This is a genomic window from Clostridium fessum, assembly GCF_027698965.1.
Lineage (GTDB): Bacteria > Bacillota > Clostridia > Lachnospirales > Lachnospiraceae > Otoolea > Otoolea fessa.
Genome location: NZ_JAQEQF010000003.1, coordinates 230,926 through 288,596, shown reverse-complemented (window position 1 = coordinate 288,596; position 57,671 = coordinate 230,926). Strand labels below are relative to the sequence as shown.

59 protein-coding genes (2 of these 59 only partly in view) are annotated in these 57,671 nt (G+C 48.0%); 4 read left to right on the top strand and 55 right to left on the bottom strand.

From position 1 onward, the window contains the following. The 7 genes from PG862_RS05955 to PG862_RS05925 form a co-directional block, all read right to left on the bottom strand. On the bottom strand, positions 1 to 1,324 hold the 5' portion of the coding sequence (locus PG862_RS05955) for a Na+/H+ antiporter NhaC family protein (protein ID WP_270706834.1). 14 nt of this gene lie to the left of the window's left edge; only the first 1,324 of its 1,338 coding nucleotides appear in the window; it begins with the start codon at positions 1,322 to 1,324; its stop codon lies beyond the left edge, outside the window. A 120-nt stretch (positions 1,325 to 1,444) separates the two neighbouring features. Next, a complete protein-coding gene (gene nhaC, locus PG862_RS05950) occupies positions 1,445 to 2,593 on the bottom strand; it encodes a Na+/H+ antiporter NhaC (RefSeq protein WP_270706833.1) in 1,149 nt (382 codons plus the stop codon). Further along, on the bottom strand, positions 2,594 to 2,854 hold the full coding sequence (locus PG862_RS05945) for a hypothetical protein (RefSeq protein WP_270706832.1): 261 nt from the start codon (positions 2,852 to 2,854) through the stop codon (positions 2,594 to 2,596). A gap of 127 nt (positions 2,855 to 2,981) precedes the next feature. After that, positions 2,982 to 3,923, bottom strand: coding sequence for an aminotransferase class IV (locus tag PG862_RS05940; protein WP_118651114.1), 942 nt, complete (start codon positions 3,921 to 3,923; stop codon positions 2,982 to 2,984). Between the two features lie 326 nt (positions 3,924 to 4,249). Beyond that, on the bottom strand, positions 4,250 to 6,349 hold the full coding sequence (locus PG862_RS05935) for a heavy metal translocating P-type ATPase (RefSeq protein WP_107000127.1): 2,100 nt from the start codon (positions 6,347 to 6,349) through the stop codon (positions 4,250 to 4,252). 125 nt (positions 6,350 to 6,474) lie between these two features. Beyond that, complete coding sequence (locus tag PG862_RS05930) at positions 6,475 to 6,786, bottom strand: DUF6110 family protein (protein WP_353784507.1); 312 nt, start codon at positions 6,784 to 6,786, stop codon at positions 6,475 to 6,477. 180 nt (positions 6,787 to 6,966) lie between these two features. Continuing rightward, positions 6,967 to 7,242: a Fur family transcriptional regulator gene (locus PG862_RS05925; protein WP_107000128.1), complete on the bottom strand. Its 276-nt coding sequence runs from the start codon at positions 7,240 to 7,242 to the stop codon at positions 6,967 to 6,969. A 431-nt stretch (positions 7,243 to 7,673) separates the two neighbouring features. On the opposite strand from PG862_RS05925, the gene PG862_RS05920 reads away from it, so the two are divergent. Continuing rightward, positions 7,674 to 8,180 (top strand): flavin reductase family protein, encoded by a 507-nt coding sequence (locus PG862_RS05920; RefSeq protein WP_270706831.1) that lies wholly within the window; start codon positions 7,674 to 7,676, stop codon positions 8,178 to 8,180. Between the two features lie 185 nt (positions 8,181 to 8,365). Here PG862_RS05920 and nadA read toward each other — a convergent pair whose 3' ends face one another. The 14 genes from nadA to dctP all read right to left on the bottom strand — a co-directional run bounded on the left by nadA (position 8,366) and on the right by dctP (position 24,409). After that, complete coding sequence (nadA, locus tag PG862_RS05915; protein WP_117796479.1) at positions 8,366 to 9,277, bottom strand: quinolinate synthase NadA; 912 nt, start codon at positions 9,275 to 9,277, stop codon at positions 8,366 to 8,368. A 467-nt stretch (positions 9,278 to 9,744) separates the two neighbouring features. After that, positions 9,745 to 10,476: a hypothetical protein gene (locus tag PG862_RS05910; protein WP_117796440.1), complete on the bottom strand. Its 732-nt coding sequence runs from the start codon at positions 10,474 to 10,476 to the stop codon at positions 9,745 to 9,747. A gap of 426 nt (positions 10,477 to 10,902) precedes the next feature. After that, the gene (locus PG862_RS05905; RefSeq protein WP_117796438.1) at positions 10,903 to 11,451 is read right to left on the bottom strand and encodes a hypothetical protein; all 549 of its coding nucleotides are present in this window, start codon (positions 11,449 to 11,451) and stop codon (positions 10,903 to 10,905) included. After that, complete coding sequence (locus tag PG862_RS05900; protein ID WP_270706830.1) at positions 11,452 to 12,996, bottom strand: Y-family DNA polymerase; 1,545 nt, start codon at positions 12,994 to 12,996, stop codon at positions 11,452 to 11,454. Between the two features lie 304 nt (positions 12,997 to 13,300). Continuing rightward, a complete protein-coding gene (pckA, locus tag PG862_RS05895; protein WP_107000134.1) occupies positions 13,301 to 14,905 on the bottom strand; it encodes a phosphoenolpyruvate carboxykinase (ATP) in 1,605 nt (534 codons plus the stop codon). A gap of 388 nt (positions 14,906 to 15,293) precedes the next feature. Next, complete coding sequence (locus tag PG862_RS05890; protein ID WP_107000135.1) at positions 15,294 to 15,854, bottom strand: glycerol-3-phosphate responsive antiterminator; 561 nt, start codon at positions 15,852 to 15,854, stop codon at positions 15,294 to 15,296. 1 nt (position 15,855) lies between these two features. Next, positions 15,856 to 16,668 carry an HAD-IIA family hydrolase gene (locus PG862_RS05885; RefSeq protein WP_117796436.1) on the bottom strand — a complete coding sequence of 271 codons (813 nt, stop codon included), beginning with the start codon at positions 16,666 to 16,668 and terminating at the stop codon, positions 15,856 to 15,858. Between the two features lie 361 nt (positions 16,669 to 17,029). Further along, on the bottom strand, positions 17,030 to 17,392 hold the full coding sequence (locus tag PG862_RS05880) for a DUF1667 domain-containing protein (protein ID WP_117796435.1): 363 nt from the start codon (positions 17,390 to 17,392) through the stop codon (positions 17,030 to 17,032). After that, positions 17,392 to 18,657 (bottom strand): NAD(P)/FAD-dependent oxidoreductase, encoded by a 1,266-nt coding sequence (locus PG862_RS05875; RefSeq protein ID WP_022359839.1) that lies wholly within the window; start codon positions 18,655 to 18,657, stop codon positions 17,392 to 17,394. The genes PG862_RS05880 and PG862_RS05875 overlap by 1 nt, the downstream gene beginning before the upstream one ends. Before the next feature lie 2 nt (positions 18,658 to 18,659). Continuing rightward, positions 18,660 to 20,099 carry an NAD(P)/FAD-dependent oxidoreductase gene (locus PG862_RS05870; RefSeq protein ID WP_117796434.1) on the bottom strand — a complete coding sequence of 480 codons (1,440 nt, stop codon included), beginning with the start codon at positions 20,097 to 20,099 and terminating at the stop codon, positions 18,660 to 18,662. A gap of 125 nt (positions 20,100 to 20,224) precedes the next feature. Next, on the bottom strand, positions 20,225 to 20,926 hold the full coding sequence (locus tag PG862_RS05865) for an MgtC/SapB family protein (protein ID WP_117796433.1): 702 nt from the start codon (positions 20,924 to 20,926) through the stop codon (positions 20,225 to 20,227). A gap of 198 nt (positions 20,927 to 21,124) precedes the next feature. Continuing rightward, entirely contained in the window at positions 21,125 to 22,435 is a 1,311-nt protein-coding gene (locus tag PG862_RS05860) for a TRAP transporter large permease (protein ID WP_181357154.1), read from the bottom strand. Continuing rightward, positions 22,435 to 22,935 carry a TRAP transporter small permease gene (locus PG862_RS05855; protein ID WP_107000140.1) on the bottom strand — a complete coding sequence of 167 codons (501 nt, stop codon included), beginning with the start codon at positions 22,933 to 22,935 and terminating at the stop codon, positions 22,435 to 22,437. The genes PG862_RS05860 and PG862_RS05855 overlap by 1 nt, the downstream gene beginning before the upstream one ends. A 397-nt stretch (positions 22,936 to 23,332) precedes the next feature. Beyond that, entirely contained in the window at positions 23,333 to 24,409 is a 1,077-nt protein-coding gene (gene dctP, locus PG862_RS05850) for a TRAP transporter substrate-binding protein DctP (RefSeq protein WP_107000141.1), read from the bottom strand. A gap of 455 nt (positions 24,410 to 24,864) precedes the next feature. On the opposite strand from dctP, the gene PG862_RS05845 reads away from it, so the two are divergent. Beyond that, positions 24,865 to 25,467, top strand: a complete 603-nt coding sequence (locus tag PG862_RS05845; protein ID WP_181986237.1) for a YcxB family protein — start codon at positions 24,865 to 24,867, stop codon at positions 25,465 to 25,467. A 213-nt stretch (positions 25,468 to 25,680) separates the two neighbouring features. Here PG862_RS05845 and PG862_RS05840 read toward each other — a convergent pair whose 3' ends face one another. The 9 genes from PG862_RS05840 to PG862_RS05800 all read right to left on the bottom strand — a co-directional run bounded on the left by PG862_RS05840 (position 25,681) and on the right by PG862_RS05800 (position 37,793). Continuing rightward, the gene (locus PG862_RS05840) at positions 25,681 to 27,087 is read right to left on the bottom strand and encodes an FAD-binding oxidoreductase (protein WP_117796431.1); all 1,407 of its coding nucleotides are present in this window, start codon (positions 27,085 to 27,087) and stop codon (positions 25,681 to 25,683) included. 28 nt (positions 27,088 to 27,115) lie between these two features. Further along, complete coding sequence (locus PG862_RS05835) at positions 27,116 to 28,303, bottom strand: electron transfer flavoprotein subunit alpha (protein WP_107000144.1); 1,188 nt, start codon at positions 28,301 to 28,303, stop codon at positions 27,116 to 27,118. Positions 28,304 to 28,314: 11 nt separating this feature from the next. Then, complete coding sequence (locus PG862_RS05830) at positions 28,315 to 29,103, bottom strand: electron transfer flavoprotein subunit beta/FixA family protein (protein ID WP_022359830.1); 789 nt, start codon at positions 29,101 to 29,103, stop codon at positions 28,315 to 28,317. Positions 29,104 to 29,284: 181 nt separating this feature from the next. Next, a complete protein-coding gene (locus PG862_RS05825; protein WP_107000145.1) occupies positions 29,285 to 29,989 on the bottom strand; it encodes a FadR/GntR family transcriptional regulator in 705 nt (234 codons plus the stop codon). A gap of 74 nt (positions 29,990 to 30,063) precedes the next feature. Further along, positions 30,064 to 31,341 carry a Wadjet anti-phage system protein JetD domain-containing protein gene (locus tag PG862_RS05820; protein ID WP_117796430.1) on the bottom strand — a complete coding sequence of 426 codons (1,278 nt, stop codon included), beginning with the start codon at positions 31,339 to 31,341 and terminating at the stop codon, positions 30,064 to 30,066. Between the two features lie 16 nt (positions 31,342 to 31,357). After that, positions 31,358 to 34,618 carry an ATP-binding protein gene (locus tag PG862_RS05815; RefSeq protein WP_270706829.1) on the bottom strand — a complete coding sequence of 1,087 codons (3,261 nt, stop codon included), beginning with the start codon at positions 34,616 to 34,618 and terminating at the stop codon, positions 31,358 to 31,360. Then, positions 34,593 to 35,279 carry a DUF4194 domain-containing protein gene (locus PG862_RS05810; RefSeq protein WP_117796428.1) on the bottom strand — a complete coding sequence of 229 codons (687 nt, stop codon included), beginning with the start codon at positions 35,277 to 35,279 and terminating at the stop codon, positions 34,593 to 34,595. The genes PG862_RS05815 and PG862_RS05810 overlap by 26 nt, the downstream gene beginning before the upstream one ends. 3 nt (positions 35,280 to 35,282) lie before the next feature. Continuing rightward, positions 35,283 to 36,698: a Wadjet anti-phage system protein JetA family protein gene (locus PG862_RS05805; RefSeq protein ID WP_117796427.1), complete on the bottom strand. Its 1,416-nt coding sequence runs from the start codon at positions 36,696 to 36,698 to the stop codon at positions 35,283 to 35,285. 192 nt (positions 36,699 to 36,890) lie between these two features. Next, complete coding sequence (locus PG862_RS05800; protein ID WP_107000149.1) at positions 36,891 to 37,793, bottom strand: LysR family transcriptional regulator; 903 nt, start codon at positions 37,791 to 37,793, stop codon at positions 36,891 to 36,893. Positions 37,794 to 38,068: 275 nt separating this feature from the next. Here PG862_RS05800 and brnQ point away from each other — a divergent pair, with 275 nt between their 5' ends. Together brnQ and PG862_RS05790 are read left to right on the top strand one after the other, a co-directional pair. Then, entirely contained in the window at positions 38,069 to 39,454 is a 1,386-nt protein-coding gene (gene brnQ, locus PG862_RS05795; protein WP_117796426.1) for a branched-chain amino acid transport system II carrier protein, read from the top strand. Between the two features lie 28 nt (positions 39,455 to 39,482). Beyond that, entirely contained in the window at positions 39,483 to 40,064 is a 582-nt protein-coding gene (locus PG862_RS05790) for an ABC transporter substrate-binding protein (protein ID WP_456298765.1), read from the top strand. A 30-nt stretch (positions 40,065 to 40,094) separates the two neighbouring features. Here PG862_RS05790 and PG862_RS05785 read toward each other — a convergent pair whose 3' ends face one another. From PG862_RS05785 to PG862_RS05665, 25 genes are all read right to left on the bottom strand, one after another. Beyond that, positions 40,095 to 40,937 (bottom strand): M15 family metallopeptidase, encoded by an 843-nt coding sequence (locus PG862_RS05785; protein ID WP_270706828.1) that lies wholly within the window; start codon positions 40,935 to 40,937, stop codon positions 40,095 to 40,097. 4 nt (positions 40,938 to 40,941) lie between these two features. Continuing rightward, a complete protein-coding gene (locus tag PG862_RS05780; protein ID WP_270706827.1) occupies positions 40,942 to 41,265 on the bottom strand; it encodes a DUF4406 domain-containing protein in 324 nt (107 codons plus the stop codon). A 117-nt stretch (positions 41,266 to 41,382) separates the two neighbouring features. After that, positions 41,383 to 41,847 (bottom strand): phage holin family protein, encoded by a 465-nt coding sequence (locus PG862_RS05775; RefSeq protein ID WP_270706826.1) that lies wholly within the window; start codon positions 41,845 to 41,847, stop codon positions 41,383 to 41,385. A 101-nt stretch (positions 41,848 to 41,948) separates the two neighbouring features. Further along, positions 41,949 to 42,374, bottom strand: a complete 426-nt coding sequence (locus PG862_RS05770; RefSeq protein WP_270706825.1) for a putative ABC transporter permease — start codon at positions 42,372 to 42,374, stop codon at positions 41,949 to 41,951. Continuing rightward, positions 42,349 to 43,086 (bottom strand): DUF4376 domain-containing protein, encoded by a 738-nt coding sequence (locus PG862_RS05765; RefSeq protein ID WP_270706824.1) that lies wholly within the window; start codon positions 43,084 to 43,086, stop codon positions 42,349 to 42,351. The genes PG862_RS05770 and PG862_RS05765 overlap by 26 nt, the downstream gene beginning before the upstream one ends. A 983-nt stretch (positions 43,087 to 44,069) precedes the next feature. After that, positions 44,070 to 45,092, bottom strand: a complete 1,023-nt coding sequence (locus PG862_RS05760; protein WP_270706823.1) for a tyrosine-type recombinase/integrase — start codon at positions 45,090 to 45,092, stop codon at positions 44,070 to 44,072. Positions 45,093 to 45,175: 83 nt separating this feature from the next. Next, complete coding sequence (locus tag PG862_RS05755; RefSeq protein ID WP_270706822.1) at positions 45,176 to 45,463, bottom strand: hypothetical protein; 288 nt, start codon at positions 45,461 to 45,463, stop codon at positions 45,176 to 45,178. A gap of 479 nt (positions 45,464 to 45,942) precedes the next feature. Beyond that, on the bottom strand, positions 45,943 to 46,536 hold the full coding sequence (locus tag PG862_RS05750) for a hypothetical protein (protein WP_270706820.1): 594 nt from the start codon (positions 46,534 to 46,536) through the stop codon (positions 45,943 to 45,945). Next, the gene (locus PG862_RS05745; RefSeq protein WP_270706819.1) at positions 46,526 to 47,161 is read right to left on the bottom strand and encodes a putative phage tail protein; all 636 of its coding nucleotides are present in this window, start codon (positions 47,159 to 47,161) and stop codon (positions 46,526 to 46,528) included. The genes PG862_RS05750 and PG862_RS05745 overlap by 11 nt, the downstream gene beginning before the upstream one ends. Next, positions 47,148 to 48,182, bottom strand: a complete 1,035-nt coding sequence (locus PG862_RS05740; protein WP_270706818.1) for a baseplate J/gp47 family protein — start codon at positions 48,180 to 48,182, stop codon at positions 47,148 to 47,150. Before PG862_RS05740 ends, PG862_RS05745 begins: the two co-directional genes overlap by 14 nt. Further along, positions 48,175 to 48,564 (bottom strand): DUF2634 domain-containing protein, encoded by a 390-nt coding sequence (locus PG862_RS05735; RefSeq protein WP_270706817.1) that lies wholly within the window; start codon positions 48,562 to 48,564, stop codon positions 48,175 to 48,177. The genes PG862_RS05740 and PG862_RS05735 overlap by 8 nt, the downstream gene beginning before the upstream one ends. A gap of 2 nt (positions 48,565 to 48,566) precedes the next feature. Next, positions 48,567 to 48,821: a DNA helicase gene (locus PG862_RS05730; RefSeq protein WP_270706816.1), complete on the bottom strand. Its 255-nt coding sequence runs from the start codon at positions 48,819 to 48,821 to the stop codon at positions 48,567 to 48,569. Beyond that, the gene (locus PG862_RS05725) at positions 48,818 to 49,801 is read right to left on the bottom strand and encodes an XkdQ/YqbQ family protein (RefSeq protein WP_270706815.1); all 984 of its coding nucleotides are present in this window, start codon (positions 49,799 to 49,801) and stop codon (positions 48,818 to 48,820) included. Before PG862_RS05725 ends, PG862_RS05730 begins: the two co-directional genes overlap by 4 nt. A gap of 12 nt (positions 49,802 to 49,813) precedes the next feature. Beyond that, positions 49,814 to 50,473, bottom strand: a complete 660-nt coding sequence (locus tag PG862_RS05720) for a LysM peptidoglycan-binding domain-containing protein (RefSeq protein WP_270706814.1) — start codon at positions 50,471 to 50,473, stop codon at positions 49,814 to 49,816. After that, positions 50,473 to 52,380, bottom strand: a complete 1,908-nt coding sequence (locus PG862_RS05715) for a tape measure protein (protein WP_270706813.1) — start codon at positions 52,378 to 52,380, stop codon at positions 50,473 to 50,475. The genes PG862_RS05720 and PG862_RS05715 overlap by 1 nt, the downstream gene beginning before the upstream one ends. 167 nt (positions 52,381 to 52,547) lie before the next feature. Continuing rightward, a complete protein-coding gene (locus PG862_RS05710; protein WP_270706812.1) occupies positions 52,548 to 52,967 on the bottom strand; it encodes a phage tail assembly chaperone in 420 nt (139 codons plus the stop codon). A gap of 11 nt (positions 52,968 to 52,978) precedes the next feature. Beyond that, entirely contained in the window at positions 52,979 to 53,455 is a 477-nt protein-coding gene (locus tag PG862_RS05705) for a phage tail tube protein (protein ID WP_270706811.1), read from the bottom strand. A gap of 12 nt (positions 53,456 to 53,467) precedes the next feature. Next, entirely contained in the window at positions 53,468 to 54,517 is a 1,050-nt protein-coding gene (locus PG862_RS05700) for a phage tail sheath subtilisin-like domain-containing protein (protein ID WP_270706810.1), read from the bottom strand. A gap of 2 nt (positions 54,518 to 54,519) precedes the next feature. Then, a complete protein-coding gene (locus PG862_RS05695; RefSeq protein ID WP_270706809.1) occupies positions 54,520 to 54,951 on the bottom strand; it encodes a phage tail terminator family protein in 432 nt (143 codons plus the stop codon). Further along, complete coding sequence (locus tag PG862_RS05690; protein WP_270706808.1) at positions 54,941 to 55,450, bottom strand: HK97 gp10 family phage protein; 510 nt, start codon at positions 55,448 to 55,450, stop codon at positions 54,941 to 54,943. The genes PG862_RS05695 and PG862_RS05690 overlap by 11 nt, the downstream gene beginning before the upstream one ends. Next, entirely contained in the window at positions 55,447 to 55,785 is a 339-nt protein-coding gene (locus PG862_RS05685) for a hypothetical protein (RefSeq protein WP_270706807.1), read from the bottom strand. Before PG862_RS05685 ends, PG862_RS05690 begins: the two co-directional genes overlap by 4 nt. Beyond that, complete coding sequence (locus PG862_RS05680) at positions 55,778 to 56,131, bottom strand: head-tail connector protein (protein WP_270706806.1); 354 nt, start codon at positions 56,129 to 56,131, stop codon at positions 55,778 to 55,780. The genes PG862_RS05685 and PG862_RS05680 overlap by 8 nt, the downstream gene beginning before the upstream one ends. A gap of 253 nt (positions 56,132 to 56,384) precedes the next feature. After that, positions 56,385 to 56,660, bottom strand: a complete 276-nt coding sequence (locus tag PG862_RS05675; RefSeq protein WP_270706805.1) for a hypothetical protein — start codon at positions 56,658 to 56,660, stop codon at positions 56,385 to 56,387. Next, positions 56,653 to 57,024 (bottom strand): PF13754 domain-containing protein, encoded by a 372-nt coding sequence (locus PG862_RS05670; protein ID WP_270706803.1) that lies wholly within the window; start codon positions 57,022 to 57,024, stop codon positions 56,653 to 56,655. The genes PG862_RS05675 and PG862_RS05670 overlap by 8 nt, the downstream gene beginning before the upstream one ends. An 11-nt stretch (positions 57,025 to 57,035) precedes the next feature. Then, positions 57,036 to 57,671 carry the 3' portion of an Ig-like domain-containing protein gene (locus PG862_RS05665; RefSeq protein WP_270706802.1) on the bottom strand. Its footprint extends 279 nt past the window's final position, so the window shows 636 of its 915 coding nt (coding positions 280–915); the start codon falls outside the window, past its right edge; the stop codon is at positions 57,036 to 57,038.

The window sequence follows — 57,671 nt, the reverse complement described above, 5'->3', positions numbered from 1 at the left end:
AAACAAATGTTAATAGATAGCAGACAACCTCCAGCACCGGCACAATCCAAAAAATACAAGCGCCTCCCTGTGCTACTCCCAACAGTCCCATCGGCGTTACAACATTGGAATGCCACGGGACCAGAAGACTCATGTATAAAGCGCCCAGAAAGAGCGAATGAATCATTTTCTCCCGTTTCCAGCCTTTTTCATCATACACCGGCATCAGGCAGGAGACGGATATCACCAGGGAACACATCGCCGATGCTGAAAAAACATTTACTACAAAAACAAATAAAATTGCTGCTATATTTCCTTTTTTCTCTGTATCCGCCCACTTAAACAACGGCTGCATCATGCATCGGATCGCCCCGCTTTTTTCAAGCATTCCAAACAAACTAAACGCTAAAAGGAACAAAAGAACCGTCCCAGCCATGCTGCTGATACCTCCGCTGTGAAAATAGGATCCTTGGTCCGGTCCATTCCATAAAACATTCAAAATTGTCTGCCATCGATATTTCTGGTAAAAAAATGCCACTGCCATCCCAGACACGCAGCCTGCCATCAACGCATGGATGGCGTTTTTTCTCATTAACATAAATATAAGAACCACTGCAGCCGGTATATACACGGGCATTCCCAGGCACATTTCCCCGAATATTTGAATCATTTTACTGCTTTCCTGTATCGATATTCCTGCCAGTTCTGCATTCTTCCATCCCGCATAAAAACAGCCTGCCAGACAAACGCATATGGTTGGAATGATACTATTTCGTTCTGCTTTCAAGGTTTTCGCCAGTTCTATTTCAACACTGGATGAAAGTAAATTCACAAAATCCGACATCGGAGAAATCCCATAGCCGCAAAATGCTCCGGCTATTATAACAGCTGCTGCTATTTTCTCTTCATATCCCATACTTGTTCCAATATTTAAAAATAGGATTCCCATGGTTCCACAGGAACTAAACACACTGCCAGTCAGAAAACTAAACAGAAAGCATCCTACATACGCGGTGACCGGATACCATTCCGGACGAATCCACAAAATTCCTGTATACGTCAGTCCTGGAATCGTACCTGACAGATTCCATATTCCTGTCATCGCTCCTGCACATAAAAGAAAAAAGATAGGTGAAACTGCCCTTGTGCAAGAATGAACCATTGCTTCCTGAAGCTCATTCCAGGAATAAGAATTTGCTTCTAAAAACAGAATCACGTAGATCCATGCAAGAAAAAAGAATGCCTGCACCGGTACTTGGATCCCGCATACTGGAACTGCCAGAATCAGGAAAATTCCTCCCACCAAAGCTCCCGATCGTTTTTTATCTAATTTTTCTGCCCCCATCATTCCTCCTGTTTCTTTTTTCCACTGCAACGTTCAAATAACCCTTTTAATTAGAAAAACAGATGTAAAACAGGTTTTCTCTCCCCATCCTACATCTGTTTGACTTACTTAATGAACGTCTTATTTATCCTTGTTTAATTTCTTGATTCCAAACCCGGTAAAGCCCCAGAGAACCGCAAAACAAAAACCTGCGTAACAAAAGATTGCCCACGGGGCATATGCGAACGTAGAGACTCCCAGCGTTCCCGACATATACGCGCCTCCCGCTGACCACGGAACCAGAGGAATGGAACAGGTTCCTGCATCTTCCAGTGTTCTGGAAAGATTTTGCGGTGCCAGATTTCTTTCCTTAAAGGACTCACTGAACAATTCTCCGCCCATCAAAATCGGAATATATGCATTTCCAACAATCAGCGCAATAATCAAGACTGAAATAACCGTTACCAGAATCAAAGTTCCGTCACTGTGTACGAATGTTTTCAATTTTTCCAAGATTGCATTCATAAAACCAGCCGCACTCATAGCACCTGCAAATAGAAATGCGCAGAGCACTTTCAGCACCGTTGCCATCATGCTTGTCATTCCGCCCCGCTCTACCAGCGTTTTAATGCTTCCTGTCACTGTTTCCGGATCAATTCCCAGCATGGATAAAGAAAATCCGCTATATGCTGCCGAAATTACCTTTGCAATCGTCGCTCCCTGAAATACAATCGCTAAAACTCCCGCCAGAACCGATGCTGTAAACATAACCGGAATCGTTGGTTTTCCCATCGCTGAACCAACCAGCACAACCACCAGAGGAAGCAATAAAAACACATTAAAATGATAAATAGAAGCAAGCCCCTCCGTCATCTCATTTGCCGCAGATGCATCGACCGATGAAACCACCATTCCAGTACGTCCAGCTATAAAATATACCACTAAGCAGACAAGCGCCGCCGGGACCGTCGTATAAAACATATGCCGGATGTGTTTAAACAATGTGGTTCCGGCTGCTACCGGAGCCAGATTTGTCGTATCTGAAAGCGGTGACATTTTATCTCCAAAATAAGCACCTGAAATAATTGCGCCCGCTGCTGCCGGAAGATTAACGCCCAATCCCTGCGCTACTCCGATAAGTGCCAGCCCGACGGTTCCGACCGATCCAAAACTGGTTCCCGTACACACAGAAACAATTACTGTAATCACAAAAGCCGATATCAGAAACAGCTGTGGATTTAAGAGCTTCAGGCCATAATAAATCAACATAGGAATTGTTCCTGATAACATTCAGGTTCCGATAATCATTCCAACAAATACAAAGATAAAAATCGCCATAAATGACTTTCCTATCTTTTCCGAAACCGCATCTGCAATCTCATTCCAGGTTGTTCCATAAAACAATCCTAAAAGCACCGTAAAGAAGGAACAAACAAGTAAGAGTACTTCCACACTTAGTCTGAACTTTCCAAAACCAATTCCCAACACGAACGCCATCACCAATATTGGAAGCATCGCAGCCCCAAAACCCGGTTTTCTTTTCTCTTTCATATTCATTCCGTCCTTTCGCTCGAATCATATGTTTCTCTTCTACCATCCCTCTTTATAAACCCCTATATGAATCTCACGCTTACGGTTTTACCCGTTCCCTCACAGAGTGCACTTTCTTTTATGATGTTCAATCATCAATCGACACTCCCAGCGTTTCTGTCATCTTCTTATATTCCTGTGAAAACTTTTCTGTTATCGGACCAGGAATCTGTGTACCAATCTTCTTTCCATCGATCATTTTAACCGGAACCACTTCTCCGACTGTACCACAGATAAATACCTCATCCGCATTGTAATACTCTGAAACAGATACGTTTCTTACCTGTACTTCCATTCCCATCTCTTTTGCTATCTGAATCATTGTTTTTCTCGTAATTCCCGGAAGCTGTGAATCTAAAGTCGGAAGTATTAATGCTCCATCTTTAATCATCTGTAAGTTCGTAGAGTTTGTCTCCGCCACATAACCATTCTGGTCAAGCATAATTGCTTCATCCGCTCCCTGACGGATTGCCTCACACGCCGCCATAATCTGGTTCAGCTGGTTGCAGCAATGAATCTTCGGATCCATGTAAGACGGGGAATAGCGTTTCAGCCAGGTTGTTACCAGCGTAATTCCCTCTTTATTGAAAATAGGGGGTTTCTGATCCACACAGATAACGATCGACGCATTCGTCACATTTAAAGTCGGATGCATACCTGTCTGTGCTTTAAATCCGCGCGTCACCTGTAAACGCATATGTAAATCAGTAAATCCTGCATCCAGATTTCGACGAATCAGCTCTTTTACAATTTCCTTCATCTCATCTTTGGTCTTTCCTATATCGATTCCCAGCGTGTAGCAGGACTCATACAGACGTTTGATATGCTCATCCAGACGGTATACTTTTCGTCCATATGCACGGATTCCTTCATATACGCCATCTCCATGCTGAAAACCACTGTCATATACGGAGATAACGGCTTCTGATTTTTTAACAAAATCTCCATTTACATAAAGGATTGTATCTGCAATTTTCTGTCCGTGTAACATAATAGAACCATCTTCTGTCAACTGTGATAACTTATACATATCCGTTCCTCCTTCAATTATCTTTTTATTTCTTTGATTATCTTTTGGTATAATGGTAAATTGGTAAGTCCATTTACATTATGATCATATCACATTTCATCTGTATGTCAATACTAAAATTTATAACTGTTATAAACACACATTTATATGTTTAGTGTCATTTGATTCATTGTTAGATTTTTACAGAATATAGTACAGTATTTAGTTTTACTTTTTCGCAATTTAACGCAAAAAAACAGACAGAAAGAATAAAATTTCCTTTTCATTCTTTCTGCCCGTCTATTTTTATTATATTTTATTAAAAGTCAACTAAGCAGGGCGCATTTTTATGCCTCTTCCCGCTCTTCCTCCGGCAGCAGGTTCGTCATGCTCTTTAAGCTGATCGCCAGTGTCGAGCTGTTGTGCAGCAGCGCCGACATCGACGGTGTGATGATACCAGCCACGCCTAAGAGAATCAGACCTAGGTTGAAGCTGATAACGAAACGGTAGTTTCCATGGACACGTTTCATCAGATCCATGCTCAGATGACGCAGAAGCACGACTTCATCCAGGGAATCTTTCTTGATCGTGATATCCGCGATCTCTCTGGCAATCTCCGCGCCCTCGCTGACTGCGATGCCCGCGTCTGCCGCTGACAGGGCCGGTGAATCGTTGATGCCGTCACCGATCATGATAACTTTGTGGCCTTTCGCCTTCTCCTCCTCAACAAAGCGCGCCTTATCCTCCGGAAGTACCTCGGAGAAATAATCATCCACGCCGACCCTCTTCGCGATCGCCGCTGCGGTCCGCTCGCTGTCGCCGGTCATCATGACAATGCGCTTAAATCCAGCCTCTTTTAACTGGCGGATGACAGACGGTGCTTCCTCACGCAGCGGATCCTCGATGCAGATAACGGCTGCAAGCTGTCCGCCGATTGCCATGTAAAGATGGGAACAATTTTCCGGAAGGTTCTCAAACTTCTCTTTTCCATCCTCCGGCAGTGTGCACTTCTCATCCTCAAATACGAAATGGTGGCTTCCAATCACGACGCGTTCTTCGCCCACATAGGTAGCGATACCGTGCGCTACGATGTAATCCACTCTCGAGTGCATCTCCTCATGTACCAGATGACGTTTTTTCGCTTCCTGTACGACCGCGTTTGCCATCGAATGCGGGAAATGTTCTTCCAGGCAGGCTGCGATACGAAGCAGTTCTTCCTTCTCCATGCCATTGAAAGATACTACATCGGATACAACCGGTTTTGCCTTGGTCAGGGTTCCGGTCTTGTCAAATACGATCGTCTCCGCCTCGGCAACAGCCTCCAGAAACTTGCCGCCCTTGACCGTAATGTGATGCTGGCTTGCCTCACGCATCGCAGACAGGACTGCAAGCGGCATTGCCAGCTTCAGTGCGCAGGAGAAATCAACCATCAGAATCGACAGTGCTTTCGTCGCATTGCGGGTCAACAGATAGGTAAGCGCGGTACCGCCCAGACTCCACGGAACGAGTGCATCTGCCAGGTTCGACGCCTTGCCTTCAACGGATGATTTGAGCTTCTCCGAATCCTCGATCATCTGTACGATACGCTCATAACGGGTGGATCCGGCGGATTTTTCTACCTTGAAGGTAATCTCTCCCTCTTCCAGCGCGGTTCCTGCGTAAACATAGCTGCCCGGCTCTTTTCTGACCGGCTGGGATTCGCCGGTCATCGAAGCCTGGTTGATCATCGCCTCGCCGCTCACTACGACACCATCCAGCGGAATCACTGTACCCATATGGACGGTCAGCTCATCACCTGCGGTAACATCCGAAAGCGGTACAAGGACTTCGGTCCCGTCCACTTTCTTCCAGACCTTTTCCACGTTCAAGGACATGCTCCGCGCCAGATCACCAACGGATTTCTTATGTGTCCACTCCTCCAGAAGCTCACCGACGCCGAGCAGGAACATAACGGAGCCAGCCGTATTGAAATCGCGGCGCAGAAGGGAAACACTGATCGCCGTCGCATCCAGCACCTCCACATGCAGCTTGCGCTTAAATACGAGGCAGTGGATACCTTTCACGATATAACGGATCGCCTGCACGGATGTGTATACCGCACGGACCGGCGCCGGTAGAAATGTCTTCGTCGCAAAACGGGTCAGTACCTTCTGAATCAACTTTTCTTTGTACTCCTGATTCAGGGCGCGTCCGCTGCTTTTAACTGCCATCTCCTGTTTTTCGGTAATCTGACCATCAAACGCCGCTACCTGTACGAGTACCGCCTCCCGATCCTCCTTATAATAGATAACCGCATCTGCTGTCCGCTCATACACCTTAGCCGCCGTCACGCCGTCCAGACCAAGCAGATACTGTTCCAGAACATCCGCTTCGCGCACGGTATGGAATTTCCGGGCAAGGCTGATACGGATTCTTCCTTTGATTTCATGCTTTATAATGAATTTCATGATTCATCTTCCTCCGGCTATAGAAGAGCTGCCGCGAAACAGCATCGTATGCTATCCTGCGGCAGCCCCCTTTTATTTTTAATGTATTCTCGGAATCTCTTCTGATTCACTCCAGACATCCGCAATTACTGCTCTGCCTTCTCAGCCTCCGGTGCAGCCTCGGTTGCCTCAGCAGTCTCGTTGAAATCCTCATCCTCACCAAAGCTCTCATAGCCGCGAGCCTCGTTGATCTGCTTTGCCTCAGCCAGGATGTCTTCAGCGTTCTCCTGAATATTGGTAGCGGTGGTCATCACACAATCACGTGCACGAAGTCCGGCAGCTACGCAGTTTACGTAAAATTTCTTTGCATCCTCGCTGCCAAGAATCTTAACACCTGCTGTTCCGAACAAAACGCCGCCTGCAAATAAACCTAATTTTTTTAATTTGAAAATGTCCATCATGATTACTCCTCCTCTGATATTATCTAAATTATATTCACATATGATTTTTGAAAACTATTTATTCCATTTCAAATGCGAATATTGCTGCGTTTAATGACTCATTTCTGAGGTACAAGTAGATGGTAACAGCTTACCCCCATGATAGTCAAACCTAACTTTTCTTATTGAGATTTTTTATCAGCTAGCATCCGAAGTTATACTTGACAGCTCATCCTCATTCCGCAGAGAATACTGGCGGCAACGGTTTAAAACGCCGATTTCTTCCAGCACTGCAATCATCCGGTACACCGTTGCCTTGCCGATCCCCGGGTCGCGCTTGGATGCCTCGTAGTAGATCTCCTTACAACTGCTCCATCTTCCCTCCAGGATCACATCCAACATGATCTTTCTTTGATCGGTCATCCGTTTCCCCCGTCTCTTCAGTTCGCTGATAATCTGCTCTCTCTGCTGCATCGTATCATCTCTCTTTCCATATCTTCTAAATTATTTTTCCGCACATCTGCCGTTTCCGTCCACAACCCGGCTTTTTATTAGCGCAGACTAACTGTTCGTTTAAAATATATAGCATACTCTGCTTGCCACTCTTTTTGCAAGTACTAAATTCCGCTTTTGCCTCTGGCTCAGCCTCATTAAGTCCTTAGATACGACTCGCACTAAGTGCTCATATTATATTGTGTTTCATCAAAAACAAAACATAATTAGCATGAACAAACTCAGGTTAGAATGCCGCAACTCAAGTTAGATGTCTCTAACCTTAATTTAAAGACTACCTCTTTTTTTCTCATCTGTCAATGAATTTTCGAAAATATATTTGATTTTCTTCTCTGATAATGGTAAGGTACTCACAGAATAATCAATTCAGACAGGAAAGGAAGGATTTTTCGATGAGCTTCAAAGAAATAAAGCCAGAAGAATTAAATTTTAACCCGTTTACCCGCATCGGTTCCGACTGGATGCTTTTAACCGCCGGCACCGAGGATAAATTCAACACCATGACTGCCAGCTGGGGCGGCGCAGGCGTATTCTGGGGCAAACCGGCTGTTACCTGCTATATCCGTCCCCAGCGCTACACCAAAGAATTTATAGACAAAGAAGAACTCTTCTCCGTCAGCTTTTTAAAAGACGGACACCGCGATGACCTCAAACTCTGCGGCTCCGTATCCGGCCGTGACCACGACAAAATCAAGGAAGCCGGCCTGACCCCGGTCTTCATCGACGGCGTACCGGCATTTGAAGAAGCTGACACCATCCTCATCTGCCGCAAAATGTACCGCACATCCATGAATCCGGCAGATTTTATCGATAAGGACGCTGACAGCAAGTTCTATCCGGAGAAGGACTATCATGATATGTATATTGCGGAGATTGTGAAAGCGGTTGTGGCTGAATAAGCAGAGCCGCTCCATTTAAAATTTAAATCCCACAGGAAATGCCGCTGTCTGGTCTCTAGCTGTGATTGTATGTTTTCCTGACAGGCAATCACAGCCGGAAACGCTGATTTGCAGCATTTTCTGTGGGAATCCTTTGAATGATCCTTTTGGGTCTATTTGTTTATATTGTGTCTTTATTTATTCCTTTATTTTGCCAATTCCAGCATCCGCGCCAGCGGACCAACCGCCCTCTGCCGCATCGCCTCATCCATCTCCACTTCCTCCTCTGGATTTTCCAGCGCCCGCAGTACGCTGTCCAGATGAATCTTCTTCATATTCGGGCAAAACTGACGGTGACCTACGGAGAAAAACTTCTTCTCCGGGTTCTTCTGCAGCAGTTCATAGAACACGCCCATCTCGGTGCAGATCAGGAAGACTTTCTCATCCGAATTCGTCGCATAATCAATAATCTGGGAGGTACTTCCGACAAAATCTGCCAGCTCCAGCACATCGCCGGTACACTCCGGATGCGCCAGCACAACTGCCTCCGGATGCAGCTCTTTTGCTTTCTTTACATCTTCCGCATGAATACTCTTATGTACATGGCAGAAACCGTCATTGAAAATAAAATGTTTCTCCGGCACTTTTTTTGCGATAAAACGTCCCAGATTCTCATCCGGAATAAAGAAAATATCCTTGTTCGGCAGTTTTTTCACGATTTTGAGTGCATTCGATGAGGTAACACAGACATCCGATTCTGCCTTGATCTCCGCCATCGAGTTCACATAACAGACAACGGCTACATCCGGATACTCTTTGCGTACTTCGCGGATCTTCTCCACCTCAACCATGTGAGCCATCGGACAGTCCGCGCTCCGGTCTGCCATGATAACCGTCTTCTCCGGGCTTAAAATCTTCGCACTCTCGCCCATAAATGACACGCCACAGAAAATGATCGTCTTCTGCGGCACCGTCGTCGCCAGCTCCGCCAGATAATACGAATCGCCCACATAATCGGCAATCTCCTGCACTTCTCCATCTACGTAATAATGTGCCAGAATCACGGCATCCTTCTCTTTTTTTAATGTCTCGATCCGCTGCTTTATCTCCTGATCCATCTCTTTTCCCTCTCCTTTTTTCACCGCTCTGTTCACGCTTCCGAATCCCCATCGATTGACAGAAACCATACCATTTTTCCGACAGCTGCGGTTCATTTTCTTCTTTACTATGTATCCGACATCTTTGCCACGCCATATTTCTCTGTCCATATAGCTTCCACACGGTAAACTTCTGTGATTATACCTCTAAGAGAAAAGCTGTGTCAATGAAATTTTGACACTTTTTATTACATCTGTCTTGTCATATAGCAATTCATCTACATACAGACTGAAAGTCTGCTTTTCCGGCGCTTCAACCAGAGCAGCCAATATGCATTTATGCAATTTTTTTGTTTCACAAATGTATTTTACTGTGCAACAAAAAGTCAAACCAAAAATCGGACGGTTTTTCGCTGTGTTTTTCACTGTTCAAACCGTCCGATCTACATGACATATTTATAATTTTATCGCTTTATGCACATCCGCCCTTATTGCTGAAACAGCACCAGTCTCGATACCTTTCCTTCCGCGTCCGCCCAGATCGCGCATTTCTTTCCCGATTCCAGATCGTCTGCGGTCACGATGTTCCGGGTTAAATACGGCAGAATATGTGTCTCAGCGCTGATAGTATAAGTCACGCCATCCTCTGCTTTCACATAGACGGTATCATCATTCTCGGCACTCTTTTTCACCGACTCGATCTCTGTGTAAACCGGCACGGCGCTCACATCGGTTACATGGACGAAGAAGAGCTGTCCGTTCGTGATAGGCGGCTCGCTCATCGTCATCGCCTCCCCGATGTAGGCATATACAACGGTTCCCGTCTCCGCCTCGGTCATATCGACCGGATTGCCTGTCTCTGCGTCAAAAATCGGCGTTTCCGGTGAAAATGTGATCACCATCTCGCCGGCACTGCTGATTCCCGACTGATTGTCAATCGTGACGGAATCACTGGTAACCTCCGAAACCGGACCATAAACACAAATAAATTCGGATGAAACCTTCTTTCCTGTACCGGATGCCGGACCGGACGGGGCGTTTTTCTCGATAACCGTATTACTCTCGCTGGTTTCCGCTGCAGTAGTCTCCCCAGCTGCCTTCGTATCTTCGACAGCCGTCTTATTCTCCTCATCGCCCGCTTTTGCACTGGAAGCGCACCCAAGCGCACCTACCGACAGTGCTGCACAAATCCCCGCAATATATAACGATTTTTTTTTCATAATTTGAATCTCCTTCCGACTGTTCTTATGCCTGCTCCCTATCTGTTCCCAGGGACTTCTCTGAAATTTTTCAAAACTTCCCAGGCACTTTTTAGTTTCTAAAACCAGTGAAATATTTTTCTTTATACTCTGTATTCAGCTCTTCTATCTGGTTTTCTCTGTTCTAACAGTCTACCCTATTTCATTCAAAAGTAAAAGTGCTTTTTTCTTACGGATTTCTGATATTTTATTACTGTTCACGCATACGTGCCCAGTAACGGAATTTGCCGTGGCTTCGCATTTAAATACGGCAATTCCTGCTGCCACCACGTTTTCTTACGGCACTTTCGGTTCCAAAAGTGCCTACCCGTAAACAGTAACGATATTTTCCTTTGCCGGTCAGGAGGTCCATACAAAGCTTCAGCAACTGTGCTGCCATGTAACATTTCACTCCACTTCCTCTTCTATCAGCTCCACACGGCAGATCTGTGGAAAATTTACCGCGATCTCCCCGCCTATATTTTCAAGTCCAGGCTGATTTCCACTCCTTATTTCCGCCAACCACAAAACTTGCCGGTAATAGTCGATTTTCTTCAATCGTCCTGCTGCCGTTCGGTAAGCGCCGCCATCCTTGTGCACGTCCGGTTGGAACCAGGTCACAGAAAGCCGAACCGTCTCGCCACGCATCAGCTGCTCCTCCGCTTCCACAAGCGTCTGATTGATCATCTCACGCACGCTGTCATCCAGATCGATCTCCCGCTCGGTCAGACGCGCCTCCTCCTCTACCGCCTCCTCATAGCCATTCAGTGCGGCAAACGAGGCAAACTGCGCCGCCCGGTCCTCCACCGGCATCCGTGCATGGCGCAAGGGAAATGGGTAAGAATGACCGAGGATATCGCCGTAGCGGCGCTGGGCGTCACTTTCCTGCCCTTTTTGGGTTTGGCTTCGTCCACCTTTTAAGTTTTCAAATTCATTCACTCTATATTGATCTTCCATCTACGCCTGATGCCCCCCGATCTGCCCGTTCCGCTCCTTGGCGGTCGCGCCTTCCTCAAAGTTCATCCCGCGCAGCACCGCATTTTTTCCATATTTTTTCTTGATCGTCAGAAGCGCTTCCTGCATCCGGCGCTCCCGCTCGCGTTTTTTCTGTTCTTCCTTCTCTTTTGCTTCCTTCTTTGCGTAATCGGTAAACAAATCAAGCTGTTCAAATGTTTCCTTCTGTTCACGCTCTTTCGCCATTTTCTCATTTACCACATGGCATGCCGAGAGCGACATCCGGCGGATGAGAAGTGCCGGGTTGACAATCTTATCATACAGAGCCGCCATCGCCTCCAGAAGCTCGCTTGAGGACGAAGTCGCACGCGGCAGATTCCACGTTCCATGTGCATGCTTCGGCACACGCCGCCCGTAGCGATCGGTTGTCACCGGTCCCTTGTATACTTTCCGTATCTCCGGGCGGGTCAGGTTTTCGATGTCATATCCGACCGTTAGAACGAGCTGATCGGTCACTAGCCGTTTTTCCACCAGCTCCAGCGAGATCCCGTCAATCATCTCCTGAACCACGATCCGCGCCTTGTCCGCCGTGTACGGACAGTGAAGCACCTGTCCGCAGCCCAGGCTGCTGCTCTGCGGCTTGTACGCCCGTATCTGTGCGATCGTGCACGACTCATAGCCCCACGCATGGTCAATCAGAAGCTCGGCGTTGATGCCGAACATCTGGTACAGCAGTTCCTCGCTGTAAAACTCGCCCGGTTTTCCCAGTGAACAACGCGCAATATCGCCCATTGTCCGAAGTCCCGCCTGCCAGAGTTTCTTCTGATAGCCCGGTCCAACCCGCCAGAAATCAGTCAGCGGCTCATGCGTCCACAAAAGCTCCCGATAACTCTGCTCATCCAGCTCGGCAATCCGCACGCCGTCCTTGTCCGCTTCCACGTGCTTCGCCACAATATCCATCGCCACCTTGCACAGATACAGGTTCGTCCCAATCCCCGCCGTCGCCGTGATGCCTGTTTCCTTTAACACCGTGCGGATGATGCGCTTTGCCAGCTCGCGCGGCGAAACCTTGTAAATTCCCAGATATTCCGTAACATCCATGAATACCTCGTCGATCGAATACACATGGATGTCCTCCGGTGCCACATACCGGAGATAAATCTGGTAGATCTGCGTGCTCCATTTCATATAGTGCGCCATTCTCGGCGGCGCAACCAGATAGCTGACCGCCAGCGACGGATCCGCCTTTAATTCATCATTTCTCCACGATTTATCCCGGAACTGGCGTCCCGGCGCCCGTCTGCGGCGTTCCTCATTGACTTCCCTAATCCGCTGAATCACCTCAAATAACCTGGGACGCCCCGGCACACCATAGGATTTCAGCGGCGGCGATACCGCCAGACAGATCGTTTTCTCCGTCCGCGATGGATTCGCCACGACCAGATTCGTCGTCAACGGATCCAGACCGCGCTCGATGCACTCGACCGATGCGTAGAACGATTTTAAATCAATGGCAATGTACGCGCGCCTGGAAACTGTTTTCTGCATGGCAGGCTCCTCCCTTCTCTATGAATTTAAAATTTGAGCACCACTGGTAAAAAATCATCTCACAAAATCAAGCACAGAAAGATTCCGAGCGTACACATGAAAATCCAGTTAAAAACTCACTACGTGCTTGTATTATAGCATAACCATCAGCTTCACGAAATACTCAAATCCAAACATGTGTTTTGCTGTAACCAAAAACCTCCAGTCCATTCGAATGAGAATCACATTTCTCATCCAAACAAACCGGAGGTTTTCTATCTCACCAAGTTTACCTCTTGGATTTATTTACCATTTATTTCTGGCATTATAACTGCGGACCAGCCTTTACCAGAGCCTTGCCAGCTTCGTTGCCTTCGTATTTAGCGAAGTTCTTGATGAAGCGGCTTGCCAGGTCTTTTGCTTTCTCTTCCCACTCAGCCTCGTTTGCATAGGTATCACGGGTATCCAGGATAGCCGGATCTACGCCCGGAAGCTCGGTCGGTACTTCGAAGTTGAAGTACGGGATCTTCTTGGTCGGAGCCTTCTGGATATCTCCGTTTAAGATAGCATCGATGATACCACGGGTATCTTTGATGGAGATACGTTTGCCGGTTCCGTTCCAGCCTGTATTTACGAGGTAAGCTTTTGCTCCGCTCTTCTCCATTCTCTTAACCAGTTCTTCTGCATATTTGGTCGGATGCAGCTCCAGGAAAGCCTGTCCGAAGCAAGCAGAGAAGGTCGGGGTCGGCTCGGTGATGCCGCGCTCGGTACCAGCCAGTTTTGCTGTAAATCCGGATAAGAAGTAGTACTGTGTCTGCTCCGGTGTCAGGATAGATACCGGCGGAAGTACTCCGAATGCGTCTGCAGACAGGAAGATAACGTTCTTAGCTGCCGGTGCAGAGGATACCGGACGTACAATATTCTGAATATGATCGATCGGGTAGGATACACGGGTGTTCTCGGTTACGCTCTTATCAGCGAAATCGATCTTGCCGTTCTCATCCAGGGTAACGTTCTCAAGCAGCGCATCACGTCTGATAGCGTTGTAGATATCCGGCTCAGACTCTTTATCCAGGTTGATAACCTTCGCATAGCAGCCGCCCTCGAAGTTGAATACACCGTTGTCATCCCAGCCGTGCTCGTCATCACCGATGAGAAGACGTTTCGGGTCGGTAGAAAGGGTAGTCTTGCCAGTTCCGGAAAGTCCGAAGAAGATAGCGGTGTTCTCGCCATTTAAGTCGGTGTTAGCGGAGCAGTGCATAGCAGCGATGCCCTTTAACGGAAGGTAGTAGTTCATCATGGAGAACATACCTTTCTTCATCTCTCCACCGTACCAGGTGTTGATGATAACCTGCTCGCGGCTTGTGATATTGAAGACAACAGCTGTCTCAGAGTTTAATCCAAGCTCTTTGTAGTTCTCAACTTTAGCCTTGGAAGCATTGTATACTACGAAGTCCGGTTCGAAATCAGCCAGTTCTTCGTCGGTCGGAACGATGAACATATTCTTTACGAAATGAGCCTGCCAAGCAACCTCCACAATAAAACGGATCGCCATACGGGTGTCTTTATTTGCGCCGCAGAAAGCATCTACTACAAACAGTCTCTTGTTGGAGAGCTCTTTTAAAGCGATATCCTTTACTGCGCTCCAGGTCTCTTTGGATGCTACATGGTTGTCGTTCTTATACTCGTCTGAAGTCCACCATACTGTGTCCTTAGAGTTCTCATCCATAACGATGAATTTGTCTTTCGGGGAACGTCCGGTATAAATACCTGTCATAACGTTTACTGCACCAAGCTCGCTGACCTGACCTTTTTCATAGCCCTCCAGCTCCGGTTTGGTTTCTTCTTCAAACAGCATCTCATAAGAAGGGTTGTAAACAATCTCCGTTGTTCCTGTGATTCCGTACTTGCTTAAATCGATCTTAGCCATCTTAATACCCCTTTCCTGTTATCCGGCGGCTCCCGTCTGTGTGAAATTGTCAGCTTCGCTGACCAGAATCATGCGCCAAGTCTCACGGACGTTCGACTTAAATTTTGTCTGACATTTCTCACCGAACCGGGGATTTCAGTGTCCCCCACTGTACATGTGTATAGTTTGCAACCGCTTTACCTTTTCACGGTTCTTATATTTTGTACAATGCGAAAACTCGCCTTTTCTTCTCTTTATCTATTTTTACCAAAAGAGATTACTTCATCATTCTAATGCATTCATGGTAAAAAATCAAGCGAAATCGCGAAATGATTGATATTTTTTTATCAATTTCATTATTTCAAATATATCTGTCACTCACAGCGTCTAAATCGTTTAAGTTTTAAAATCACACGTACCACACCGCTTCATTCGTCGCTGAAATGGCATCCGTACCCGCCTCAAAGGCCGCCATCACATCTTTTTTGTCAGACAGCAGTCCCCCGGCGATCAGCGGAATATCGGTGTACTCGCGCATGATCTTAAGAATCTTCGGCATCACCCCCGGCATGATCTCGACTGCATCCGGTCGGAACATTTCGATCTGTTTTTTCAATGTATCGAGTGCGATCGAATCCACAACAAAGGTTCTCTGGATCGCATAAAGTCCCATCTCCTTCGCGCGCTCCACCAGTGTATTTTTTGTGCTGATAATACCGTCCGCCCGCGTATTGTGGGCGATAAAATCGACCGCCACCCTCTTGGTGCTCAGTCCCTGGATCATATCCACGTGGACGATCGCCACCTTCCCGGCGTCCTTGATGCGCGCTACAATCTGATCAATATCACAGATCGTGCCAAACAGCACAAATACTACCTTACATTCAGATTTAAGACTTTTTTCCAGCCCTTCCCAGCTCTTAATCGCTGCGATTATCGGAGATTCCTCCAGTAATTCAAGCATTGTCATTCTATGCTTCCTCTTCTCTCATAGTCTTGAGTATTTCTCCCATCTCTTTCAGCCCTGTGAAAATCGCATCCGGCACGACATCCGCCTTCGGTACATCCTCCAGCTTCGTCTCGCCGGTCAGCACCAGGATTCCGTGTGCCCCATTTACCACGCCGGTTTTCACATCCGTGTAGATCCGGTCGCCGACAAACGACATTGCCTCGCGCTTTGCCCCGGTCATCTCCAGAACCATATCCACGGTCTCCTTGAATGGTTTTCCGACATACTTCGGCTCCTTTCCGGTCGATAAGGAGATTGCCGCGCACATTGCGCCGCAGTCCGGGATAAAACCATCCTTCGTCGGGCAGTTGATATCCAGATGCGTTGCCAGGAACACAGCGCCGTTGCGGATATACGTGCAGGCACGCTCCAGCTTCTCATAGGTCAATGTCATATCAAAGCCAATCACGACCACATCCGGCATCTCCCCTGTCAGAAGAATGCCATTTTCACGGAAATTCTCCTCCAGATCCGGCGTTCCCACCAGATAGACTTTCTTTTCAGGATAATACTCTTTCAGATACTGAATCATCACATCCCCGGATGTAATGATCTGATTCCTTTTAATATAACACCCCATTTTTGCCAGTTTGTCAATATATGTTTTCGGAGATTTCGACGAATTATTCGTAAAAAATACATATCTCTTCCCTGCTTTCTTCACTTCCTCCAGGAAATCCAACGCCCCGTCGAGCACATCCGTATCCAGATAAAACGTCCCGTCCATATCGAGGACAAACAGTTCTGTCTCCTTTAAAATTTCACGTTTTTCCATGCCTCTCTCCTTGTAATTTATCTCTGTAAATATGTACCTGTAAAAAAGATTTTCTTCAAAACAACTTTATCCAATCCTGCCCAAATATGCAAGCAGGTTTTTCATATATTTCAATTTCAAAAATGGGAAGCTGCACAAACTTTTTCTATGAGTCTGTACAACCTCCCATCTCTCATCATGTACTCTATGTCGGGGCTGTCGGTGTCGCCTTCACGGTGTTACTGTTCACACACGTGTGCCCAGCAACGGGATTTTGCCGATGCTGCGCATTCCAAATCGGCAAAATCTGCTGCCAAAACTGTATCGTACGGAATTTTCAGTTCAGAAAATTCCTACCTGTGAACAGTTACTTCACGGTTCCTTACGCCCGCTCTACATTCTTGCTCGCCACAACTGCAATCCCAGTTCCAGCGCAGTCATCAATGATCACATCCCCGATATGCACCGGAGCAGCCACCTTCACGGCGCGGATCTCCTTCATGCAATCAAAGATTTTGCCCTTCGGGATATCCGAAGCCGTCTTGACCGCTGTTCTCTCGATCGTGCCGCCCTCGACGCGTACCGTTGAGGTAACGATTCTCGTCGGATTGGTTACCTCTTTCTTTGCATACGCCTCGCCGCGCGGGCATGTATTTCCTTCTACCTTGATCTCGTCATTTCCCATCGTCACAGTGAGCTGACAGCCCAGCGGACATCCGATACAGGTCAGTTCTCTTACTTCCATCACTCATCCACCTCCGTGCAAATGGTTATTTCTTTCAGATCCGGATATTTCTCCAGACTTTCCTTCGTCAGGATTACCTGCTCCATCTCACCCGGTGCCAGCACGCGTTTTTTGCGGCTGCTCACACGCTCTCCGTCAAAATAAACGGAAATGCTGCGGTTTTTATAAACATCTGCCACACGGAAACGAACCGTCAGCTTGTCTGCCATCGCCTCGGTATCGATCGACTGCGGTACCGTGTAGCGGACGCCATTTTCTGCCTTGAGTGTCACGCTGTGACCTTTCTTCGTCTCGCCGGATTTCACATATTTCGCTGCGTTCTGTCCTGCCAGCGCTGCCTCCTCGGATACATAGTCAACCAGATCATGTACATGAAGCACGTTGCCGCAGGCAAATACACCCTCGATGCCTGTTTCCAGACGGTCATTGACCATTGGGCCGGAGGTAACCGGGTTCATCGCCACGCCCATATTTCTCGTCAGCTCATTCTCCGGAATCAGACCACAGGATAACAGAAGCGTATCACAGTCATAGTGCTCTTCGGTACCCGGAATCGGTTTGCGGTCCGGTCCGACCTGTGCCAGCGTAATGCCTTTCACGCGCTCTTTTCCCTCGATATTCACAACCGTATGGCTTAACTTCAACGGAATATCAAAGTCATTTAAGCACTGTACGATATTTCTCTTCAGACCGCCCGAATACGGCATCAGCTCCGCTACAACCTTAACCTTTGCGCCCTCCAGTGTCATACGTCTCGCCATGATCAGTCCGATATCGCCGGAACCGAGGATGACAACCTCTTTACCGACCATATGTCCCTCGATGTTCATGAGACGCTGTGCCGTACCAGCAGTGTAGATACCTGCCGGACGATACCCCGGAATGTTCAGGGCGCCTCTCGGACGTTCGCGGCATCCCATCGCCAGGATAATCGCTTTTGCCTTGATGAGCTCCAGTCCCTCGCTGCGGCTTACGACTGTGATCTCTTTGTCTTTATTGATATCCAGTACCATGCTGTTTAAGCGGTACGGAATTTCCAGCTTTTTCACTTCTTCCTCATAACGTGCCGCATACTCCGGTCCGGTCAGTTCTTCTTTAAAGGTATGAAGACCAAAACCATTGTGGATACACTGATTTAAGATACCGCCCAGCACGCTGTCGCGCTCCAGAATCAGAATATCCTCTGCGCCGCTTTTCTTTGCCGCTGCTGCCGCTGCCAGTCCAGCCGGACCTCCGCCGATAATTACAATGTCATGCTGAATCATGGTTATGCCTCCTCACCTTTTATCATTTCGGAACCTTTGCGGTTTTTGCAGATCTCTGTGATCGGGATTCCCGTCTCACGGGAGAGAATTTCCATCGCTCTCGGAGTGCAGAAGCCTGCCTGACACCGTCCCATACCCTGACGGACGCGCCGTTTGATGCCATCCATCGAGCGTGCGCCGAGTGTACGGGTGATCGCATCCACGATCTCCCCCTCGCTGATTGTCTCGCAGCGGCAGACGATTGCGCCGTATGCCGGGTTCTTGCGGATCAGTTCTGCGCGTTCTTCCGTATTTAAACGTGCTGCTTTCACGATGCCCTTGCGGATCGGATTGAAATTCGGATTCTTGCCAAATCCAGCTTTTTCCTCGATCATCCCAGCCAGATATTCACCGATCGCCGGTGCGCAGGAAAGTCCCGGAGACTCGATTCCGGCTGCATCAAAGAAGCCCGGTGCGTCCTCCGCCTCACCGATGATGAAATCATCGCCGTCCTCATGGGCACGCAGGCCGGAGAAGGAAGTGATGACCTGACGGAACGGAATGTTGTTGACACTCTTGGCTGCCTTCTCACATGCCTCTGCCAGTCCCTCGGCGGTCGTGTAGGTTCCGTCCTTATCTTCCTGATCCACCGCGGTCGGTCCGACTAAGAGATTTCCGTGAATCGTCGGGCTGACGAGGATTCCCTTGCCATACTTGCCCGGAAGCTGGAAGACAGTCGCTGATACGTGGTTGCCTGCCTCTTTATCGAGCAGGCAGTACTCGCCGCGGCGCGGCACAATGTGAAGCTTCTTTTCCGAAACCATGTTGTGGATCTCGTCAGAATACACGCCGGCTGCGTTCACGACATATTTTGTCTCGAAGACACCGTTGTTGGTTATCACACGGTATCCTTCTGTCGTTTTTTCAACTTTTTCTGCTTTTGTGTTGAATACAAATTCAACGCCGTTATCACAGGCATTCTCTGCCAGCGCGATCGTCAGACCAAATGGACATACGATGCCGCCAGTCGGTGCATAGAGCGCTGCCACAACCTCCCCGCTGACGTTCGGCTCCATCTTGCGGACCTCATCGCCGGTCAGAATGGAAATATCCGGCACACCGTTTGCCACGCCTCTCTCATAGAGTGCCTGCAGCGCCGGGAGGTCCTCCTGCGCGAAGCAGAGTACCAGGGAGGAATTCCGCTTGAAATCAAAATCGAGTTCTTTGGATAAATCTCCCATCATGGCGTTGCCTTTTACATTGAGCTTTGCTTTTAAAGAACCTGTCTTTGCGTCATAGCCCGCATGGACGATAGCACTGTTTGCCTTCGATGTGCCGGAGCAGACATCCTCTTCTTTTTCCAGAAGCACGGTGCGGCACTCATATTTCGAAAGCGCTCTGGCGATGCTGCTGCCGATGACGCCACCTCCGATAATCACTACGTCGTATGTATTTCCGTTCATACTGTGATCCTCCATTATTTATACTAAATGTTTTCTTGTTCTCGTTTCAACTATCCTGTTTGTTTAGACAATTCATCCTATTTCTGCTGCATTTCGTGCGTAAGCCCATCTGAACCCTTTAGCTGCTACAGCTCCTCTGCAAACCGGATCTCCTCCATCGCCTGAATATCGCTCAGAAGTGTTTTTCGAAGCGACTTGTCCTGCACTTCCACCGACATCGTCGCGGACGGACCCTCGCCCTTTAACTTATTCTTGGCAATATCAAAAGACACGATTTTCACATCCTTGGAACGCATGGTATCCATGAACGCCCCAACACACCGGCTGCTGGTAAATTCCAGATAGAAATCGAACACCTTTGCATGCTCATGAATCATTGTATCCACACGTGTCAGGAGCTTCAAGGTAACCGCAATCAGAATCAGACCGTAAACCGCACCGTCCACAAATCCGATACCGGCTGCCAGTCCTTCACAGGCGCAGACCCAGAGACACGCCGCTGTAGTCAATCCACGCACCTGATTGCGCCCGGTTACCATGATCGTGCCGACTCCTAAAAATCCGATGCCGCTGATAACCTGTGCGCCCATCCGCGCCATGTCCGCTTTCGCGGACGGAAATGTCCGGAACATATATTCACTCGTCAGCATGACAAGCGCTGAACCCAGGCAGACCAGCACATGCGTCTTGATGCCCGCACCGCGCCGTTTCAAACCACGGTCAATTCCAATGAACATTCCCACTGCCAGCGAAAACAGCAGACGAATCCAGATGCCGACCGCTGTCCAGGTCGCCGCTGTCTCCACAATCCATTTCCAAACTGCCATTTTTTCTCCCTCTGCAAGCCCGTAAAGCTTCTAGAACACAGCTCTTTTTCGCTCCACAAGACTCTTCCATGACCGATACCGGTATCTTTTATGGAACAAAAAAGAGCAGAAAGCATCCGTATTTCTACGTTTGCCTTTCTGCTCTTAATCTCACAGGCTTTATTATATCCAATTTATTAACGTTTTGTCAATCTGTTTCTATGCTGCGCCGTACAGAAGATCCGGTACACATGTAATTAAGAACGGGCAGAAGGTCAGAAGCAGAAGAACAACCAGAAGGGACACGATAAATGGCCATACTTCCTTCAGGAACTCACTGATCGGACATCCCGTGATACCACAGGTCGTGAACATCATCGAACCGAACGGAGGTGTAATACCACCGATCATGATGTTAACGATCGCTACCAGTCCAAAGTGGTAATCATTGATTCCAAGCTGTCTTGCAACCGGAAGCAGCAGAGGTGTAATAATCATCAGCGCCGCGCCGCCTTCCAGGAACATACCCATAATCAGAAGAATTACGTTGCATGCCATAAGGAACAGCCACTTGTTGGTTGTCAGGCTTAACATACCAGTTGCCACGACTCTCGGCAGGTTAATCCAGGTCATGTAGTAACCGAATACATTCGCTGCAACCATGATCAGGACAACGCTGGAAGTACCGGCGATACTGTCAAGCAGGATCGGAACCAGATGCTCTTTCAGGGATAGTTTCTTGTAAACGAAACGTCCGATAATAATACAGTAAAGAACGGCTACCGCACCGCCCTCAGACGGGGTAAACATGCCAAAACGCATTCCCAGGATGATACCAAATGGGAAGAACAGACCCCAGAAAGAGGTAATACCCTGTTTCACGATCTCTTTCAGAGACGGGAATTTTTCACGGGTGGTCGGGTAGTTTCTCTTATGTGCAATAATCGAAACAACGATCATCATCGAGATTGCCATCAGAATACCCGGAATATAACCAGCCGCAAACGTACGACCCAGGGAAATCTGTGCAATCAGTGTAAAAACGATCAGGTTTACTCCCGGCGGAATAACCGGTGTAGCAGCCGAGGAAGCCGCTGTGATCGCTGCGGAGAACGCCTTGGAGTAACCTCTCTTCTCCATCTCCGGAACCAGCATCTTGGACTGCATCGCACAATCTGCGTTGGCCGAACCGGAGCATCCGCCCATCAGCATACTAAGTACTACGTTTACCTGTGCCAGACCGCCTTTCATATGACCGGTCAGCACTTCCGCGAAATCCATCATCTTGTCACTGATGCCGCCGTAGTTCATGACGGAACCAGCCATAACGAAAAATGGAATCGCTAACATCGAGAACGACTGTGTAGAGGTCATAACCTTCTGTAAGATCAGCCAGTTTTTACTGGTTGTATCAATAAATGTAAAATAAAAGAAGGTTGAACCAAACAGTGCATATACAATCGGCATTCCCAGGAAATAGAGAATAAATACCATAAAAATCGGAACGAGTTCAATTAATTCGAGTCCCATCAGTTATTTCCCCCTTTCCCTTTAAATACCTTGATAATATCCTTAACCAAAAAGTAAATACAGAAAATCAGTGAAAGCCCAAATCCGATCGGAACCGCGCCGGAAATATACCAGCTCGGAACACGCAGCGTATTAGTCAGCTTATCCATCGTGTTCATCACATACTGGACGCTTGTTCTGGTCAGCATAATCAGAGTAACAAGCTCCAGAAGATCCATAATAACCTTAACAACTTTTCTTATCTTCTCCGGAAGAATGTTGATCAGGATGTCTACGCCCAGATGTGCGTGCTTACGGTACGCATATGCGCTTCCAATAAAGACGGTCCAGACGAAGAGCCCCGTAGCGACCTCTTCCGACCAATACAACGGTCTTTTCAGGAAATAGCGCATAAGGACGTTTGCGTTTACAACGATTGTACAGAGTGTCAGTGTCACGCAGGTAATAATTGCATCCAGGTTTACCAGCACCGACCCCAGTGTGATTTTTTTCTTTTCCATAGTCTATCCTCATGCATTCATAATGGCAGTCAGTTTTGCATAACCGACGACTGTTCTGTCATACAGCCATCTTTCCAGCAGTTGTAACTGTTCAGTACCTTCACAGTCACGCGCAAAAATCCATTAAAAATTGCCTACGGCAATGGGATTTTTGCCTGCTGGTCCATGTTTTCGTACGGTCAGCGCAGTAAATGCGCAGACCTACTGAACAGTTACCAGCAGTTTCATATTTCCGGCACTATACGTTTGTCGGAAGTCTGCCCGGACCTCAGACAATCTTCTTTGTTCTGACAGCCCGGGCAGATATACTTTCTTCTCCGCAGCGGTTCTGATAACCGTTACGTTTTACCATTTCATAATTGCTTTAAAATACTGTATTTGTTCGGAACAATCTACGTTATTCGTTCTTTGCACGGTAGTCATTCAGGAAATCAACCAGTTTCTGATGAAGTTCCGGATCTGCGCCGTACTCGTCTACGATCCAGTCATAAACCGGAGCACAAGCCTCTGTGAATGCGTCAATATCTACATCGTTCCACTCAACGCCTTTGTCTTTCAGGAACTCGATCATGGAAGCTTCGTCGTTCTCAGCATTTTCCTGCTCCCACTTACCAGCTTCTACACAGCACTCATCCAGGATGTTTCTCCATTTTTCCGGGATGGACTGATATACGTCCTCAGCCATGAATAACCAACGGGTTGCGATGAAGTGGTTCGTGTTTGCAACTTTCTTGGTGTACTCATAAGCACCTGTATCCTTCAGGGTGGAGATGGAACCTTCGAAACCATCAACAACACCACTGGACATAGCAGATAAGCACTCCGTAAAGCTCATTGCAGACGGGGTAGCACCCAGACAGGTAATCGTCTTAACAAACAGCGGAGACTCGGTCGAACGCATGATCAGACCATTTAAGTCAGCCGGTTTCTCAACTACCTTGTTCGTACATACGCTTCTGAATCCGAACGAATAATGTGTATCCAGAACGTGGATGTTGTGCTCGCTTGCCAGTTTTGCATTCAGATCTTTTACAATATCAGAATCCATCACTGCATTATACTCTGCATTGTTCTTGTAAAGCATCGGTCCAACTAATACGTTGTAATCGCCGATGTAATCAGCAAAGTAGGACGGCTCCTCCAGACCCATCCAGACAGCGCCGTTGTGTGCCTGTGCTACAGACTCCGCATAGCAGTCAAGCTGGTTCTGTCCGTAATACTCCAGAGTGATATGACCATCGGTCTTCTCTTTTACCAGGTCTGCCAGATATTCGCTGGCTTTGTAGTTCCACTCTGCCGGCTGGAATACGTTGGAAAACTTGATGGTGATGTAGTAATCATCTGCAGATGCCTCGTCACCTGCTGCCGTTCCTGCGTCTGCTGCCTTTGTGTCAGTCTTTGCGCCGCTACCGCCGCAGGCCGCCAGGCTCATCGCCATCGTCGCTGCCAGTACTACTGATAATACTTTTCTCATACGTTTTCTCTCCTTTTTCTTAACCTCCCCCAGTCATCTTTCTGACCGGTTCATCAACAGTTTCTACTACTTTCTAAATAAATTACCATTTCAGCATTTAGGCAAAAAAATAGCACCATTTTTAAAAAACAGTCTTTTCCAGCTGTTTCTAACCATGGCGCATCTCTTCGTCTCTGCTTTTGGTTCTTTATTCATCTTTTACCTAATTTTAACACTTATTTTACGATTAGGCAAGCTATTTTGTCGAAATTATATAATTTTTTCTCGATTTTAGTCGATTTTTGTGTGATATTTTTGTAACAATCTTGTTTATTTTTTATCAACATTACAGATTTAACAGATCCAGTTGCGGAAACAGGGAAGAAACAGTATACTACTTCTTAAGATATTTTCTATGCTTCTATATACTGTTTTTATATAGGTGATGATTGATTTTTTATATGAAAGGGCTTACCATGATTTACTATAAGATAGAAATGCACCACAACGAAAAAACCTTCGAATCCCTGTCCCGGATGCAGTACGATCTCTTCTGCGCTTCCAACCGGATCACGCGGACAATTTTAAGCATCCTGTTCATCGCCGGAGGTATCATCAATCTAAGCGAGTGGTGGGGCATCCTCTTAGCCGCCTACGGCTGCTATCTGACGACCAGCACCTACAGCTCCGCCAACCACACCGCCCACAAGCTCGCCGAACAGATCAAAAAAAGCGGCATGCCGTTCCCGGCGTCTCGCTATGAATTCCGTGAAAATCATCTGGAAGTCTATTCTCTTCCGAAAAACACCCGCGAAAGCACACTGGCTTACAATGAATTTGAAAAGCTGGGTGAGGACCGCGATTATTTCTATCTGTTCCGCGATTCCTACGGCGGGTATATGGTGCCGAAAAAGGGGATTGACGCAAGCGCGGGGTCCCGTTCAAATTCGGATGAGAGCCAAAATTTGAAAGCAATTGGCGCGTTTCGGGATTTTTTGGAAAATAAGAGTGGGAAACGGATTTACAGGAAGACGATTCCGCTGGTTCGGGTGATGCAGGCGTTGAAGAAGAAAAGATAGGTCGATAGATATAAACTATAAAATAGTTCAACAACTCTAAAAAGCCACGATTTGAACTCTTTGATTCAGATCGTGGCTTTCTCAAAAAACTGCTGTTCTATTCTGTTTTTCTGCCAAAAATCTTCTGCAGTTCCTAGAATCAGCCTTACCGCGTGGTGCTCAAACGTTTTTGCAACACTTGTGGCTAAAAAATATCAATGCAGTTATTTTCTTCTATCTCTGCGCCACCTTATGCGGATTCAGAATATTCTTCGGATCAAACACTTTCTTGATTCCGTTCATCAGATCCAGGTTCTTCTCCGGCAGGGATTCTCTTAAATACGGCTTTTTCGCATATCCGATGCCGTGCTCGCCGGACACCTGACCTTCGAGTTCATGGGCCTTCTGATAGATCTTCTCCATTGCAGCAGACATCCGTTTTTCCCACTCTTCATCACTCAAATCGTCTTTCAGGATGTAGGCGTGCAGATTTCCGTCGCCCGCATGACCGAAGCTCTTGATGCGGATATCAATCTCATTGTGGAGATCGTGCAGATACGTCACCATCTCATTGACGCGGCTTCTCGGAACAACCATATCGACCTCATCCATGTAAGTCGTGGATCCCTTGATTGCCTCCAGGAAAGCACCTCTGGCTTTCCAGATGGATTCCTCACGCTCCTGGGTATCGGAAATCAGCACGTCCAGTGCGCCCTGTTCCAGGCAGAGTTTGGCCACCTTGTCATACGCTTCTTCGATCTCCTTGGTGGAATTACCATCAAATTTCAAAAGCAGATACGCATCCGACTGTTTATCCGGGAACGCTTTTCCTAAATACTCCTCGGCGTCTTCAATCACTTCCCGCTGCATGAACTCGATCGCGGTCGGGATCGTCTTAGATTTGATGATAACCGGGACGGTGTCGATCGCCTGTTTCAGGGTCGGGAACGGGATCAGAAGGCTGATGACACGCTTCGGAAGTGGCAGAAGCTTTAAGATCGCCTTGGTAATAAAGCCAAGCGTTCCCTCGGAACCAATAATCAGATCTTTCAAGTCATAGCCTGAACTATTCTTTACGACTTTGCCTCCAAACTGAGTGATCGTGCCATCCGGCAGAACCACTTCCAGCCCCATGACATAGTCTCTCGTCACACCGTATTTGACCGCACGCATACCGCCCGCATTCGTGCTGATGTTGCCGCCGATGGTCGCTGATTTCTCACCCGGATCCGGCGGGTAGAAGAAATCGTGATCTTCTACATAGGCGGACAATTCCATCAAAAGGACGCCCGGTTCCACCGTGACCGTCAGGTTTTCCTCATCCAATTCGAGAATCTGGTTCATCAGGGTGGTATCGATCATGATGCCATGTTCCATCGGAACCGAAGAACCAACCAGACCCGTTCCGGCGCCCCTCGGTGTCACCGGAATCGTATTTTCGTATGCATATTTCATGATCGCCGCGATCTCTTCGGCTGATTTTGCCTTTACCACCACATCCGGATAACTGCTGGTGCCGCTCAGCTCATCGTGGCTGTACTCTTCGTTGATATTTTCACCTACGAGGACACGCTCGTCATCCTGAATTGTGTTTTTTATATATAAAATATCATCTTTATCTATTTTCTTGTAATTTCCCATGATATCCTGCTCTCCTTCCTGTGAATCTTTATCTTCCCATCTCAATCTTCTCAATCAGTCTCGGGAGAATCTCATAGAGATCACCAGTCAGGCAGTAATGTGCCGTCTTGAAAATCGGCGCTTTCGGATCTTTATTGATCGCGACGATCGTCTCCGCGTGATTCATGCCGGCAGTAAACTGGACCGCACCGGACACGCCGCAGGTGATGATGAGTTTTGGGCGGACCGTACGGCCACTCAGACCGATCTGGCACTTGGCATCCAGCCATCCGGCTTCCACCATCGGACGGGTGCAGGCAAGCTGACCTCCCAGCAGATCTGCCAGTTTTTCCAGCATTTTCAAATCTTCCGGCTTCTTCACGCCTCGTCCGGCTACCACCAGGACGTCAGCATTTTCGATAAAGGTTTCCTTCGGCTTTTCTACGATATCCAGAACCCTCACGTGGGAAAGCAGTTTTTCCTTCTCAATTGTACAGACCACAATCTCACCGCTCTCTTTCTCGGCACGCTCCGGTGCGTTCATGATCTTATAGCGCACGGTCGCCATCTGCGGACGGTGGTTCGGGGTCTTGATGTGCGCCATGATATTGCCGCCAAAAGCCGGTCGGATCTGGGATAAATCAGTATTTTCATCCATTTCCAGGATCGTACAATCCGCGGTCAGACCTGTCTTCATACGGGCAGCCACACGCGGCGCCAGCTGTCTGCCGACCGTGGTCGCACCGACGAGAATAGACGATGGTTTTACTGTCTGGATGAAGTTTTCAAAAACTGCCGTGTACGGCTCGATCTGGAAACGTGCCAGTTCCGGTGCATCATAGACGAATACTTTATCTACATTATAATGAAGCAGTTCGTGTGCAGCCGCTTCGATTTCATTTCCCATAAACAGGGCGTAAACCGGATGTCCCGTTACCTTGGAAAGTTCTCTCGCTTTTCCAAGAAGCTCCAATGTAACCGGATGCACCTTTCCATCCACGTGATCTACGTAAACGGCAATGCCCTTCCATGCACTCTTATCGACGCTCGGTTTTACCGCGTCTTCTACATATTCAACCGCGCCCTTCGGACCTTTTCTCACGCAGAGACGGCACATTTTACAGGCGGCGCTGATCGTCACCTTTCCGTCTTTTTCTTCCATCGCCCCGAACGGACAGAGCTTGATAAGTTCCTGATTATCCGGGATTTTGTCCTGATGTATGATTAACTCAGCCATGATTCCACCTCCTACACGAATTTCATATCCACGATCTTCTGATACAGCCGGTCCGCCAGCTCTTCGCCGCTTCCGTCCCACATTTCCTTTTTGTCATTGACAGCCGGTGGGAAAATGCGCTGAACCTGCGTCGGGGAACCATTGAGTCCATAGTGCATCGCGTCTTTATCATCCATATCCGCCAAGGAAAGAATCCGGATTTCACGGTCTTTCGTGTTCATTTTCCGGACATACGAAGGAAGTCTTGGCTGGAAAATATCCTTGTCAACGGCTAAGAGACACGGGAACTGCACTTTCGCCACCTCGACCTCTTCCGGCAGATCCATGCTGACGGTGATGCCGTCCTCATCAATCTGATTGATCTTGACAACATCTGCCACGCTCGGGATATTCAGCCACTCGGAGATCTCCGGACCAACCTGCGCGGTGTCGCCGTCCGTTGTCTGTTTGCCGCAGAGGATCAGGTCAAAATCGCCGCAGCTCTTGATGCCCTGCGCAAGTGTATAGCTGGTCGCCAGTACATCCGCACCGCCAAATTTGCGATCCGATAAAAGCGTTCCGCCGTCCGCGCCCATCGCAAATGCCTCGCGGATCACCTGCTGCGCCTGCGGCGGTCCCATGGAAATGACGTGAACACTTCCGCCCACTTCTTCCCTGATCCGGAACGCCGTCTCCAGCGCGTACAGATCGTATGGGTTCATCTTCGAAGCCGCGCCGTCTCGTTTCAGCACGCCGGTAACCGGATCGACTTCTACTTTATTGCTTTCCGGTACCTGTTTGATACAGACAAGAATCTTCATTCTGTTTCCTCCTTCATATGGATGCTTTGTAAAAATCTTTAAATGATGGATGTAAAGAATTTTTAATCCGCATATTGGTTCTACCAATTTATTGAAAAGAAAAAGAATTTTGGTAGAACCAATTTTCTTTATTCGTTAGTATAGTGGGCTGCGTTCTAGTTGTCAACGATTGTTTATCTTTTCACATAGAATGTGTTTTTTCATGTTTTTCCAAAATTTCATCTATCATCCGGAAATGCCGGTCCAGTGCATCCTTCCCCGCTGCATTATCTTTGTTCCGCAGCGCTTCCGCAATCTGCCGGTGACAGAGATTCAGTGCTTCTTTCGCCTCTTTTGTTCGCAGAATTTCCGCGCGCATATTCCGGATGAAGGTATCGATCACGCCGGAACACGCCTCTAAAATATTGAGCAGCAGCACATTTCCCGACGCCAGCGCCAGTGTAAAATGGATCTGTTTGTCAATCCGGGCGTTTTCCTGCTCGTCCATGCTCCGGTCAAGACGCTTTACCAGTTCTTCCAGCGCGTCCATCTGGCTCTCCGACGCATGTTCAACCGCCAGAGCAAACGCCTGCTGTTCCAGCGCATAGCGGATCTGGCTGATCTGCTGATAATTAATCTGGGACATAGCAAACATCATCCCCATCGTCTCCGCAATGCTTTTCTGAAATTCACAAGTGATGTAATTCCCCGAGCCCTGCTGGGAGGAAATCACTCCCGTCATATCCATGATCCGCAGCGCTTCCCGGACGGAATTGCGGCTGACTTCCAGCATCTGCGCAATCTCCCGCTCCGGAGGAAGCTTCTCCCCCGGACGCAGCTCGCCCGCCATGATGCGGTTCTTGAAATATTCGATGACACCTTTGTAGGCTTTTTCCTGTTTTTCCATAGACGCTGCACTCCTTTCACTTTGTCTTTATCATATCATATATAAAAATCCGGATTGAACCGAAAAGATTCTTTTTACAGAAAACTCTCCAATCTCGTCTCCTGCCAGCTTATAATCTCCTGCTCCAATTTACAGTTGTGCTCCAACATATACCGCAATATCCCCGCATATCTGCTGCCCTGTTTTATCATCGCTTCCGCCTTCGACCGATCGGGTGCTTCCAATGGCTTTGTATACGTCTGAAACCGCTGCAATTCCCGCACGCCCATCGCGCACAGCTGAAACGGCAGTCCCGTCTTTCGGATCAGATGTCCCGCGATCGCCAGGCCGTCTGGATCAAGATCTCCAAAATGATACCAGGAAAGTCCCGGATTTTCTCTGGCGATCCGCTGCAAAAGCGCCTGTTTCGTGCGGGTATGGTAACCACTCAGAAACAGGTAAAATATATGTTCCCGCTCCAGCCGGTGAAACGAGGTCAGATTTTCCACCGTCATCAGCGCTGCATCCCGGATGTGGATGCTTTTTGCCTTCTGGAATGTCTCAAAAGGGATCGACATCGGCAGATCGTGATAAATCCGAAGTTCGCGTCCATCTTCAAGGCAGATCCGCGCATCCCCTTTCAGATAGATATACGCCGGATTGGAATAAATGTAAAATTCCTCCAGAAGCGCCGTCTGACGCTCCCGTTCTTCTTCCAGCTCCGCAAGCGGTTCATCATACCGTCCTGTGTGCTCCAAAATCCCACACACCTTTTTCCGATATATCTTTTCCCACTGTTTACTGTCATGCAGAACTGCCTCTGACATTTCCCGCTCCAGCGTAGTTCTCTGCTTTTCCTGATTTTCTTTTAAAAATTGCACCAGATTCCAGATAGCTTCTGCCTCGGTTATCTCTTTTTCTACTTTCTTTTCATCCAGCTTTTTCGCACGGCTGTTTTTCAGTGTCTGAAGCTTTTCTTTTCCATATGCTTCCAATAAATCGCACTGGCAGAAGCGATGGTAAACTTCTTCCAACTGTTTTTTTAGAATATTCTTTTCCGTCCGGTTCAGGCAGGTATAGTAATCTTTCCAGCGTTCCGGGACGGCACAGATCTGACGGAGAATACCAGTATTCGGAGGAACTACATGAATAAGTCCCCCCGATTCCATCTGACGGATCAGTCGTTCAAATTCTTTTTCCTGGAAAAGCTGTTCCGGCGGGAGAAAATCTTCGTTGTAGCCCTTGAAAATATCGGATGGTTTGACCGAAAACACTTGTTTTACCTTATTTTCACCGACATAGGTGACGCTTTTTTCGTATTGATCCAGCAATTTACTTAAAAGCTGTTCTTTCCACTCTTTCCGATCCGCCATTTTTTCTCCTCTTTCCCTATGCCTGCTTCACCAATCCTTCTACCGCATTCGTATACCGTCCTGTCACGATGAGGCTGACGGTTGAATCGATGAACTGACCGATACTGTTGATCTTCTCCGGCGGAGCTGCATAAAATACCTGGAAGTGATTTTCTTCGAAATAACGGACCATCTGCTCGATCCGCTCTCTCGACAGCGCCGAGAATGCCTCGTCGATGAATGCCAGACGGGCGCAGCAGGTGTTTGCCGGATAGCACTGCAAAAGACTCGCCGCCAGAATGATGAAATACGGGGTCTGCTTCTCTCCGTTGCTGGCGGAACCCTGTTTTTTCGATAACTCTGCCGTGATCTCGGTCTGCCCCTGACGGCTGCTGATCTCCATATCGTAAGAAAAATATCTCCTGTAATCCGTGTATTCCCACTCATCTTCTTCCGCCAGAATGATACTCATAAACTCCTGAATATCATTCTCCATCTCCTCGTCGTCGCGCGCCGAATTCATATAGACCTGCGGGGAACTCATATATTTTTCCAGACGCTTGCAGATGCGGAAGAAGAGAGCGCGGTCTGGCTTTTCTTTCATCACGAACTTGTAGGTATCGTTGCCAAACGGCATACGGCGCAGTTCGCGGTTGATCGCGTCCATCTCACGTTTTGCCTCGCGGACATTCTCGTCAATCTCCGCCACGAAATCGTTCATAAACGCGCTCTCCAGCCGTCCTGCCTGCTCCTGCAGCCTCTGCTGGGCTTCCTCCACCTTGACGTGCGCCAGGTTCCGGTATTCTTCCCGGTACCACGGGATGTAGCCGATGCCGCGCTTTCCGACGTCGATTCCCGCCAGACGACAATATGCAAGCTGTGCATCCTCCAGCTGACGTTCCCGCTCTGCCAGCATATTTTTGCTCTTGTCAATGGAAAGCTGTGTCGTCACGCGGATCGTGCCGCGCTTCTCGCTCTCGCGGTTATATTCCTCCAGCATCGCCTCTTTGAGTTCCATGTTGACAAGGCATTTTTCCTCATATGCCTTCTGGCATAAATAGATCTCCGTGCTGATACGGCTCAGTGTTCCTTCGCAGGTCTTTAAATCATTCTTACAGCCGCCGAGCTCACTCTGGTTCTGATTCACACTCTCATTTGCCTCGCGTGCCAGCCGTCCCGCCGTCTCCAGCTCTTTCAGCACTGCGGTAAAGTCCGGATTTGCCTCTATCTCCTCGCGGTCCTTTACCAGGCTGTCCCTGCGCTTTTTGCAGTCCTTCAGCCCATATGCCGCGCCGAAATCGTAGTGTCCGCCGTCCCAGTCGATCTCCTTGATCGCATCGCGGCACTTGATGACCTGTGAAAGCATTTCTTTATCCGCCTGCTGAACCACCTGTAATTCTTCCAGTTCCTTTCTGGACTGTTCCAGCTGGCAGCGGATCGCGTCTGCGCCGAGACACAGCTCGGTCCGTCTCATATCCATCATCGCAACCGCATAGCTCTTCGCCAGCATGCCATCCCGCATGAGTCCGCCCTTCGGGTATTCATGCAGCTCTTCCAGATTTTCACAGAGATGAATGCCGTTTAACAGATAATTGGCGTAACGTCTCGCATAGACGTTCGGGATCCGCAGAATCTCCGCCGCGGAACCTTCCACCGCCTCTGTTTCCGGAAGCTTATCCGTGATCACGACATTTCCATCATAGATCCGCTCTTTCTGTAAAATCTGCATCGCCTTATGGCAGTGCGCGCCGTCCACGATGATATAGAAACGCTTTCTTCCCAGAAATGTCTCAACCGCCTTTCTCCACTCCGGAGCGGTCACCTCCTGGACCAATTCGGCAAAAATGTGGACCTCGGTCTGGATACCCTGTTTTTCCAACCCTCTCTGAATCTTATTCCGGGCATTTTCCACCTCCGCCGGGAACACAAGGATATTCGATTCCAGACGGCGGATCTTCTCCTGCAGCGCCCCTATCTCTTTTTCGCGCTCTTTACACTGATCCTGCAGGTGGATCTTATTTTCCTCATAGATGCCGTCCTGACGGTGCACCTTCTCGCGGAATGCGTCAAACGCCTCCCGCTTCTTCGCCGTCTCCCCATCCGCCTGTTCCAGTGTCTCCAGATAGGTGTTTTCCGAGGATAAGGACGGAAGATCTGCTTCCAGAAGCTTGATAAGCGCGCTTATCTTCTTCTTCAATTTCAAAATCTGCGCCAGCTTGTCCTCCCAGTTCTTTTTCTCACGATCCGCTTCCTCGATCTGGCGTTTCAGGGAATCCAGGCTTTCCTGCATTCCCTTGACCATATCGTTATTTTCTGCAATTCGCAGGCGTTCCTGTGCGGCTTCCTGCTGTCTTGCGAGCTCTCCCGCCCGCTCGGTCAGGCGCCCGTACTGGTCTTTTAAAGCCTGATAACGGTTTTTCGTCTGCTTTTCTTCCTCTTCCTTCTCCCGGAGCGTCTGGTACGAAAGCATCAGCTCCCGGATGCGGAGTACCCGCTTTTTCTTCTCGTATTCATCACTCTGGCGAAGCACCTCTTCGAGCTGGATTTTGCCCTGTCTGAGACTCTCATAGAGTTCCCGCAGGCGCTCAAACTGGCGCTTCTGCTCGCGCAGTTCCTCCAGCGACTGGACTTTTCCCGGTTCCAGGACACAGTCCTGAATAAACTGATCGATATTATTTTCCGGGTTAAATGCCATCATTTTCAGAAGCTTTGTCCGGTATTTGGCTGCGTCCACGCGGAGTCCCAGCGCCCGGAGTACCGCCTCCGTGCCGCGGTCCCGTCCCATAAAAGAGGAAAGCTTCATCGCCTCGCCATTCACTGTCAGCTCATTTTTCGGCGTGATGCGGAGTGCATTTCCCTCAATCCGTGTAAAATCGATATCGTCAATCGCCGCCCCTGGACAGATAAACCAGCTGCTGACCGGCTTTCCAGACTCACTTGGAGACTCAATGCATACTCCGACCGTGAGCGGCACTCCCAGCGTCGGATCGGAAAATTCCATCGCAATATAGCTGACAACGCTGCCATTTCTCAAATAACGCGCCTCACCATTACTGCGCGTGTCGCCGCGCACATAGCCAAGCACCGTCCGGTCTCGGTCCTTCGCCGCCTTGTTAAACTGCGTGTTGCCCGTCAGGAGATAGGTCATCGCATCAAGCACCGTCGATTTTCCGCTTCCGTTGACACCGGTCACCAGGGTCGAACCTTCCAGCTCGATACAGACATTCTGGAAACGCGACCACTGGACCATCAAAAGTTTTTTCGCCGATTTCCTATTCATGATCGTCTGATTCTTCATCGCCGTCTTCCTCCTCTTTTGTCAGCTCCGTTTCCCATTCGTCCTCACGGCTCCACTTTTCCTGCATCCGCCGGTTGACATTTTCCACAAATTTGCCAAACTCCTGTGGTTCCAGCACAAACTGCATCGACGGATAAAGACAGATCCGGCAGTCCTCCTCGCCGAGCTTTCCAATCACCTGCAGAAGCTGATATTTGGTAAACAGCGTCAGAATCGATGCAAAACTGCTCTTGTCAATCTGATCCCGAATGCCGTATTTTTCCATCTCATAGCGCAGATCGGTCACCGAAATCTCAATATTTTTCGAAAGACTTCCAGAACGCACCCGGTCCGCATAGAGAGTCCAGAGGCAGCATAAAACCACACTCTCCATCTTTTTGAGTGTCACATGGTTGATCTGCAGTTTTCCATTCTCGCCGAGATCCCGGCAGTTCTGCAGCATAATCACGCCATTTTCCCGGTCAATTACAATATCGTATCCGATATATCCCAGGTACGCTGAAAATGGTTCCGAACGCTTGGAGACAAAATAGTACGCTTTTTTGCTGTCCTCGTCACGGTCGCGCACGATAAAGGTCTGCTTCAGAAGACGCCTGACACTTTTCTGAAACATGTCCTTCTCAGAGGATGTATATTCATTCCATATTTCTTCAAATCCCATGTTTTATTTCTCCTTCCGGCGTTCGATTTTAAAGCGCCGCAGAAGCATCTGCTGCGTTTCCAGATAACCATCCTCCGCCTGTATCTCATACCCATTTTCTGAACCATAGGCAACCGCCGAGAGCGCGCTTAAAAGATCCCGCTTGCTCTTCATCGGAACCTCCTCGCTGGATATCTCCGTCCGATCTCCTAAAAGCGCCTCCAGATAATTCTTCATCTTATCCTTCGAATACGGGTTCTCTGCCTCCCTCTCCTGTGCCTCCCTCGCACGGTCGATGTCCTCCTGTGTCATTTCTTCCAGCTTTGCATAGGTTGCCTCGCGGATCATCTGCTCCCGTCGCGGATAGCGGATCGAGTCGGTATCGATAAACTCATTATTTTCCAGCAAAAACAACCCGTTCATCGACTCCGGCAGTTCTTCCTTCCAACCGAGTGTGTTCATCTCCGCCGCAATCACGCGGATCGTCTGCTCGACATGCCCGCGCACATCGCTGTCCCGGTTTTGAAGAAATCTCGCGCGTCCAATCGCAATCTGTAAATAGATATTAATTTTATGCTTGATATCCCGCATGATCTCGTCGTAATCGACTGAGAAAAACTGCAGAATCGTCTGGATCATATCCAGCACCTTATTCTCCGCCTCAATGTGTTCCAGTTCTTCTTCCTTCGCGCATCCCGCCACCAGGCCCTCAAACAGCTCCTGCCGGTTCTGCATCGCTTCCAGCTTTGACCGGATAAAGGAACGGTACATATGAATATTCTGCTGTTTCGTCAGACGCGCGTACTCGCGGATAAAATCGCCCTCACAGTATTCGAGGACGTTCTCGGTCAGACTTTCCAGGCTTTCCTCGCGCACCATCCGCTCGATGATTTTTTTGATAAAGGTCGCCAGGCGCTTGAGCGCACCGGAGAGCTGTTTCGCGTTGCGGTAGACCGAGCGCAACGCATTGACATAGATATCCGGTTCCCACTGGTCGGGATTCTGCAAAATATTATAAATATTGAAAATATAACTTGAAAATTCTTCCCACTCCGGCTTCATCATCTTCTGGAGAAATTCTGCCAGAAAGACGCCCTGCTCCGTCATCATGATATGCTTCTCATACGTCGCATCGTCCGTATCCTCCTCCAGCCATCCGACCTCTTTCGAGCAGAATTTGCGGATCACGGAATTGGCAAGCTGGTTGTAATTCCGGTCGGTTGTCATCTCATCGTCCAAATAATCAATGTGATTTTCCAGAAGATAGATGGCAAGCGCATCCCGGATGCGGCTGCGGGCAATGCGGTAGGTGATCTCCCGGTCATACTCATGATAAATGAGCAGAAGGCAGTCCGAATAAATGCGGTTGCTGCTACCGCTTGCCAGGCAGTTGAAAAAGCCGATTGGGAGAGCGTCAAAAAGGTTTTTATTTATACTCACGGTGTATTCCTTCCATATATTTATCTGTATTTATGTTTCTGATTTTCCTGAATATTTCAATATCTGAAAACACCTAACTACCAGCTCTTCCAAAAAACGAAAAGCCGGCAGTCTCAGTCGTTTCTTCTTAATAATTATATACTCTATACCGGGAAAATGGCAAGGCTGGGACTGTTTGGACTTTGATTCCGGTTATTTCAAAGAGACGTTTCTTCCTTTATTTAACGTACTCACAAACTGCATCACACATTTCGTCAGCTTCGCAATGCTTTCACTTTCCTCCGCCCCCGGCTTCATACCCATTCCTATTTCCCGGATGCAGGTCGGGGAAACCGGAACGCAGTAGACATCTTCAGTATTTCCGCGGATCATCAGTTCAGACATCATTGAAATGCCCAGCCCTTTTCCCACCATGCGGATCACCGTCTCATCATCCACATAGACAGACTGCTCCTTTGCCCTGACTCCCTCTTTTGCAAATGCGGCGTGTACATCGATGTCAAACCGCCCGTAAGGCATCAGGAAATCTTTTCCTTCAAATTCACGCAGCGGAAATTCTTTGCGCCCATTTAAGGGATACTGCTTTGGCAGAATCGCATACAAAAGTTCATGATACAGCGGAATCCACTCGCATTTCGGTTCTTTCTGTCTGCTCGCAAAAATGACATCCGTCTTTCCGCTCTGTAATAATTCAAATGGTTCCAGCGCATGATCGACCATGCGGAGATCAACGTCCACCTTCGGGCAGAGGCGGCGGAACCGGTATAAAATCTCCGGCATCCAGTACATCGCGATGCTCGCATATGCCGCCACACGGATCGACTCCTCCTGCTGTTCCCGCACCGCCTGAATCTTATTTTCCAGGGTGGCATTTGCCTGCAAAAACTGGCGGATATCCGGCAACAGGTTTTCTCCCGCCTCCGTCAGCGCGATGCCGCTGTAACTGCGGCGGATCAACGGAAATCCAATCTCCCGCTCCAGGCTGTCCACCAGATGGGTCAGCCCCGACTGCGTGTAGCCGACTACCTCGGATGCTTTCGAAAAACTTCCAAGATCTACCGCCGTCATCAATATTTCCAGTTTTTTGGCATCCATGCCGCACCTCCTTTTAGAATATTACATTTTGTCATATTTCTATTATAAACTAGATTTTCACAAACCACAAGGAAGGCTTTATAATGATGATTACAAAAAAGTTTTCAATTGTTACTGTTCACGGGTAGGCACTTTTGGAACCGAAAGTGCCGTAAGAAAACGTGGTGGCAGCAGGAATTTGCCGTATTTAAATGCGAAGCCACGGCAAATTCCGTTACTGGACACGTATGCGTGAACAGTAACTTTCAATTCTCATGTAAAAGGAGTGAATATCTATGACGCAGACCTGTCTTTCCCATAAGCAGCGGCTTTTAGTTGCCGGAACTTTATTCGGCATGTTCTTCGGCGCCGGAAATCTGATTTTTCCGGTGCACCTCGGTCAGCTTGCCGGACGCCAGTTTCTCCCGGCAACGATTGGATTTATTCTGACTGCCGTCGGCATTCCGATCCTGGGCGTTGCCGCAATCGGAAACACCCATTCGGAGGGACTTCAGGATCTGTCCCGCCGCATCGGACGCAGATATAGCTATTTCTTTACTTGTCTGCTCTACCTGACAATCGGACCGTTTTTCGCTATTCCGCGGTGCGCTACGACCTCCTTTACCGCCGGAGTCAGACCTCTTTTAGGAACACAGCTTTCCGAGCAGACTATGCTGCTTTTGTTTTCGCTGATCTTCTTTGGGCTGGTGTTTGTATTTTCCATTCGTCCAGGCAGCATCACGCTCTGGATCGGAAAAATCATCAATCCGCTGTTTCTTCTGTTTCTAGGTGTTCTGATTGTGACTGCCCTGCTTCATCCGAGCATCGCGGTTTCAGGGGCAGTTCCCGATGCCTCTTATCAGAATGGAGCTTTCTTTTCCGCGCTCTCCCAGGGCTATGAAACCATGGATGCGATTGCCGGGCTCGCATTCGGGATCGTGGTTGTTTCGGTTATCCGCCAGATGGGCGTTCAGGAAGATTCAGCCATTGCAAAAGAAGTTCTGCATTCCGGTATGCTGGCCGGGCTTCTGATGGCATTTATCTATCTGCTTACCATCCTGATTGGAGTACAGTCACTGGGACAGTTCGAACTTTCAGAAAACGGCGGCATTGCCCTCTCCCAGATTGCAGACTACTACCTTGGACGGATGGGCACCTGGATCCTCGCCATCGCGATCACATTTGCCTGCCTCAAGACCTCCATCGGGCTTGTAACGAGCTGTGCGGAAACCTTTGTGAAACTGTTTCCCCATGCCCTTTCCTACCGTGCATGGGCGGTCGTTTTTACCCTTTTTTCACTCATTGTGTCAAATGTAGGACTGTCCGCTATCATCACTTACTCGGTTCCTGTTTTGATGCTGATTTACCCGCCAGCCATCACGCTGATTCTCCTCGCGCTGCTTGGAAATGCATTCCAGCATAACAAAAAAGTCTATGTCTGCGTTACCATTTGTTCCTGGGCAGCTTCCATCTTTGACTTTTTAGCAGCTCTGCCAGACGAAATGCAGTCTGCCCTACATCTGGAACCCGTCATCGCATTTGCCAGACATACGCTTCCGCTGTTTGATTTGAACCTCGGATGGATTCTGCCGTCGCTTGTCGGGCTTTGTATTGGACTTCTCTGGAGACAGAAAGAAAAATCAGCAGACCGCTCACACCTTCCTGTATTCCCCATATCTTAATAGTATGAACGAACCGCAGGAGGCAACCATGAAACGAACTAAATTTGCAGCTGCCCTGGCTGTGCTCACTCTGCTTACCACCCTGACCGGGTGTGGACAGGCGAAGGAGGCGGACGGGGCGCTTGAACCGGTCACACTCAATGAGGTAGCCCACTCGATTTTTTATGCGCCACAGTACGCCGCGATCGAGCTGGGCTATTTTAAGGATGAAGGCATCGCTCTGACACTCGTAAACGGTGCCGGTGCCGACAAGGTTATGACCTCGCTCATCTCCGGGGATGCCGATATCGGATTCATGGGCTCAGAGGCAAGTATCTATGTCTACCAGGAAGGTTCCGCCGATTATGCTGTCAATTTTGCCCAGCTGACCCAGCGTGCCGGAAACTTTCTCGTTGGACGAAGTGCCGAACCAGACTTTTCCTGGCAGGATCTGAAAGGCAAAAAGGTGCTTGGCGGGCGCGCGGGTGGAATGCCGGAAATGGTCTTTGAGTATATTTTAAAGAAAAATGGCATCGATCCAAAAAATGACCTGACCATCGATCAGAGTATCAATTTCGGGCTGACAGCGGCGGCGTTTACGAGTAATGATGCGGATTACACGGTTGTGTGATATAAAATACTGCCCTTGCCATTTGCCAAATTATTGGATATGACCGTCCTCTGATATCCGGTCAGCTGTAATCATCCAGCCGTCAGAATCAAACGCATACGCCTGTCCGTCAATCTGGCAGACTGTATCATGCAGATACGTGTAGTCGTTTGTCAGATACCACCAGCGCCCGTCCTGGCACACCCAGCCAGTAAGATACTTGCCAGACACCCAGCCGTCCGCAGTCTGGATCCACGGATCGCCGTCGGCAAAGCATTTATTAATTGGCTGCACACGCTGATCCTTGGTGTAGCGCTTGCCTGTGTCTGTACCTTTTGGAGTTGTTCGTATGATAAGTGAGGACGCAGTGACTCTCAACCCGCGTATGCCGCTCTTAATTTCTTTAAGATCGGTGATCACCGTTTTTGACTGTTCTGGTACTGTGCTGTTCTCCGCCGCCCAGGTCTTTTTAAACGCCTCAAATGTCCCATATTTCTGTTTCAAAATCCCAGTACCGCTGCCCCAATCCGGCAAATATACGTGTGGCTTGTCTACGATGCTTTTCCAATCGCCGCCCCATGCAAGCCCCAGCTGCTTGGCGATCGCTCCAACCCGGTTGAAATAATCTCCTGCTTCATTGTATGCGCCTTTTCCGTCAGCGCGGTAAAAATCCGCTGCGATGCCCCACTGGTGCTGACTGCTGTAGCTGCTGCCTTTTGCATTCGTGACAATACTGCCCGGCTGCGTGCGTCCTTGTGCATACAGAGCGTCCTGTTCGGCGACGCTCCGGAAAGATTCCCCGATTTTAATCGGCAAACCTGCACCGGCACACTTATCGACGAGCTGCGCAGTCAGGGTCTGGAGACGCGGATGGCATAATGTAATATCTCTCATAATCTCACTCCTCATAAATAACAGTCAGACCGTAAGCTACAGCCGCCTCGTGCTCTAACCGGCAGCCCCGCGCTTGTTCCCATCCTTTACAAAAATACGCCGCATGACACAGAGACATATTTTCTAAGGATTTTGCAAGGAAACAGAGGGGAATCTGCACCACGCCGTGTTTCTCCATGTTTTCACGGTTGTACCACTCATCTGTAAACAGGGGATTCACGATCTCGTATCCCCGCGCCTCCAGCGCCTTGATCGCCTTTTCTCTGGTTGCGATAATTTCCTCATCCGTTTTTCCAGCCATCGGCTGGGATAACATTGCTTTCATCATTGATTTGTCCTCTTTTCTTTATAATATGTAAGGAGCGGAACTAGGTCCGCCCTGTTGCGATATCGCAATGGCAACCATGACCCAGGCTGCCGCGGGAGATATCCGGATCACCTCCTTCTACTGCTCGCTATCTCCATTTCTACTATCAATCTTGTTTTTTAACGCAGCTATGTACTTCATAAGCCAGTCAGGTACGGGTGCTCCCATACGTCCCGCGTTCTCTGTGATTGATAATGCTTCATTCAGCAGATACCACACCGTAACAAGTAAAGACAACATTGTATTCGGTAATGTGAATCCCAAAACATCCGAAGTCTGAATGATAATATAATCAATAACCATCGCCACGGCAATCACAAACAGATACGCCACTTTTTTTGCAATACCTTTGGCTCCTTTCCGGCTACTCCATCCATACGATTTGTCATCCGGATGGTCTAATGCCTCTATAGCACTCGCCGCCATACCAGAAAGATAATCAATTACCATCAAACATAGTAACAAGCCCAGAAGATAAAATGTCACCCCCAGCTTTTCGCTGAGCCAGGCAACTAATCCAGTTGCAAAGATTTGAGTGCTCATACATGTACTCCTTTTCATTTTTCATTTGTCTCCTTCCACAAATCATGTTAAAAAGGCACCCGAAAATCCATTTGCCGCGGATTCGGGTGCTTTTTTGTATGTCATATTAAATTGTAATGCGGCCGTTCCTCTCCGAACTTCCAATATCGGATCCAGTCATCCAACACAATCCCGGCTAGAGATACCGGTAGCCATAGCAGTGCGTACTGCGGGCACACCTGGCCTAAGATATTTCCCAGTAGATTGCTATAATCCCAAACTCCCCAACCAAGCCAAAGATTGACGATACAGCCGGTCAGGAACTCCAATATTGTAATTCCCACCGCGCCAATCAAAACCTGCTGCCAAAGCGGCATGGACCAGGGAAGGACCTCATTGATCAATCCCAGATTGATGAAGCAGATTCCTCCCAGGATAAACATCGTCCAATGACTCCATCCGCGCCATGCCAACTCTATCAGTATGTATAACAGACCGCCAACGTCAAACAGGAACAGATATTTATTCAGTAACCTGTGCATTCTCATCACTTACACTCTCTTTCATTAATGCAATATATGCTTTAAGAACGTCTGACTGGTACTTTTCCGGAATATCCGCTCCGTAATAAATTGCCTGGAGTTCTTTTGTACTCTCGCATCCTAAGATCCACATATTGATGGCATTGCAGTAAGTAGTGTGATACGATACAAACTGCATCGCCGCGGTGATGATCAACTGCATATCGGTGGCGCTGTAATATCGGCAGGCCTGTCCATCGGAATGGTATTCCAATTGTTCCACGCCAGCCGCAAGCTGCACCTGCTTGCCGAATAAATTGAGCTGATCGTGTTCGGTCAGAGAAAAGTGCTCCGCCGATCCATCTGCGAATGTCACATCCACTCCGGAATAGATTTCCTGCTCACACGCTGTGCTGATCTCCTGCTTTTTGGATGCCTGCAATTCTGCAAGCGTTGGTTCATATGGTTCCGGCGGAGCAACCGGCTCCGGATCTGCAGACGGTGTATAGATACTGCCATCATCCGACAGATACACCGTCTGACCATCAATGCGGTATACAGTGGTCCACCCGGAGAGTGTTGTGGCCAATACGTCACCCGCAGTGTAAAGTTCAAGGTCTTCGCCCCAAGATGGCGGCAACGCATCCACAAAGACAATCTGCAGTACATGCGCTGCCGTCAGGGCGATGCTCTGGATCTCATATATCTGATCCGTTCCTGTGATTTTGATTTTTTCCATGTTCTTTTTCCTCTCTTTCTTTTTTGATATATAAATAAAGAGCCTTTCGGCTCAGTATTTTCAAATTCAGTTATTCCTTTAAATAGCGACCCATTATTTTTCAGGGGCCGAACAGGGCCAAACTTTAATGCAAATGATGCTAAATTGCTTGGTGGCTACTACATTACAGATTCTAGTAAATGGACAAATCTGCCCACCGGAGTAAATAGCGGATCGGCATTTATCTTTAACTTCGGGCAATTTGCAAACGAAGCGGACGGAAGATTTTGCCAATTGCTAATTACTGATTTTTACGGCAACTTCTGCCGACTTAATGGCGGAGAGTTCGGAGCTTGGAAAACACTGTAAAATAGCGATAAGGCAGGTTTTTACAGCAATTTGAGCTTTGATTACAATGAGCAAATAACGGAAAATCAATACAACTATACAGTTCCAAGCGACGGGCAATATGTCTTCAGACTAATTTCACGAAGCGATAATGGGCACGATATTAGCATCAATATTGATTCCAAGTCTGTGCATCAAATGCTAGCAACATATTCTTACCAGGCCATAGCTTCTACTCTTTTTCTGAAAAAGGGGACGATTGTAAATTTCAGAGGAGCTGTTGGCGATCAAGTTATTGTCGCAAAAGTTTCATAAATCATCTAGCTTAAATAGCGACCTAATCGGTCGGGTGCGAAGAGATGCTGGTTTTTCTGAAGATTTTGCAATAGGCTACAGCTTGCAGCTTCCAGAGATTTTGTATATCCGTAACACAAAAACAGATGCTTTGTATTATATAAGATTAACAAAAAACTAGAATCGTAAGAAATTCAAAACTTAATAACAATTTAATCTAATGAAGATTTAATTTTGAAAAACTTACCCTATTTTTCCGCAAGCCGTTGCCTACTCTCCCATCCTCCCCTCTCTCCTATTTTTGTGTACAACAAAAAAGCTGCCATCTCTGCCAGCCTAAAAAATCAGTGTCGCTCTCCTACCTACGCTGCATATTTACGATAAGACTCTCTGACATTGTCCTGTTTTATATTGCAATAAATCAAAGTCGTCTCAATCTTGGTATGCCCCATCAGTACCATAACCTCTTCTATCCTCATGCCACGGTTTAAAAGGTCCGTGGCAAAAGTCCGGCGGAACCGGTGCGGATGAACGTTTCCAACGCCTGCTTTTTTGCCAAGATTCTTTACAAGATACTGCACTCCCGCCACCGTCATGCGGCTGTACGGCTTCTTAGCTGATACAAAGAGCGGCTTGCTCGCCAACTCTTCCATCGTTAACCCTTCTTTACTCATCCGCCAGCGTAGATAACGATAGAGATGAAAACACGCACCGTCTGATATATACAGACGGCGTTCTTTCCTGCCCTTTCCCATCACTTTAAACTCCTGCTTATATAAATCAATATCGCCCACATTAAGGCTGCACAACTCCGACACACGAACGCCCGTGGCATATAAAAACTCTATGAGCGCCCGATCCCGTGGACGGACGCAAGCCATCCGGAGTGCTTCCAGTTCCTGCGCCGAAAATGCTTTTTTGATGGTGCTCTCAATCCGGAGCGACTCAATCCGTGCCACGGGGTTATCTTTGACAAGATTCTCTTTCTGCAGGAACGTCCAGAAACTATTCAGATACCGCATCCGCCCCTGCAGCGTAACCATACTGATTTTGTTCCGCTCCCGGAGCATCCCGAAGTACCAGCGTAGATCCATCGTGGTAATATCCTCAAAATTTTTTCGTAGCGCATTACGGCAATTAGTGATCTCTCTGATGTACTGAGCCAGTGTATTATCCTGCCTGCCAGACACTTTTTTAGATGCCACAAAAAGGCGCATCTTCATCGTGTCTCCATCCGTTCCGGTGGCAGCAAGTTCATTCTTTTCCTCTACAATCTTCACATTATGAAAGTTGATGTAGAGAATATTTTGAAGCTTGTCCAGTTGCTGTTCATCCAGGCAACTGCTCATCGCATTCACAACATTCATTAGCAATTCTTCAATCATACAAAAATCTCTCCTTCCTGATGCTTCAAGAGTACCAGATTAGAGAGATTTCGTAAAATTTACTCCGTTAAATCTTCATTAGATTAAATTGTTATTTTAGTAAGGTATCCGGAAATTCTGGTGCATTCTGGAATGACGGTATCTGACACTGAACCATCAGGGTTAAAGTTAATGGTCATTCCAGAAAAGGTTACAGTATCTCCGGAAATATCTAATCGAGACATTGATAATTGTGCACCCTGAGCACTAGCACCGCAAAAACCGGATTGAGTATCAGATAAAAACATAACTCTTTTATAACCCTGAATTGTTGCATAAATAGCCCGATATTTAGATATGCCTGGAACAGTTAGGCTTTGTCCTGATGACAAAGTTCCATTCCAAAGTTCGACATCGCTATTTTAAAGCGTAAACTCTGCGAGAGTTAAAGTCTTCTTTTTGCCTTCAATATTAAAGATGATTTGTAGCCTGTAACTGTTGTTTTCTTTGTAGCTTTGCATATATACATTGCTTAAGCTGCTGTAATATTTAACCGTGTATTTTAGGTCGCTATTTCATGGTAATTTGAAATTCATACTTTTTCCAAGCTGCTGTATCCGCATTGTAATTCTGAATGGCACGCCTATTACCAGTATAATGTGTATATTCTTGAGAAAGATATGCGCCTGGATAACCGGTTGACCAATAAACCACGAGTGTGAAAGCTTCGGTAAATGGACAGTTTTTTAAAGTTACTGCGGTAGCGTTACTGGTGCAACAATAGTATCCTGGGGTCTTGATAGTGTGCATATCAGTTCCGTTTTGTATTATAGTTCCCCCATTCCGGGGCCACATCTCGCTATTTTATCGCCTACGCAAAAGAAGACCAATTGGTCCAAATACCATTATTGATAACTCTGATTTTGGGATTTGATGGCGGTCCCGCATTAATCTGGATGCCTCTTCCTTCGCCAACAAAAACTGTTAAGACAATGCCAAATCCGATGGGAAAAGAGCTTGATTGTCCAGTCGTCGTAATGGTAATTCCCTTTTTGAATGCCGTGGGTGAATCACCGGCAATCTTCGTATTGTCAATAAAAATTCGCTGTTCGCTATTTAACTTAGTAATCTGGTCCATCAAGGCCTTGCCCTGAGCAGCTGATAAAGGAAGCTTTGCGTTGTCTGTCACACAGTTATTGACGATGTGGCCAAGCAGGCACACCCCTTTAAAGGCTGCCTTAATGTTGGCCAAGATCTCCGGAATCTTTTTCTTAGATTTAATTGCTTCGATGGCCGTCGATGCCTCCGGTACCGACGTGGTACTTGAGTAGTCCTCAAATGTCGGAGCACTCAACTCTTCCATTTTTTCGTCTACGATATCCCAGTTTCCGTTCTGGTCCTGGATATCGTAGAAATCACTTTCATCCGGCTTCTTGAAATTATAGTTCTTTGTATTAGTTGCCATTTGGTAAATCTCCTCTCGTTATCTGTTCGTGTGTCAACTGGCCAAGTTCTTCGTACTGGTATGCGGCCAGTTCCATCGCACGGGTTTTCAAGTGTCCGTTTCGAATCTTATAGTGCGTATAGGCCGACAGCTGACCGTGAGTAAAGGTTCCGACCGAACCGTACGTATTAAAGATATATTCGTACACGACTTTTAAGTGTGCCGGTATCGCCTCTTCAATACTGGCTTTAATATCGGATATATTCCCAGGAATACCGGATGTTCCGATGAATCGGATTGTTACAATGTACTCTGGAAAGTTTTCTATCAGCTCGACTTCGGCATTTGTATAACTTTCTGCGATGTGCTGAATCAAAGATGCCGTCGTGGTTCCAGCTCCGGCCACCCTTGCAGAAATTCTCTCTCGGCGGTATCTGTCCGACTTGTCGGTATCTGACGACAACCCGAACATCTTTTCATACCGGGAAAGCATGTCATTTCCGGATGCTCCCGACCAGAAAGAATCATCTACAGTTTTCTGCAGTCCACCTTCGAGCTCTTCTGTTACGGCCGATAGTATCCCCTGCAACTCCTGCATCGTTTCGTTATCGTCATAATAGGATGGAAGAACGCTACTCAAGTCCAAGTGTACGCACCTCCTCCAGATTCACAGCACCCATCACGGGGATTTCTTTTTCTCCGATTGTGATATTTCCGGATGTCCCTTTGAGCGTCAGACCATCGTAGTCTTGCGCTCCTTCGGTACTCAAAAGCAGGCTGCCGACTTTCGCATAGCTGACGCGATACTCTTTGAATGTTATGGCTTTAAAATATCCTTCAAGATTTACCTTAAAAGCTGCCAGAACTTCCTCTCTTGTCTTTGTTCCATCCAGAAGCACCTTTGCCGAAACTGCAATTGTGTTAGCCACTGGGCTCGATACCGTTACCGATGCGCCAATTGGCCGCACGGTCTCGATATGCTCCGACACAACCGATTCCAGCGAGCTGTTAATCTTGTACTCAGAATCAACTATCAGAATGCCGACCGTGCCGGGACCGGAATCAAGCGGAAATACTTTTGCATCCCCCACACCGGGGACTTCCATCGCCCACTGGCGGTACTGGTAAGCATTTCCCGTTGTTGCCGGCTGTTGCACCTTTTCAAAGAACCGCTCTCTGAGAGCTTCATCAGTCTCTTTATCGGTTCCATCCGTGATAATGTCGGTCAGTTCTGCTGTAACACCATTCACAGCCGTCAGAGCTTCCAGAGGGCCTGAATAAGTGTTGCCAATCTTTCCGGCAGTCTCGCACTCCGCTTCATACTCATTTTCAGCAGTCTGATCTGTGATTCTATACACAAGCCCCTCAATTGACCATCGGCTGCCGATAGGCACCGCCGCAGAGGTCGTTACCTTCCGGATGGCCGCACTTGCCTCTTTTCGGGTAATTCCATAACCACCAACAGCCCTGTCTAAATATTCACCCAGTGCCGTATCCGGAAGCAGTAGATCTACGAAATTATCCAACTGAAAAAACTGGTCGGCCAAAAAGTAAGCCGCCGGAGCCAGTGCATCATAGATAATGCTACCTTCTCTTTTGTCTACGTCGTCTGACACCATATTGAGCATCTTCTGCAGAATGCTCTCGTAGGTCATTTTTTCATACATTGCCTTCCACCCCCTCTCTCGATATTCCAAAGATGCTAATCACATCGAACGTGCATCGGCAGATATTTCCTGTAAACTCAAAATTAAAATTCTCGACCTCAGCGATCCGCTCATCTTCAAGTAATGTTTCCTGAATCATCCGCTTCAGCTCCGGCCGCACATACTCAGACCCCTGCCCGATTAAATCCCGCCAATCAATGCCATAATTGAAGCTGTAAATCGGATATTCGAACTGCTGTGTCGTCAGGCGCTTGTGGATGGCCTGGGACAATGCTTCCAGGTCGGAGACAAAACCACGGACGGCAGTTCGAGAAACGTTATAGGATCGCTTCGCAAAAGTCTGTGTCTCAAGCTTCGTATCAGTTGTTAATTCATTCTCCATAATCACCCTCCCATCACGTATGGCTTGTTTATGATTTCGAGGACATAGAACTCTTCCCATCCAGTTGATGCAAGCATGCGGACCTTATCGCCTGGTGTCAGCTTCGCCTTCATATTTCCGGACAGCTGACCGGATGGAATTGTAAGTTTAGCATCAACCTGCACTCCGGCACCGTTGTACGTCCCGACCAGGATGGCCGGAAGCTTCACGGAGTTCAGAAAGCCATCTACTATCAGCTTAATCTTTTCATTAATCATCCAGCGATCACCTCCAATTCCATCGTATGTACCGGTAGATACTTATGCGTAACCGACTTCACAATCACGCGTCGGTTTAAGCCGATATCATCCACACTGCCGAAGATGCTGCATCCGGCTCTCACCGAATGATCTCCGAGACAGGACAGTTTAATTGTTTCTTTTTCGTGGTTGTAGAGCTGCAGGAGCTTCTTCGCCTTCTCCTGCAGCTTTGCCACATCCGCACTCTTATCGGACAGATGCTCGTAATACTGCAGATTGCCGTACCGGTTCACGGATGCTTGGTCTGACTCCTGCGCTGTCTGCGCCTTACCGCTTGTCTCATCCATCCAGGACAACTTTACGATGTTATAAAACTCATCATCGATGGACTTCTCCCAGCTATAGCCATAGGCAAGGGATGAATCACCCAGGACAAGAGGCAGTTGCAAATCCCACAGGCTATCAAGCCGGACCTCGCCATACACATCCGCCAGACGATACCAGATACCCTGCGGAGCTTCTACCGTCTTTGTGTTCAGCAGTGTGTCGGAGATGAGACCATAAATCACGTCAATCCATGTATCCTGATACTTAACCTTGTCCACTGGTACCTTATAGGCCACTGCGGGCATTGCGCCAACTTTCAGATTGAGAAACTTACACATGGCCTGTGTTACTGTGCTAACATCATCCTGCCCGCCTTTTAAGGTGATGATGTCCTTTGCCTTCCCATACCGGAGCTGGTCATAGGCTTTAATCTTTACCTTGCGATTCTCACCCATACTCACCTTAAAGACCGTACCGAAGAAAATGCCATCTGTCTCACTAGAGTTCGTCAGGCGCACGACATCGCCGTTCTGGAGCATCAGTTCATCGTCATACAAGTAGGAGAATTCAAGAACGGACGCACCGTTATTCAGTTCATCCTTCCAGCTGATTTCTGAACAGAGTTTGGATATTTCCAGAATCTGCCCGTTTGTTTCGACGCATAGCTGCATGATCTCCCTCCTTTATGACGGTATCGAAAACGTCTGCCCTGGATAAATCAGATTCGGGTTCTTTATCTTGTCTGAATTGGCACTGACAATCTTCGGGTACTGGCTTCCGTTCCCGTAAAACTGCTTTGCAATCTTCCAGAGTGTATCCCCTTCCTGGACAGTATAGGTCTTCCCTTGCTCGACTGCTGGATTTGCAGGCTGCGGAGTCTGGGGCTGTGCCACTGTGGCCGCCGGGGTTACAACCGCCACATACTTTTTACTCGGGGCCTTATACTGTACAAAAGAAAGAGATAGGTATTTATCCCCCTCTTCTCCGGCTTTCTCTGTAATCGTACACGATTCAATCAGCACTTTCACGGATTCGTCATCTGTCTCGCCGTTTGAGTAGATCAACTGAACCGGTTTCTTTTTCCTCTGGGCCTTCGTGATGGCTCGGATATATCGATCCGGATCGGCTCTGCTGCCTGATTCCATGTAGTGTACTTCCTGATGAGGAAGCTCACAGCTGAACTCATATGTCCACAACTCTGGGAATTTCGGGACAGAAACCTGCCCCGATTTAAGAACCTGGTATTTTTCAATACTTAACTTCTGAGTCTTTTTGATTTCTTCTGGATTGACCGGAAGCTTATACTTTTTACCACTGATTTTTAAATAAACACTATAGCTCATCAATACAATCCCTCCGGTGCTGTATCAATCTCATCCTGCAGGATCTGAGCCACTGCCGGGCCAATCTTCTCATAGTCCATTTCCTGGCTGATATCTCCAGTAAACGTAACCTGGATATTTGGCGCCAGAGTGTTCTGGGCGATGCGCGCCACATAGTCACGCTCCGCCAGTTCCCGCAAGTAATCAATATCCTCGTCTTCCAGTTTCACGTTCATGCTTCCATTCTTGCCGGTACCTTTAACTGCAGCAGGATTTCCGGATGTTCCCATTCCGGCACTGGACGGGATGCCATCAAAACCAATGCCACCACCACCACTAACAAGATTCGATGCCTTATTTGCGAGAGCGGAACCTTTCGCATAGCCCTTTCCAGCTGCAGACGTGTAATCCATCAATTCAGGAGATTTAACATATTCTTTCCAACCACTCTCATCCTTTATTGACTTTGTCTTTGTTTCGACAGCACTTTTCAATCCCTCCAACCCAGAGGTTATATTCTTAGTAACGCCTGGAATTTTGTTGATGATATTTTCTATTGCCCTCGCCATGTTCAACACATAACTGATGCATGTATTGGCCATATCAAGGAACAGAACTTTCACCGCGGCAACCGGGCTATGAAATACGTTCCCGACAAAGTTCGCAAGCATTGCAAACCCTTTCCAGGTTGGATAAATAAATGAGTTATACGCAACTGCGCCCAGTGTGTAAAGCGCTGCGCCGATGATTCCGGTCGCACTGACAGACGATCCGGTTAATTTATTAAAAGCAGCCACACCTGCATATAACACAGCCACCAACGCAATTACACCAATTACCATAAGAGTCGCCGGGTTCAAAGCACACAATGCCGCCCAAACGCCAGCTGCGGCATTCAAAACCCACTGAGCCGCTGCCGCTCCATATGTAGCCACAGCCCAAACACCAAGCCCCACAGCCACGCCCAGAAGGAGAGGGCCGATAATATCCATGTTGTTAGCAATCCAGTTTAGCGCCATAAGGAACGGGGCTGATGCTTTCTGTATTGCATTCATGGCCTGGATCCACAACTGCGACCAGGTCAATGGCATAGAGTTGAATTTCTCATCTATCTCTTCCATCGCCGCAAGCTGTGCGTTCTTGACAATTTCAGCAGAGACAGCACCCTTTTCCGCATAGGATTTAATTGAGCCCTCGGCCCAGCCCATGTACTTCTCGATGTTTCTGGCAATACTGGGGGCTGCTTCCAGAACTGAATTCAGTTCGTCTCCTCGAAGAGCTCCTGCACCCATTGCCTGCGTCAGCTGTGTCATGGCTCCGGCTGCCGCACCCGCTTCCGTTCCGCCGATAGCAAACTGTTTGTTGATGGACTCGACAAAAGCAATCAGCTCTCTCTGGTCCTTAAATGCACCTTTGGCATTCAAGCCGAGGCTCGCAATTCCTCCGGCCGTACTCTCGTAGGATGCCCTGGAACGCTGCGCCGACGCATAGACATCGTTCTTAAGATTCGGATTGATGATATTTCCCGAATCATCCTTATTAATCAAGTTAAGTCTGGTATTAGCATTTAAATATCTGTCGGATGCATTTAAGAGCTTACCGCCAACATCCGTAGCCGTTTTAACAGCGAAGAGCTTACCAAGAGCACTGGCTACTTTTTCCGCTTTCCCCTTCGTCCTGTCAACTTCATCCCCAAGACCTTTTACTTTTTTTCTGGCCTTATCTGCGCTTTTACCAACTCCGCCAAAACTATCCTTCGCTTTCTTTCCGCTTTTTCCAGCCTTGTCAAAGCTCGTCTGTATCTTATCCGCAGCCACACTGGCATTTTCTATTGATTGTCCTGCTTTATCCGCAGATTTCGATATTCTCTCGACTCCGGAAACGAATCCTTTCTCTGCCAGCTCAAAAACCGCTCTCAATCTTGGCATTTATTTCTTCACCCCTTTCGCGGCGTGTTTTTCTGACTCAACCCGCAGTTCACAACTCGCTGCGATGAAAGCTTTCTCCCGGTGAGTCATACTTGCCAGCTGCCCCGGGAGAATGTGTAATCTTTGCAAAGCAAAGTGCCCCAGCAAAAACTCCGGATCACTTTGCCTTATTCGTTTTTTGCCTCATCCTTCAGGTCCTCAAAATCATCGTCCATACCGGACAGATCCTGAACGGCATCTATCAGAGCATTATATTCATTGGTATAAAGCATCTTCTTCAAAAGTTTCGTTTCCCCGAGAACACCATAGGCTTTCTGCAGCTCCGCATTGCTTAAGTCCGGGAATACTACTGCGGCCGCTGTGACCTCATCCACGTACTTGGTACGGTCAAAGGTGCTGTTTCCCTTCTTATCCGTCTTGATACAGCCTTTCTGAATCTTGTCGCAGATCTCCTGTTCGAGCGGACGGATTACGAACGGAACAAGCTTTCCGTCTTTCCCCTTGAAGCGGTCAGAAACGATGACCTCTTTCTCCGGAGTAATCTCCGGATGTAAAAAACCATATAAATCTCTTGTTACTTCGCTCATGTTTATCCTCCCTATCTAAGGTTCTCCGGAAGTTGGAAGGCTTCCAGACAGTCGCAGTCATCAAAAGTAAAGTCTGAATCGAACGTGATCGGATCCTCGCTGTCATCTTCCAGGTAAGCAACCGGAATTGTGGACAAGATTACATGGAAAAGTGTCACTGTCTGCCGTCCGACTGTGGACTGCGGATCCTCGTTCGTGAACTGCATGGTTGAACCGGCGAACTTGCCGGTCTTCTTGTAATCAAGAAACTCTTTCAGTGCATCTGAGTTCATGAAGTAGAAGGTTCCGGAGCCTGAGCCGGAAGCACCTACCACCTTATGCTGACTCATTCTGTGGCCCAGAAGCTTCTTCTCTGCGATTTTCAGCTCTACGTGAGCATCCACCTTAGAGATCTCATAAAACTTCCGATTCTGGCCGTTTCTCGTGATGAATCCACTTCCCTCTGAACCTGCAAGGGTATCGGAAAGCATTGTATAATTTTCTGCCATGTCTTAACCTCCTTACGTCAGATTTACATTGATGTACGCGAGCTCCATACTTCCCACAAGTTGGATGCCGCAGTTTACCAGTATCGCATTGATGGCGGCGCCTGCTTCAACAGTCACGTTGTCGGAGTCAAAGTTCTGGATCGCTCCACGTCTCTCTAAGTCAGTAAAATACTCTACAAGCATGCCTTTGAAAATCATTCTGCCTGCTGCATTGTTGTCATACTTTCCTTTAATACTTGCATCCCACACTGCCTGGATATCGCTGCGGATTCCGCAGGCGGTACGAACAGAACGATTCTGCTTCATAATATCGCCTTTATCCTGTGTGGTAGTGGTCAAAGAGTTCACATCCGCCACCACTGTGACGTTCTGGCTGCGATCCACATCCAGAAGGAACTTACCCGCCTTAATGGCTGCCTCCTGTTCGGAGCGAGTCATTCTTGGTGTTACATCAATCGCACCGATGAACTTCTGCGCCGTGTTTGACTTAGTAACACTTGCACCGGCTGTGATGCCGCCAACCCAAGCAGCCGCCTCATACACCGTCAGAGTGGAACCATCGGAAAGGGTAACACCCTGCACGCTGTTGATGGTATACTCTGAATCCGCCTCGTAATTCGGCAGTACGGCCGTTACATTCTTGCCCTCATCATCCTGCATGGATTTAACCCATGTAGCAATTGTCTGCTGAGCAGTTGAACTGGAAGAGCTGGATTTTGCATACGGATAAACCAGTACATCAAAATCAACCGTCTTGAGTGTCTTTAACATTGCCGTAATGGCCTCGTCCTTGTGAGTGGCCGGAAGTTTGTACAGGAGCACTGTTTTTGCCCCTAACAGTGCCAGTTCTGCCAGCTTCTTATCCGCTGCCGTTGCACCTTCCGGATAATTCATTTCTGATGCAGTAATTTCGTAAAGGGATGCATCCGTTCCCTTGCTAAGCTCCTGAGCGATAACCACGGTTCCGCGGTCTCCAGCTGTAATGCTCAGAGGCGTGTTTGTCCGGATGTTGATATAAGCACCCGGAATTACCTTATTCTGGTTTTCCCATGTACCCGCCATAGTTATTCCTCCATTTCTACGTTCGTCTTCACATCTTCCATTCTAGGCGCATCTGTTGCCCTATACTCTGTATAAGTGACGCTGAATAGGAAGTGAAGAACGTCATCAGTTATGTTTGTATCTCTTTCTCTTACATAAAAGGAGACGCTATCAGCTCCGATTACATCGAAGTGCCTAAGCATCTCCTGTTTTACTGTCTCACATTCTTTTCTGCGGTTCTGTATCTCTGCCACTGGGAAATACTGAACATCGAAGCTCTGCTTCATCCTCTGCCGGTTATCCAGCCGCCTGCTTGGCTCCGTGGACACGGTAAGAACCAGGATACAAGGAAGTTCCATGTTCTGCGGAATGTTATCCCTGTATACCCGTTTCAGCCCTGGAATGACCGCCCGGCATTCTGCCGCAATTGCCTTATACAGTGTGTCAATCCCCATTCTCGTGCTCCCTTCTAATTCTCACAAGTTCCGCCTCGAAGAGTGCAACCAACCGCTTGTCGATGTATGACACGCCCTTTTCAAGCAGGTACGTGCCTTTTACAAAGCCTTTTGTCGGTCCGCCGCTCTTCGTAACAACACGATGGCCATAATTCCAAAAGGACGCATATTCAGCCGTATTGACCAGCACTTTCTTTACAGTGGATCCGGACTTTGAAGCCGGTGCCGACTTCCAGGATTTTCTAAGCAAACCACCCACGACGGTGCCGTGTGTCGTAAAGCTTACAACTGTTCCGGCCTTTGGCCCATGCTTAACCGTAAATGTAACTGGGTTCGGGTGTAAGCCGACCGGAGTCCTCTCTTTTAACCACCTCACACCCTCATTTACCGCCTGATTCAGCACTTTTTTGTCGATCTCGGATAAATCATCCATCTCAGCCTTTAAAGCCTTCCGAAAATCTTCAACAGCTGCCTTATTCCGTCGATAATTCGAGCTCACAGTTTCTCATTCCTTTCCACCCGACACTGATACTGAAAGCTGTATGGATGCGCTTCACCGACCCTCAGCGCCACCTGTTGCCCGCTTATGAGAGTGACAATTACCTTATCGCCTTCGCGAATATCAGTGCCAAGGCCACAGAACAGCTGATTGCTGGTCTGAACACCCGGAACAGGAACTCCGGCGTTACTCTGCGCAGAAATGCTGTATCTGCACTTAATGCCGGAAGCTACGCAGATCTCACCGGACGTGTCGAAGCCATCACCGTCCGTTGCATCCTGGTACCGGTACACATCCATCCTTGAATCGTACATCAATTCATACGGGTTAATCATAGCCTCTCAACCTCCTAAACCGCCGTAAGACCGACTTATCCGCATCAGACAGACCGTAAATACCGTCGCGGCTGTTACTGCCGCCAGTGGCATAGGTAATACTTCCATCGCCTTCCTTGATGCTGGATATGTCCTGTTGGTAGCCGGTTCCTTTTGCGGTCTCATAATCAATGATGGCCTTTACCTTCTTCCGGATAAACGGCTCCAGAAGCTCAGGGAGATCTTCTGGTCTTAAATTGCAGAAAGAAATCGCTTCCTGTATCCAATCCAAAATCAGCAAATCGTAGTCTTCTGTATCCAGTTTTAAATTGCTTTTTACAAGCTTTAACATTTCTTCTCTTACCATTCGTCTCCCTTCTCGCGAATCCGGAGATTTGTGTAGCTGGCCAACTCACTGTGCCGATATTTTGCTAATTTACTGTGTTGCGACGTTCTGTAACAGCCCATCTCACGTATCTGCTGGTGTGTGTACTTTTTCAAATCTGAATGTCGGTATTTTTTAAGATACTGATGATTCTTTACCGTGACAGAAATAATGAAACTCTCATTCGTTGAGACCGGATTTCTGCTCAGCGCCACCCCACCGATGCAGACAGCCATCAACGCACCTCCATGCTCTCTGTGTGTTTTCTGGTTTCGTTGCCTGTCTGGTAGGTGATACATAGTTGATATTTGCGTGATCGGCACTTCGGGGCAAGCATGATCTGCAGGTGTAACTCTGTTTCATTCCCGAGAATATCGCAGTTTCCTGAATCTTCCAGCATCCCGTTGTGGTACAGCTCCCAGGATGCTGAATTAATCGAGAAGTTTTCTTCTTTTCTGGAACGTACTGCGAATTTTACATATTTGTTTTCGCCCAGAATAAAATCAATCATAGTTCGTCTCACCTCCTAGATACTCCAGCCAATAGTCACACGGATATACACACTCCAACGCGGTCTCATCCAACAGCTTGGCTAAAACACAGTCACACGGATACGTGCATTCAAGCCACAAATCCTCCGGTTGCTTTTCCAGCCAATCTGTTAGAGGAATCAAGCGCAATTCTAAGCTATCCGGGTCAAACAGCAAAATGTATCTGGATGAATAACAATAGTTTCCGGCCTCATCATATGCCTTTAATTCAATTATGAGCTCACAGCCTTCCACGGATGGGAATGTGCATTCCCACACATCCCCATCTTTCCGGCTAAAGATTACGCTTTCTCCATTTATCAAACCTTCCAGACGTGTAACCATATGGGGCCTCCTTAATCAGTAACCTCCACACTGATCAGATAGGTCTTGCCGGCATCTACCGGATTAGGAGCAATGGTAACAGACTTAATAACCGGAGCAGTCTGATCGACGGTTACAGTACGGACTACCGTCGTGGTCTTGCCCGCTGCATCCCTTGCCACCACGGTAATTGTGTTGGCTCCGGCTGACAGGCTCAGGGACTTACTGAACGATCCGTCTGTTCCAACCTCGACTGTCTCCGCATTACCGCTGTTAAGCTTAATGGTTAATGTTACCGGACTAGAGGTAGCGTCATTTGTCTTACCTGCGACTGTAATATCTGTCTTATTGGTTACAAGCTTATCGGACGGTGATGTAATCGACAATGTAGGCGGTACGGTATCGATTGTGCACTTAACAGATTTCTGAGCAGCCGCATTGCCATCATAGTCAGATGCATCAATCTTAATTGTATGCGGGCCATCTGAAAGAGCCGTAGTTGGCGTATACGTACATCTGTAACCGCCGGATACAGTTTCTTTCTTGATTCCGTCTCCGATAATCTTGGATCCACTGTCGATTGTGATTCCAATCGTGGACGGATTGACTCCTGAATCTGCATCCGTAACCGTCCAGATAATGCTCGGCTTGCTTGTAGTAAGATAAGA

Coding starts and splice junctions, on each gene's coding strand:
- PG862_RS05845 (WP_181986237.1), top strand. CDS start 24,865: ATGATTTACTATAAGATAGAAATGCACCACAACGAAAAAACCTTCGAA.
- PG862_RS05825 (WP_107000145.1), bottom strand. CDS start 29,989: ATGGAAAAACAGGAAAAAGCCTACAAAGGTGTCATCGAATATTTCAAG.
- PG862_RS05685 (WP_270706807.1), bottom strand. CDS start 55,785: ATGATTAACCCGTATGAATTGATGTACGATTCAAGGATGGATGTGTAC.
- brnQ (WP_117796426.1), top strand. CDS start 38,069: ATGACGCAGACCTGTCTTTCCCATAAGCAGCGGCTTTTAGTTGCCGGA.
- PG862_RS05925 (WP_107000128.1), bottom strand. CDS start 7,242: ATGCAGCAGAGAGAGCAGATTATCAGCGAACTGAAGAGACGGGGGAAA.
- PG862_RS05885 (WP_117796436.1), bottom strand. CDS start 16,668: ATGGAAAAACGTGAAATTTTAAAGGAGACAGAACTGTTTGTCCTCGAT.
- PG862_RS05905 (WP_117796438.1), bottom strand. CDS start 11,451: ATGGAAGATCAATATAGAGTGAATGAATTTGAAAACTTAAAAGGTGGA.
- nhaC (WP_270706833.1), bottom strand. CDS start 2,593: ATGTTATCAGGAACAATTCCTATGTTGATTTATTATGGCCTGAAGCTC.
- PG862_RS05940 (WP_118651114.1), bottom strand. CDS start 3,923: ATGTATAAGTTATCACAGTTGACAGAAGATGGTTCTATTATGTTACAC.
- PG862_RS05910 (WP_117796440.1), bottom strand. CDS start 10,476: ATGAAAAAAAAATCGTTATATATTGCGGGGATTTGTGCAGCACTGTCG.
- PG862_RS05705 (WP_270706811.1), bottom strand. CDS start 53,455: ATGGCAGAAAATTATACAATGCTTTCCGATACCCTTGCAGGTTCAGAG.
- PG862_RS05770 (WP_270706825.1), bottom strand. CDS start 42,374: ATGAGAATGCACAGGTTACTGAATAAATATCTGTTCCTGTTTGACGTT.
- PG862_RS05785 (WP_270706828.1), bottom strand. CDS start 40,937: ATGAGAGATATTACATTATGCCATCCGCGTCTCCAGACCCTGACTGCG.
- PG862_RS05870 (WP_117796434.1), bottom strand. CDS start 20,099: ATGAACGGAAATACATACGACGTAGTGATTATCGGAGGTGGCGTCATC.
- PG862_RS05760 (WP_270706823.1), bottom strand. CDS start 45,092: ATGATTGAAGAATTGCTAATGAATGTTGTGAATGCGATGAGCAGTTGC.
- PG862_RS05920 (WP_270706831.1), top strand. CDS start 7,674: ATGAGCTTCAAAGAAATAAAGCCAGAAGAATTAAATTTTAACCCGTTT.
- PG862_RS05855 (WP_107000140.1), bottom strand. CDS start 22,935: ATGGAAAAGAAAAAAATCACACTGGGGTCGGTGCTGGTAAACCTGGAT.
- PG862_RS05935 (WP_107000127.1), bottom strand. CDS start 6,349: ATGAAATTCATTATAAAGCATGAAATCAAAGGAAGAATCCGTATCAGC.
- PG862_RS05820 (WP_117796430.1), bottom strand. CDS start 31,341: ATGGCGGATCGGAAAGAGTGGAAAGAACAGCTTTTAAGTAAATTGCTG.
- PG862_RS05930 (WP_353784507.1), bottom strand. CDS start 6,786: ATGGACATTTTCAAATTAAAAAAATTAGGTTTATTTGCAGGCGGCGTT.
- pckA (WP_107000134.1), bottom strand. CDS start 14,905: ATGGCTAAGATCGATTTAAGCAAGTACGGAATCACAGGAACAACGGAG.
- PG862_RS05800 (WP_107000149.1), bottom strand. CDS start 37,793: ATGGATGCCAAAAAACTGGAAATATTGATGACGGCGGTAGATCTTGGA.
- dctP (WP_107000141.1), bottom strand. CDS start 24,409: ATGAGAAAAGTATTATCAGTAGTACTGGCAGCGACGATGGCGATGAGC.
- PG862_RS05675 (WP_270706805.1), bottom strand. CDS start 56,660: ATGATTGATTTTATTCTGGGCGAAAACAAATATGTAAAATTCGCAGTA.
- PG862_RS05790 (WP_456298765.1), top strand. CDS start 39,483: ATGAAACGAACTAAATTTGCAGCTGCCCTGGCTGTGCTCACTCTGCTT.
- PG862_RS05945 (WP_270706832.1), bottom strand. CDS start 2,854: ATGAAAGAGAAAAGAAAACCGGGTTTTGGGGCTGCGATGCTTCCAATA.
- PG862_RS05750 (WP_270706820.1), bottom strand. CDS start 46,536: ATGGCAACTAATACAAAGAACTATAATTTCAAGAAGCCGGATGAAAGT.
- PG862_RS05840 (WP_117796431.1), bottom strand. CDS start 27,087: ATGGGAAATTACAAGAAAATAGATAAAGATGATATTTTATATATAAAA.
- PG862_RS05835 (WP_107000144.1), bottom strand. CDS start 28,303: ATGGCTGAGTTAATCATACATCAGGACAAAATCCCGGATAATCAGGAA.
- nadA (WP_117796479.1), bottom strand. CDS start 9,277: ATGGATCAGGAGATAAAGCAGCGGATCGAGACATTAAAAAAAGAGAAG.
- PG862_RS05830 (WP_022359830.1), bottom strand. CDS start 29,103: ATGAAGATTCTTGTCTGTATCAAACAGGTACCGGAAAGCAATAAAGTA.
- PG862_RS05735 (WP_270706817.1), bottom strand. CDS start 48,564: ATGGAGAATGAATTAACAACTGATACGAAGCTTGAGACACAGACTTTT.
- PG862_RS05815 (WP_270706829.1), bottom strand. CDS start 34,618: ATGAAGAATCAGACGATCATGAATAGGAAATCGGCGAAAAAACTTTTG.
- PG862_RS05715 (WP_270706813.1), bottom strand. CDS start 52,380: ATGCCAAGATTGAGAGCGGTTTTTGAGCTGGCAGAGAAAGGATTCGTT.
- PG862_RS05680 (WP_270706806.1), bottom strand. CDS start 56,131: ATGGTAAGAGAAGAAATGTTAAAGCTTGTAAAAAGCAATTTAAAACTG.
- PG862_RS05810 (WP_117796428.1), bottom strand. CDS start 35,279: ATGGGATTTGAAGAAATATGGAATGAATATACATCCTCTGAGAAGGAC.
- PG862_RS05765 (WP_270706824.1), bottom strand. CDS start 43,086: ATGGAAAAAATCAAAATCACAGGAACGGATCAGATATATGAGATCCAG.
- PG862_RS05730 (WP_270706816.1), bottom strand. CDS start 48,821: ATGATTAATGAAAAGATTAAGCTGATAGTAGATGGCTTTCTGAACTCC.
- PG862_RS05875 (WP_022359839.1), bottom strand. CDS start 18,657: ATGATTCAGCATGACATTGTAATTATCGGCGGAGGTCCGGCTGGACTG.
- PG862_RS05670 (WP_270706803.1), bottom strand. CDS start 57,024: ATGGTTACACGTCTGGAAGGTTTGATAAATGGAGAAAGCGTAATCTTT.
- PG862_RS05740 (WP_270706818.1), bottom strand. CDS start 48,182: ATGTATGAAAAAATGACCTACGAGAGCATTCTGCAGAAGATGCTCAAT.
- PG862_RS05865 (WP_117796433.1), bottom strand. CDS start 20,926: ATGGCAGTTTGGAAATGGATTGTGGAGACAGCGGCGACCTGGACAGCG.
- PG862_RS05710 (WP_270706812.1), bottom strand. CDS start 52,967: ATGAGCGAAGTAACAAGAGATTTATATGGTTTTTTACATCCGGAGATT.
- PG862_RS05860 (WP_181357154.1), bottom strand. CDS start 22,435: ATGGGACTCGAATTAATTGAACTCGTTCCGATTTTTATGGTATTTATT.
- PG862_RS05880 (WP_117796435.1), bottom strand. CDS start 17,392: ATGGAAGTAAGAGAACTGACCTGTATCGGATGTCCGCTGGGCTGTCAG.
- PG862_RS05725 (WP_270706815.1), bottom strand. CDS start 49,801: ATGCAGCTATGCGTCGAAACAAACGGGCAGATTCTGGAAATATCCAAA.
- PG862_RS05700 (WP_270706810.1), bottom strand. CDS start 54,517: ATGGCGGGTACATGGGAAAACCAGAATAAGGTAATTCCGGGTGCTTAT.
- PG862_RS05695 (WP_270706809.1), bottom strand. CDS start 54,951: ATGGGGATTGACACACTGTATAAGGCAATTGCGGCAGAATGCCGGGCG.
- PG862_RS05780 (WP_270706827.1), bottom strand. CDS start 41,265: ATGATGAAAGCAATGTTATCCCAGCCGATGGCTGGAAAAACGGATGAG.
- PG862_RS05900 (WP_270706830.1), bottom strand. CDS start 12,996: ATGCAGAAAACAGTTTCCAGGCGCGCGTACATTGCCATTGATTTAAAA.
- PG862_RS05890 (WP_107000135.1), bottom strand. CDS start 15,854: ATGACAATGCTTGAATTACTGGAGGAATCTCCGATAATCGCAGCGATT.
- PG862_RS05720 (WP_270706814.1), bottom strand. CDS start 50,473: ATGAGCTATAGTGTTTATTTAAAAATCAGTGGTAAAAAGTATAAGCTT.
- PG862_RS05775 (WP_270706826.1), bottom strand. CDS start 41,847: ATGAGCACTCAAATCTTTGCAACTGGATTAGTTGCCTGGCTCAGCGAA.